General features: G+C 67.9%; 52 protein-coding genes (1 of these 52 running past the window's edge). 13 read left to right on the forward strand and 39 right to left on the reverse strand.

Features of this window, described 5'->3' with window-relative positions:
- Together ING98_19305 and ING98_19310 are read left to right on the forward strand one after the other, a co-directional pair.
- Positions 1 to 306, forward strand: the 3' end of a protein-coding gene (locus ING98_19305) for a VOC family protein (GenBank protein ID MCA3104021.1). It extends 630 nt beyond the left edge of the window; the window shows 306 of its 936 coding nt (coding positions 631–936); the start codon falls outside the window, past its left edge; its stop codon occupies positions 304 to 306.
- Positions 303 to 710, forward strand: a complete 408-nt coding sequence (locus ING98_19310) for a DUF3592 domain-containing protein (protein ID MCA3104022.1) — start codon at positions 303 to 305, stop codon at positions 708 to 710. Before ING98_19305 ends, ING98_19310 begins: the two co-directional genes overlap by 4 nt.
- Before the next feature lie 18 nt (positions 711 to 728).
- Here the strand turns inward: ING98_19310 and ING98_19315 are convergent, their stop codons facing one another.
- The 10 genes from ING98_19315 to ING98_19360 form a co-directional block, all read right to left on the reverse strand.
- Positions 729 to 1,730 (reverse strand): tripartite tricarboxylate transporter substrate binding protein, encoded by a 1,002-nt coding sequence (locus tag ING98_19315; protein ID MCA3104023.1) that lies wholly within the window; start codon positions 1,728 to 1,730, stop codon positions 729 to 731.
- Positions 1,731 to 1,761: 31 nt separating this feature from the next.
- Complete coding sequence (locus ING98_19320) at positions 1,762 to 2,760, reverse strand: tripartite tricarboxylate transporter substrate binding protein (protein ID MCA3104024.1); 999 nt, start codon at positions 2,758 to 2,760, stop codon at positions 1,762 to 1,764.
- Between the two features lie 102 nt (positions 2,761 to 2,862).
- Positions 2,863 to 4,515 (reverse strand): thiamine pyrophosphate-binding protein, encoded by a 1,653-nt coding sequence (locus ING98_19325; GenBank protein MCA3104025.1) that lies wholly within the window; start codon positions 4,513 to 4,515, stop codon positions 2,863 to 2,865.
- Positions 4,516 to 4,650: 135 nt separating this feature from the next.
- Complete coding sequence (locus ING98_19330; protein MCA3104026.1) at positions 4,651 to 5,661, reverse strand: tripartite tricarboxylate transporter substrate binding protein; 1,011 nt, start codon at positions 5,659 to 5,661, stop codon at positions 4,651 to 4,653.
- A 99-nt stretch (positions 5,662 to 5,760) separates the two neighbouring features.
- Positions 5,761 to 6,537 carry an SDR family oxidoreductase gene (locus tag ING98_19335; protein MCA3104027.1) on the reverse strand — a complete coding sequence of 259 codons (777 nt, stop codon included), beginning with the start codon at positions 6,535 to 6,537 and terminating at the stop codon, positions 5,761 to 5,763.
- Between the two features lie 164 nt (positions 6,538 to 6,701).
- Positions 6,702 to 8,078: a hypothetical protein gene (locus tag ING98_19340; protein MCA3104028.1), complete on the reverse strand. Its 1,377-nt coding sequence runs from the start codon at positions 8,076 to 8,078 to the stop codon at positions 6,702 to 6,704.
- 432 nt (positions 8,079 to 8,510) lie between these two features.
- A complete protein-coding gene (locus tag ING98_19345; GenBank protein MCA3104029.1) occupies positions 8,511 to 8,873 on the reverse strand; it encodes a type II toxin-antitoxin system VapC family toxin in 363 nt (120 codons plus the stop codon).
- A 61-nt stretch (positions 8,874 to 8,934) separates the two neighbouring features.
- Complete coding sequence (locus ING98_19350; GenBank protein MCA3104030.1) at positions 8,935 to 9,222, reverse strand: AbrB/MazE/SpoVT family DNA-binding domain-containing protein; 288 nt, start codon at positions 9,220 to 9,222, stop codon at positions 8,935 to 8,937.
- A 187-nt stretch (positions 9,223 to 9,409) separates the two neighbouring features.
- A complete protein-coding gene (locus tag ING98_19355) occupies positions 9,410 to 10,573 on the reverse strand; it encodes an acyl-CoA dehydrogenase family protein (protein ID MCA3104031.1) in 1,164 nt (387 codons plus the stop codon).
- Positions 10,574 to 10,640: 67 nt separating this feature from the next.
- Positions 10,641 to 12,794 (reverse strand): acetate--CoA ligase family protein, encoded by a 2,154-nt coding sequence (locus ING98_19360; protein ID MCA3104032.1) that lies wholly within the window; start codon positions 12,792 to 12,794, stop codon positions 10,641 to 10,643.
- A gap of 103 nt (positions 12,795 to 12,897) precedes the next feature.
- Between ING98_19360 and tsaD the strand changes: the two genes are divergently transcribed.
- A complete protein-coding gene (gene tsaD, locus ING98_19365) occupies positions 12,898 to 13,935 on the forward strand; it encodes a tRNA (adenosine(37)-N6)-threonylcarbamoyltransferase complex transferase subunit TsaD (GenBank protein ID MCA3104033.1) in 1,038 nt (345 codons plus the stop codon).
- 27 nt (positions 13,936 to 13,962) lie between these two features.
- Here tsaD and plsY read toward each other — a convergent pair whose 3' ends face one another.
- A complete protein-coding gene (gene plsY, locus ING98_19370; protein MCA3104034.1) occupies positions 13,963 to 14,604 on the reverse strand; it encodes a glycerol-3-phosphate 1-O-acyltransferase PlsY in 642 nt (213 codons plus the stop codon).
- 49 nt (positions 14,605 to 14,653) lie between these two features.
- On the opposite strand from plsY, the gene ING98_19375 reads away from it, so the two are divergent.
- On the forward strand, positions 14,654 to 15,043 hold the full coding sequence (locus tag ING98_19375) for a dihydroneopterin aldolase (protein ID MCA3104035.1): 390 nt from the start codon (positions 14,654 to 14,656) through the stop codon (positions 15,041 to 15,043).
- A 26-nt stretch (positions 15,044 to 15,069) separates the two neighbouring features.
- Here the strand turns inward: ING98_19375 and ING98_19380 are convergent, their stop codons facing one another.
- The 5 genes from ING98_19380 to ING98_19400 all read right to left on the reverse strand — a co-directional run bounded on the left by ING98_19380 (position 15,070) and on the right by ING98_19400 (position 20,907).
- Positions 15,070 to 16,035 carry a tripartite tricarboxylate transporter substrate binding protein gene (locus ING98_19380; GenBank protein MCA3104036.1) on the reverse strand — a complete coding sequence of 322 codons (966 nt, stop codon included), beginning with the start codon at positions 16,033 to 16,035 and terminating at the stop codon, positions 15,070 to 15,072.
- A 125-nt stretch (positions 16,036 to 16,160) separates the two neighbouring features.
- Positions 16,161 to 17,120, reverse strand: a complete 960-nt coding sequence (gene xerD / locus ING98_19385; GenBank protein ID MCA3104037.1) for a site-specific tyrosine recombinase XerD — start codon at positions 17,118 to 17,120, stop codon at positions 16,161 to 16,163.
- A gap of 1 nt (position 17,121) precedes the next feature.
- Complete coding sequence (locus ING98_19390) at positions 17,122 to 19,278, reverse strand: TRAP transporter fused permease subunit (protein MCA3104038.1); 2,157 nt, start codon at positions 19,276 to 19,278, stop codon at positions 17,122 to 17,124.
- A gap of 21 nt (positions 19,279 to 19,299) precedes the next feature.
- Positions 19,300 to 20,259 carry a TAXI family TRAP transporter solute-binding subunit gene (locus tag ING98_19395; GenBank protein ID MCA3104039.1) on the reverse strand — a complete coding sequence of 320 codons (960 nt, stop codon included), beginning with the start codon at positions 20,257 to 20,259 and terminating at the stop codon, positions 19,300 to 19,302.
- A 213-nt stretch (positions 20,260 to 20,472) separates the two neighbouring features.
- On the reverse strand, positions 20,473 to 20,907 hold the full coding sequence (locus tag ING98_19400) for a VOC family protein (GenBank protein ID MCA3104040.1): 435 nt from the start codon (positions 20,905 to 20,907) through the stop codon (positions 20,473 to 20,475).
- A 94-nt stretch (positions 20,908 to 21,001) separates the two neighbouring features.
- Between ING98_19400 and ING98_19405 the strand changes: the two genes are divergently transcribed.
- A complete protein-coding gene (locus ING98_19405; protein ID MCA3104041.1) occupies positions 21,002 to 22,186 on the forward strand; it encodes a CoA transferase in 1,185 nt (394 codons plus the stop codon).
- Here ING98_19405 and ING98_19410 read toward each other — a convergent pair.
- Both ING98_19410 and ING98_19415 read right to left on the reverse strand, forming a co-directional pair.
- Positions 22,170 to 23,069, reverse strand: coding sequence for an NAD(P)-dependent oxidoreductase (locus ING98_19410; protein ID MCA3104042.1), 900 nt, complete (start codon positions 23,067 to 23,069; stop codon positions 22,170 to 22,172). The two genes, ING98_19405 and ING98_19410, sit on opposite strands and share 17 nt — an antisense overlap.
- Positions 23,070 to 23,102: 33 nt before the next feature.
- Complete coding sequence (locus ING98_19415; GenBank protein ID MCA3104043.1) at positions 23,103 to 24,182, reverse strand: tripartite tricarboxylate transporter substrate binding protein; 1,080 nt, start codon at positions 24,180 to 24,182, stop codon at positions 23,103 to 23,105.
- Between the two features lie 336 nt (positions 24,183 to 24,518).
- Here ING98_19415 and ING98_19420 point away from each other — a divergent pair, with 336 nt between their 5' ends.
- Positions 24,519 to 25,403, forward strand: coding sequence for a transposase (locus ING98_19420; protein ID MCA3104044.1), 885 nt, complete (start codon positions 24,519 to 24,521; stop codon positions 25,401 to 25,403).
- A 15-nt stretch (positions 25,404 to 25,418) separates the two neighbouring features.
- Here ING98_19420 and ING98_19425 read toward each other — a convergent pair whose 3' ends face one another.
- The 16 genes from ING98_19425 to ING98_19500 all read right to left on the reverse strand — a co-directional run bounded on the left by ING98_19425 (position 25,419) and on the right by ING98_19500 (position 43,234).
- Positions 25,419 to 26,351, reverse strand: coding sequence for an NAD(P)-dependent oxidoreductase (locus ING98_19425; GenBank protein ID MCA3104045.1), 933 nt, complete (start codon positions 26,349 to 26,351; stop codon positions 25,419 to 25,421).
- A gap of 84 nt (positions 26,352 to 26,435) precedes the next feature.
- Complete coding sequence (locus ING98_19430) at positions 26,436 to 27,425, reverse strand: tripartite tricarboxylate transporter substrate binding protein (GenBank protein MCA3104046.1); 990 nt, start codon at positions 27,423 to 27,425, stop codon at positions 26,436 to 26,438.
- 93 nt (positions 27,426 to 27,518) lie between these two features.
- On the reverse strand, positions 27,519 to 28,856 hold the full coding sequence (locus tag ING98_19435; GenBank protein ID MCA3104047.1) for a 2-oxo acid dehydrogenase subunit E2: 1,338 nt from the start codon (positions 28,854 to 28,856) through the stop codon (positions 27,519 to 27,521).
- Positions 28,857 to 28,889: 33 nt separating this feature from the next.
- Positions 28,890 to 30,614: an amidohydrolase gene (locus tag ING98_19440; protein ID MCA3104048.1), complete on the reverse strand. Its 1,725-nt coding sequence runs from the start codon at positions 30,612 to 30,614 to the stop codon at positions 28,890 to 28,892.
- A gap of 106 nt (positions 30,615 to 30,720) precedes the next feature.
- Positions 30,721 to 31,698 carry an alpha-ketoacid dehydrogenase subunit beta gene (locus ING98_19445; GenBank protein MCA3104049.1) on the reverse strand — a complete coding sequence of 326 codons (978 nt, stop codon included), beginning with the start codon at positions 31,696 to 31,698 and terminating at the stop codon, positions 30,721 to 30,723.
- Positions 31,686 to 32,702, reverse strand: a complete 1,017-nt coding sequence (locus ING98_19450; GenBank protein MCA3104050.1) for a thiamine pyrophosphate-dependent dehydrogenase E1 component subunit alpha — start codon at positions 32,700 to 32,702, stop codon at positions 31,686 to 31,688. The genes ING98_19445 and ING98_19450 overlap by 13 nt, the downstream gene beginning before the upstream one ends.
- A 19-nt stretch (positions 32,703 to 32,721) precedes the next feature.
- Entirely contained in the window at positions 32,722 to 33,990 is a 1,269-nt protein-coding gene (locus ING98_19455) for an aminopeptidase P family protein (protein MCA3104051.1), read from the reverse strand.
- A 139-nt stretch (positions 33,991 to 34,129) separates the two neighbouring features.
- Complete coding sequence (locus ING98_19460) at positions 34,130 to 35,203, reverse strand: alpha/beta hydrolase (protein ID MCA3104052.1); 1,074 nt, start codon at positions 35,201 to 35,203, stop codon at positions 34,130 to 34,132.
- A 12-nt stretch (positions 35,204 to 35,215) separates the two neighbouring features.
- Positions 35,216 to 36,277: a tripartite tricarboxylate transporter substrate binding protein gene (locus ING98_19465; GenBank protein MCA3104053.1), complete on the reverse strand. Its 1,062-nt coding sequence runs from the start codon at positions 36,275 to 36,277 to the stop codon at positions 35,216 to 35,218.
- A 68-nt stretch (positions 36,278 to 36,345) separates the two neighbouring features.
- Positions 36,346 to 37,524, reverse strand: a complete 1,179-nt coding sequence (locus ING98_19470; protein ID MCA3104054.1) for an aminopeptidase P family protein — start codon at positions 37,522 to 37,524, stop codon at positions 36,346 to 36,348.
- A 2-nt stretch (positions 37,525 to 37,526) separates the two neighbouring features.
- On the reverse strand, positions 37,527 to 38,510 hold the full coding sequence (locus ING98_19475) for an aldo/keto reductase (GenBank protein MCA3104055.1): 984 nt from the start codon (positions 38,508 to 38,510) through the stop codon (positions 37,527 to 37,529).
- Positions 38,511 to 38,529: 19 nt separating this feature from the next.
- Positions 38,530 to 39,600 (reverse strand): tripartite tricarboxylate transporter substrate binding protein, encoded by a 1,071-nt coding sequence (locus tag ING98_19480; protein ID MCA3104056.1) that lies wholly within the window; start codon positions 39,598 to 39,600, stop codon positions 38,530 to 38,532.
- 35 nt (positions 39,601 to 39,635) lie between these two features.
- Positions 39,636 to 40,649 (reverse strand): tripartite tricarboxylate transporter substrate binding protein, encoded by a 1,014-nt coding sequence (locus ING98_19485; GenBank protein ID MCA3104057.1) that lies wholly within the window; start codon positions 40,647 to 40,649, stop codon positions 39,636 to 39,638.
- Positions 40,646 to 41,041, reverse strand: coding sequence for a RidA family protein (locus tag ING98_19490; protein MCA3104058.1), 396 nt, complete (start codon positions 41,039 to 41,041; stop codon positions 40,646 to 40,648). The genes ING98_19485 and ING98_19490 overlap by 4 nt, the downstream gene beginning before the upstream one ends.
- Before the next feature lie 35 nt (positions 41,042 to 41,076).
- Complete coding sequence (locus tag ING98_19495) at positions 41,077 to 42,039, reverse strand: tripartite tricarboxylate transporter substrate binding protein (protein MCA3104059.1); 963 nt, start codon at positions 42,037 to 42,039, stop codon at positions 41,077 to 41,079.
- Positions 42,040 to 42,163: 124 nt separating this feature from the next.
- On the reverse strand, positions 42,164 to 43,234 hold the full coding sequence (locus tag ING98_19500) for an alpha/beta fold hydrolase (GenBank protein ID MCA3104060.1): 1,071 nt from the start codon (positions 43,232 to 43,234) through the stop codon (positions 42,164 to 42,166).
- Between the two features lie 152 nt (positions 43,235 to 43,386).
- On the opposite strand from ING98_19500, the gene ING98_19505 reads away from it, so the two are divergent.
- Entirely contained in the window at positions 43,387 to 44,199 is an 813-nt protein-coding gene (locus ING98_19505; protein ID MCA3104061.1) for a FadR family transcriptional regulator, read from the forward strand.
- Between the two features lie 5 nt (positions 44,200 to 44,204).
- Here the strand turns inward: ING98_19505 and ING98_19510 are convergent, their stop codons facing one another.
- The gene (locus ING98_19510) at positions 44,205 to 44,687 is read right to left on the reverse strand and encodes a hypothetical protein (GenBank protein MCA3104062.1); all 483 of its coding nucleotides are present in this window, start codon (positions 44,685 to 44,687) and stop codon (positions 44,205 to 44,207) included.
- 233 nt (positions 44,688 to 44,920) lie between these two features.
- On the opposite strand from ING98_19510, the gene ING98_19515 reads away from it, so the two are divergent.
- Complete coding sequence (locus ING98_19515) at positions 44,921 to 45,952, forward strand: MBL fold metallo-hydrolase (GenBank protein ID MCA3104063.1); 1,032 nt, start codon at positions 44,921 to 44,923, stop codon at positions 45,950 to 45,952.
- 56 nt (positions 45,953 to 46,008) lie between these two features.
- Here ING98_19515 and ING98_19520 read toward each other — a convergent pair whose 3' ends face one another.
- Complete coding sequence (locus ING98_19520) at positions 46,009 to 46,608, reverse strand: hypothetical protein (protein MCA3104064.1); 600 nt, start codon at positions 46,606 to 46,608, stop codon at positions 46,009 to 46,011.
- A complete protein-coding gene (locus tag ING98_19525; protein MCA3104065.1) occupies positions 46,605 to 47,396 on the reverse strand; it encodes an alpha/beta fold hydrolase in 792 nt (263 codons plus the stop codon). The genes ING98_19520 and ING98_19525 overlap by 4 nt, the downstream gene beginning before the upstream one ends.
- A 176-nt stretch (positions 47,397 to 47,572) precedes the next feature.
- On the opposite strand from ING98_19525, the gene ING98_19530 reads away from it, so the two are divergent.
- From ING98_19530 to ING98_19550, 5 genes are all read left to right on the forward strand, one after another.
- Complete coding sequence (locus ING98_19530) at positions 47,573 to 49,105, forward strand: aldehyde dehydrogenase (GenBank protein ID MCA3104066.1); 1,533 nt, start codon at positions 47,573 to 47,575, stop codon at positions 49,103 to 49,105.
- A gap of 113 nt (positions 49,106 to 49,218) precedes the next feature.
- Positions 49,219 to 50,802, forward strand: coding sequence for an ABC transporter ATP-binding protein (locus ING98_19535; GenBank protein ID MCA3104067.1), 1,584 nt, complete (start codon positions 49,219 to 49,221; stop codon positions 50,800 to 50,802).
- A gap of 53 nt (positions 50,803 to 50,855) precedes the next feature.
- A complete protein-coding gene (locus ING98_19540) occupies positions 50,856 to 51,944 on the forward strand; it encodes an ABC transporter permease (protein ID MCA3104068.1) in 1,089 nt (362 codons plus the stop codon).
- Positions 51,941 to 52,870, forward strand: coding sequence for an ABC transporter permease (locus ING98_19545; protein MCA3104069.1), 930 nt, complete (start codon positions 51,941 to 51,943; stop codon positions 52,868 to 52,870). The genes ING98_19540 and ING98_19545 overlap by 4 nt, the downstream gene beginning before the upstream one ends.
- A gap of 93 nt (positions 52,871 to 52,963) precedes the next feature.
- Positions 52,964 to 54,112 (forward strand): BMP family ABC transporter substrate-binding protein, encoded by a 1,149-nt coding sequence (locus tag ING98_19550; GenBank protein ID MCA3104070.1) that lies wholly within the window; start codon positions 52,964 to 52,966, stop codon positions 54,110 to 54,112.
- Between the two features lie 87 nt (positions 54,113 to 54,199).
- On the opposite strand, the gene maiA is transcribed toward ING98_19550, so the two are convergent.
- Together maiA and ING98_19560 are read right to left on the reverse strand one after the other, a co-directional pair.
- Complete coding sequence (gene maiA / locus ING98_19555; protein ID MCA3104071.1) at positions 54,200 to 54,844, reverse strand: maleylacetoacetate isomerase; 645 nt, start codon at positions 54,842 to 54,844, stop codon at positions 54,200 to 54,202.
- 46 nt (positions 54,845 to 54,890) lie between these two features.
- Entirely contained in the window at positions 54,891 to 56,594 is a 1,704-nt protein-coding gene (locus ING98_19560; GenBank protein ID MCA3104072.1) for a CocE/NonD family hydrolase, read from the reverse strand.
- Positions 56,595 to 56,800 lie beyond the last annotated feature (206 nt).

A 56,800-nucleotide genomic window follows, 5' to 3' on the forward strand; every position in this document is an offset into this window, starting at 1 on the left:
ATCCCGTCGGGGCTGGTGTTCGGCCCGGCCGGGACGGAGTTCGTGCAGCAGACCGCGCGCGGCGCGCTGCACCTGATGGACACCGCCGCATGGCGGGCTCGGTTCGATCCGGACCAGGCGCTGGTGCCGCCGGCCCTGCCCTGGATCGCCGGCTACGAGCTGTCGAGCGACGACATGGGTACTACCCGGGCAGCGCTGGAGGCTGGCGGTACGCCGTCCACGTTGCTGCCCGATGGCCGGTTGCGGGTCATCCTGCCGCCCGAACTCGGCGGCTTCATCCTGTTCTCGGCAGGCGACGCAGCGTGAACAGCGGCGCCTGGCTGGTCGCCATCGGGATGGCAATCGCAACCGCAGGCTGGGTTCTGCATCGCGAGCGCGCGGCGATGCCGTCCAGCGCCCTGCGCCTGCCAGCGCAGGTCGTGCAGGTCGAGCAGCGCACCATCGCCAGCGCGGATACCACCGAGACCTTGTTCGCCCCACGCATCCGCTTCCGCCATCCCGACGGGCGCGAGGGAGTCTTCGTCGCCGACGTGTGGACCCACGCCCCGCAGCATCGTTCGGGCGAATCGGTGCACGTGCTGGTGGACGAAGCAACCGGGCGCATCATCCTCGACAGCGCCTCGAGTGCCTGGGGACCGCTGGCGCTGTTCGCCGGCACCGGATTCCTGCTCGTGGCGATCGGGGTGGTGAGGCTGTTCACGCGGGCATGATTTCCGCGCCCGGCGGCATCACTCCAGCTTGATGCCCGCGTCGCGTACCACCTTGCCCCAGCGCGCTGACTCGGTACGGATGTAATCGGCGAACTCCTGCGGCGAGGCCGACAGCAGCACGTCGGTGGCGCCGGTGGCGAAGCGTTCGCGCACCTCGGGCACCGGCAGCGCCTGGTTGATCGCGGCGTGCAGCCTGCGGATCGACTCGGCCGGCGTGCCGGTCGGGACCAGGATGCCCTGCCAGCTGGTCGACACGATGTCCACGCCTTCTTCACGCAGCGTCGGCACCTTCGGGAACAGGTCGAGCCGCTTCGCGGTGGTCAGCGCGATCGGCCGCAGCTTGCCCGACTGGGCGAAGCTCATCACCGAGGTGAGGGTCTGGATGGTCACGGTCACATGCCCCGCGACCACGTCCGTCACCGCCTGGCCTGCGCCGCCCTTGTAGGGGATGTGCACCATCTTCAGGCCGTTCTGCGCGGCCAGCAGTTCCATCTGCAGGTGGCTCAGGCTGCCCGCCCCGGCCGATGCATAGTTCACCTGGCCAGGACGCGCGCGGATGAACGCGACCAGTTCCTTCGAACTGCGTACCGGAAGCGACGGATGCACCAGCAGCATCGTCGTGGTCTCGGACACCAGCCCGACAGGGGCCAGGTCCTTCATCGGATCGACCTTCAGCGCAGCGCCATAGACATGGGGGTTGATCGCCACGGCCCCGATGTTGCCGAGGAAGGTGGTGTAGCCATCCGGCGCCGAGCGCGCGACGAATTCCATGCCCAGGTTGCCGTTTGCGCCCGCCCGGTTCTCGATCACGATCGGCTGGCCGAGCTGTTCGGCGAGGCGCGGCCCGATCACGCGCGCAACGAAGTCGGACGCACCGCCGGCACCGAACGGCACGATCAGCCGGATCGGCTTCGCGGGCCACGCTGCCTGCGCGCAGACCAGCGTCGGCATCGACGCCAGCACCACCGACAGGGCGGCAGCATGCAGGGCAGGGACAGGACCACGCAGGATGTTCTTCATCGGTCAGGCTCCGCTGGAAATCGAAAAAAGTTCAGAGTTCGGCCTTGATGCCGGCCTTCTGGATGATGCGCGCGTACAGCTCGGTATCCTTGCGGATCTCCGCCGCGAACTGCTCGGCGCTGCCGTACGCGGGCTCGTAGCCCAGCTCCGCGAAGCGCTTCAGCAGTTCAGCGCCCTTCAACGCATTGTTGATCTCGCGGTTGAGGCGATCCACGATCTCGCGCGGCACGCCCGCAGGCCCGACGATGCCGAACCAGGGCGACAGCTCGAACCCCGGCAATCCGGATTCCGCCACGGTGGGCACGTCGGGGGCACCGGCGGACCGCCGCGGCGTGGTCACCGCAATCGCGCGCATCTTGCCTGCGCGGGCCTGCGCCAGCGCGAGCCCCATGTCGGCCATCATCAGGTCGACGCTGCCGACCATCAGTTCGGTCAGCGCCGGTGCAGTGCCCTTGAACGGGATGTGCACCACCTTCGTGCCGGCCACCGCGTTGAACCACTCGGCGGCGAGGCTGGACATGCTGCCGACGCCCGACGATGCGTAGTTGAGGTAGCCCGGCTTCGCCCGTGCGATCGCGACCAGTTCCTTTACCGTCTTTGCCGGCACCCGCGGGTTGACCACCAGCAGATAGGGCACGCGCGCGACATTGGCGATCGGCGTGAAATCCTTCAGCGGGCTGTACGAGAGCTTCGCGTACAGCGCCGGCGCCACCGTCATGTTGCTCGAACCACCCATGGTCAGCGTGTAACCGTCGGCGGGCGCGCGGGCACCGGCTTCTGCGCCGATGGTGCCACCGGCGCCGCCCCGGTTGTCGATGATGGCCGGCTGGCCCCAGGCTTCCGTGAGCCGGCTGCCGATCAGCCGGGCCAGTACGTCGTTCGGCCCCCCAGGCGCGAACGGCACGATGATGCGGATGGGCTTGGCGGGATACGGCGTCTGTGCGAACGCAGGCAGTGCGGCGGACAGGACGGCACAGAGCGAGAGTGCCCCGGCGATGGGCAGGGCAGTCGCTGATGACAAGGCATGCATGGAAGGACGGCTCCTGGATCGGGATCGAGCTGACATCGGAAGCAGATACCGTACCATTCCATGCAGCCGTGCGCGGGGCGCGGTGATACCTGCCCCGGGGGGTCAGAGCTCGCGGATGATGTCGAACTGCTTCGCGTACGCCGACGAATCGATGCGCGCGGCGATCAGCGTCGAACGGTCGGTGCGGGCGAACGCCTCGGCCAGCGCCTTGCGGTAATCGGCCAGGTTGTCCACTTCCGCGCACGCCATGCCGAACGCGCGGGACAGGTCGGCATAGCCGGGCGACGGGAAGTCCAGCCCGTGCACATGCTTGCCCAGCTTGCCCTGCTTTACCGTGATCAGGCTGTGTTCGTTGTCGGCGAAGATCACGTAGATGATCGGCCGCCTGACGCCACCGGCGTCGATCAGACGGCCAGTGACGAGTTCGGGCAATCGCATCAGGAAGCCGGCGTCGCCGCACAGGCACAGCACCGGACGATGCGGTTCGGCCAGCTTCACCGCCTGCGCCGCAGGCAGGCAGAAGCCCATCGTCGCCAGGCCGTTGGACATCAGGAAGTCGTGCGGGCCATACGCGTCCCACAACTCGACCGAAAGCAGCTTGTTTGCACCGACATCGGTCACCAGTACCGTGTCGCGCGGGGCGGCGTCGCGCGCCGCAAGCACGACGTCGTTGGGCGACAGACCGTCCACCGGCACGGTGAGCTGCGTGCGCACGGAATCATGGAAGCGGCTGCAATCCTCGGGCGACCACGTCGAAGCCGTGCGGGCACCGCCCGCACCGCCTGGAGCCAGCGCCTCGGCCAGGCCGGCCAGCGTGTCGGCCAGGTCGCCGATGAGTTCGGCCTCGACTGCGGCGGTCTGCTCGACATTGGGCACCCGGTCGAGCCAGAGCGCCGGGACCGGTACCTTCCAGGGCTTGGGCAGCAGTTCGACCGGATCGAAGCCTGCGAACACGATGTAGTCGCACTGTTCGAGCAGGACCTGCTCCAGCTTGCCGCCCATGAACACGCCTGCCGACCAGGGATCGTCCGCGGCGATCGCGCCCTTGGCCTTGGCCGAGGTAAGCACCGGCGCGCGCAGCACCGATGCAAAGTGCGCAAGCGTGCCGGCCGCCAGCGACAGCGCAGTGTTGCCGGCGAGGATCAGCGGCCGGCGTGCCGCACCGATCACTGCGGCTGCCTCGGCCAGCGCCGCGGCCGGCACGCGCGCCTCGTACGCAGGCTGCAGCAGGCGCAGTGGCGTGGCGGGCCGGTTCGTCTTGCCAGCCACGTTGTTCGGGAAGTCGATGAAAACCGGCCCCGGCCGCTCGGCCAGCGCCGTGCGATACGCGCGGCGCAGGCCGACATCCCAGGTGTCCTCGTGCAGCGTGATCTGCGCCTTGGTCACCGGGCGCATCATCGCCAGGTGGTCGAACTGCTGGCGCAGCGCGACCTCATGCACGCCGCCCCGGTAGCGATCGGCGATCGCCAGCACCGGCAGGCGGTCGAGCATCGCATGCGCGAGCCCGTTGGCGAAATTGGCTACCCCGGGCCCGATCGCCGACAGCGCGACGCCGACCGTCCCGGTGCGCTGGCCGTAAACGCCGGCTGCGATGATCGCCGAGGTCTCGTGCTGGGTGAGCACGAATTCGATGCCGGCCGCCTTGCTGGCGCTGACCAGCTCGGCGGTGGCACCACCGCCGGGGATGCCGAACAGGCGGTCGACACCGGCTTCCTTCAGCGCGGCAAGCAGTTGTTCTGCGATCGTGGTGCTCAATTCAGTGACCTCCGGGGATGCGGGCGGGGCGGCGGCGCTGCGCGGCGGGATCATCGGACGATGCCGCCGCAGGGGCCGTGCGGGACCCGCGATGATTCCATCACACGGCCGGCCGCGCCAGTGGCAAGTGAGCGCTCAGTTGGTGCGCGCGCCGCTCCGGCGCACGACCTCGCCCCACCGGCGGATTTCGGCGTGCACGAACGTCGTCGTGTCGTCGGGCGAAGCCCAGCGCAGGTCGGCGGTCTGCTCGCGGAAACGTGCCCGCTCGGTCGGGTCTTCGGTAAAGCGGCGGATCTCGCCGGACAGCCGGTCGAGCGCATCGCGCGGCGTGCCGGCGGTCGACAGCACCGCGTACCAGACCGGGGCTTCGTACCCCGGCACGCCGGACTCGTCGACGGTCGGCAGGTCAGGCAGCGCCGGGGAGCGTTTCGCGGTGGTCACCGCAATTGCCCGCAGCCGGCCGGCGCGCACCCCCGGCAGGTTGGCAGTGCTGCCGAAGGTAAGGTCGACATGCCCACCGATCAGGTCGGTGGTAGCCGGCACGCCGCCCTTGTAGGGCACATGGACGATGTTCGTGCCGGTCATGGACTTGAACAGCTCCCCGGCCAGGTGCTGGCTCGACCCGGTGCCGGCGGAGGCGTAGCTCAACTGCCCCGGCCGCTTGCGTGCGAGCGCGAGCAGGTCGCCGATGGTGCGCACGGGCAGCGACGGATGCACGATCACGATGTTCGGCAGGTCGGCCACGATCCCCACGCCGGTGATGTCCTTCACCGAGTCGTAGGGCAGCTTCGGCTGCAGCGTGGCGTTGATTGCATACCCGGAACTGGCCATCAGCAGCGTATGCCCGTCGGCCGGCGCCCGGGCGGTCATCTCCGCCGCGATCACGCCTGCCGCCCCCGGGCGGTTCTCGGGCAGCACCGGCTGACCCCACGCCTTCGCCATCCGCTCGGCGAGCGTGCGCGCCAGCGTGTCCGTCGTGCCGCCCGGCGTGAAGCTGATCAGGAAGCGGAGCGGCTTCGACGGAAAAGCCTGCGGCGACTGGGCCGATGCATCGGCAGCCTGGAGCAGCAGGCCGGTGGCAGCGGCAGCGACCAGTGCAGCCGCCCGCACGAAAGGCACCTTTCGCGCTCGCGAACGGATCCGCATCGTCTTCTCCTCCTGGTTGCCGAGGCAGCGCCGGATCGGGCCGGCTGCATGCGTCCGGAACGACGGCGCCTCTGCGGGCGCCTGTCCACGGCAGTCAGGTTACCAAGCCGTCGTGCCGCCGTCGACGGGGATGATCGCGCCGGTGACGAACCGGCTGGCGTCGGAGGCGAGCCACACGGCCGCACCCTTAATGTCGCTGTCGCCGCCGGGCTTGCCGAGCGGGATCTCGCGGTCGATCTTCTCCGGCCGCTCGTCGTAGACCTTGCGGTTGATGTCGGTCACGAAGAAACCCGGGCAGATCGCGTTCACGCGGATGTTGTGGCGCGCCCACTTGATCGCCAGGTCGCGGGTGAAGTTGACCAGCGCGCCCTTGCTCGATCCGTAGGCGATCGAGTTGTATGCGTCCGGGTTGCGCCCGACCAGGCCGGCGATCGACGCGATGTTGATGATGCTGCCCTTCTTCTGCTGGATCATGCGGCGGCCGAAGGCCTGGGCCAGCATGAAAGGTGCGGTGATGTTCAGGTCGAATACCTGCTGCCAGCGCTCCAGCGGCATGTCCTCGACCGGCGCGACCCAGGCGCGGCCGGCATTGTTGACCAGGATGTCCACGCCACCGAAGCGCTCCATCACCTGATCGTGCAGCGACGCCACCGCCTCGGCCTTCGCCACGTCGCAGGCGACGGTCAGCACCTCGGCACCGTACTCGCGCAGTTTCGCCTCGGCGGTGGCCAGGCGGTCAGCCTTGCGCGCGCAGATCACCACCTTTGCGCCGAACTCGGCCATGGCCTCCGCCATCTGCAGGCCGAGGCCCGTCGAGCCGCCGGTGACGACCGCCACGCGGCCGGAGAGGTCGAAGAGTTCCTTGAGAGCAGTCATGGCATCGGTCCTGTGCAGTGCAGTGCAGTGGGGTCAGGTCTAGTGCAGTGGGGTCAGGTCTTGTCTTTTGCGTGGAGGGAAAAAACGTGGGGGGTCAGGTCTTGAATTTTGCTTTCTGCAAAACTCAAGACCTGACCCCCCACATTCCCCACGGGTCTAGCGGGTTACTGGCTACCCCACGGCTTGATCGCCGCCTTGAGCTTCAAGTAGCCGTCGATGTACTTCGGACGCTTCGGATCGTAGATCGAGTCGAAGGTCGCCAGCTGGTCGTCGAGCCACTTGTGCAGTTGCGTGTGGCCCGGGTTCGCGGCCTTGTACGCGTCGTTGATCAGCACGAAGTGGATGCGCGGATCGTAGGGGTCCTTGGTGCCGCCGACCGTCTCGTCGCCGTCGAGCAGGCGGGTGAGCATCGCATCGGCCGAGCCGAGGGTCTGTTCGTAGATCGGCTCGCCGACCATGCGATACATCACGCTGGTCATGTCGCGGCCGTTCTTCATGGTGAAGCCCATGTCGGTCCAGACCTTGTTCATGTCCATGCCGGTCTTGGCGTGGTCGAGCACCATCTGGCCGAAATCGCGCAGCACCTGCGGGCCGTCGGCCATCAGGTCGGTCAGGCGGTCGCCGTCGAGATCGGTGCCAAGCACGATCGACTTGCGGTGGCGGATCACGTCATGCAGCAGCAGGCCGTAGTTGGTATCGGCGATGTGCTCGCTGATCTCGCCGGTCCAGTTCTCCATGCCGTCCTTGAAGTCCTTAGGAAGCAGCTTGACGATCGCGTCGACGTTGTCCTTGTGCTCTTCGTACGCATCGACCGAATACTGGCGCACCATCTTGAACTTGGTGCCCTTGAGCATCCAGCGCAGCAGGCCGGCGTTGATCGCGTCTTCCTGGGCCTGGGTCGGCTTCATCGCGACGCGGCCGAGCTGGCCGGTCTCGTGCACCATCTTCAGGAACAGGCGGCCGGCGTAAGCCATGCGGATGCCGGGGGTGTTCATCTCGGAGTGGACGACGCCGGTCTCCGGGTCGACCTTGAACTTCTTCTTGTCCTGCGAATAGGGCAGGCAGGGCATGCACCGAACCGCAGTGATCGGGCCGTAAGGGCGCACGTTGCAGAAGACGCCGGAGACGGTGCGCAGCGGCGCGTTGGCCGACTTGCCGAACACGACGACCTTCTTGCCACCCTCGTTCACCAGGAAGTCGCCGGCGGTGGACCACTTGATCGACGTGTAGGGCAGCTTGCCGAACCAGTCGAGGCAGGCGAGCCGGGTGTCATGGCGGTACTGCGCCATCATCGGCACGCCGATATAGGGCAGACCCAGCACGTCCAGCGCCATCAGCGTGCCATTGAGCGCGAAGGTGTCGGTGAAGGTATGCGCGACCGGCTTGACGCCACCGGCCGCGTTACCGCCTTCCCAGAGGATGGCGTCGGGGGCGCCCTCGACCTTGACGGTCGAGCGCTTGTAGATGCTGTCAAGGTACTTGAACAGGTCGCCGCTGGCTTCTTCCTGGGCGATCTTCAGCAGGTCGAGGGTTGCACTCATCTTGTGTTTCTCCGTTCGTGGAAGCGCGGCATCTGGCTGCGGTCTGGGGCTGTCGAGGCCGTATTGAAACGCCGGCGGGGGCCGTGGGCCGTCCTGGGGGGAGCCTGGCTCCGACCGCAGGCCACACGGAACAGCAGGAACCACCGCGCGGGACTGCTCTGCGGGGCCGCATGGTTGCCGCAAAGGTCTGCGGCCTGGAACTTCGGGGGCACCGGCTCAACATACCGATCATACCAAGACTGGGCGCACGGCAGCGGAGAGGCCGTCCAGGACGGCGAAGGTAGCAGGCAACCCGGACCGGTACCACTCCGACGAACGACTTCCGCACCACCGCATGCGCCGACCATGGATCGCCGCCGTGCGCCATGCAACCGACCGTTGACGCCGAGCAGGCCAGCCGTCAGCGCCGGCAAACGTGCAGCCCCTGCCGGACTACGGAGAAACGACCATCAGTCTCGGAAAGTAGGTGCTGTACGGTGCCGGATCCCGCGTCAGCACTCGCAGGTTCGCAACGGCCGCATGCGCACCGATGTAGAAATCCGGCAGCGGCTTCGACTTGGCCCCGCCGTTCTTCCGGTAACGGGCAAAGGCGGCGGCCGTCAATGATGCACACGTCCACGGCAGGGGCGTCCGCAGCGTTTCGTAGACGTCGAGCAATTCGTCCAGCGCTTCGATATCCGGACAGGGAACCAGCAACTCCGTGTAGACAATCAGGTTGACGTGCAGCGGTGACCGTTCGCTCAGCAACTGGAGGTGCTCGACCGCCCATTCGTGCCATCGACTACCCGCGTCCATGCAGTCGATCCACACGTTGGTGTCGACGAGGGTACCGGCCGCTCCGTCGTAATCTGCAAGACTAGCGGCGACTACGACCGGCAGCGGCGGGTGACTCGTCCTGGCCACGAAGGAACTCCATGATCTCGTCTGCACCGAGTTGCCTGAACTCGGGCTTCATCGACTCCCTGACCCGGGCTGCCGCAGCCCGCAGCCTGTCCCGCCGATCATCCTTTACGCCAGTAGCCACAGGGGTCATGACGATCCGCCCCCCATCGAGGCTGAACGAAACCTCGCTGCCTGGAGCGACGCCGGCGGCAACGCGAATGTGCTTCGGGATCGTCACCTGTCCCTTTTCGGTCACATGCATGATGACCCCTGTAGGAATTCCGAGTTGGAATCCTACCACCCGCGTTCCAGGCCGGGCAACCAGGCTTCGCGATCCGGCTGAACCGTTCGACCAGGTCGCCGAACATCATGCCGTGCGGACCGCCGGCGCCAGCGGCATGAGCGCCCCGCCCGGCGCGTCTCTTCGATTCGCGCGAAATCGCGTCCGTTCAGTCCTTGAGCAGCTCGCGCGCGATCAGCGACCGCTGTATTTCGGACGTCCCCTCGTAGATGCGCGTGATCCGCACATCCCTCGCCATCGTCTCGATGCCGAAGTCGCGCATGTAGCCGATGCCGCCGTGCAGCTGGATCGCCGCGTCGGCCACCCTTCCGGCCGCCTCGGTCGCATGCAGCTTGGCCATCGACGCTTCGACCGTGCCGCGGGCGCCGCTGCGGATGGTGTCGATCGCGCGCTGCACGAGCAGGCGCGAAGCATCGCGCGACAGCGCCATGTCGGCAAGCATCCATTGCAGACCCTGGTAGGCGGCGAGCTTGCTGCCACCCTGCTCGCGCGTCTTCAGGTAGTCGACGGTGCGCTCGATCAGCCGGTCCATGATGCCGCAGCAGCGGGCGGCGACGGTCACCCGCCCGGCGGTCAGCGTCTTCAGCGCCTGCACATAGCCCATGCCCTCGGGCCCGAGCAGGTTGGCGGCGGGCACTTCGCAATCCTGCATGATCACCGGCGCGGTGCCGCAGCCGTGCATGCCCATCTTGCGCTCGTTCGGGCCGACCGACAGTCCGGGAAAGTCACGCTCGACGATGAACGCCGAGATGCCCTTGGCACCCTTCGAGCGATCGGTCACCGCCATCACCGTGAACACGTTGGCGATGGTCGCGTTGGTGATGTAGATCTTCTCGCCGTTCAGGATCCACCTGTCGCCCTGCTTCACCGCGCTGGTGCGCATCGCGGCCGGGTCCGACCCCGCCTGCGGTTCGGTCAACGCGAAGCAGCCGACCCACTCGCCGGTGGCCATGCGCGGCAGGTAGCGCTGCTTCTGCTCGTCGTTGCCGAGGTCGACGATGCCCTTGGTGCTGATGCCGGTATGGTTGGCGATGACCGTAGAGAAACCGTAGTTGCTGCGGCCGAGTTCCTCTTCCATCGCGCACTTGCCGGCCAGGTCGAGGCCGATGCCACCGTAGGCCTCGGGGATGGTCAGGCCGAACAGCCCGAGGTCGCGCGCCATCGCCATCAGGTCGTCGGGGATGGTGTCGTTCTCCTCGATCCAGCGCGACCGGGTCTCGACCTCGGCCTCGATGAAACGGCGCAGTTCACGCTTGAGCAGCAGCACGTCGTCGCCCAGCCCGCGGGCGAAACCGATGTCGGCGGCGGGCATCTCGCCGGCCGGCGTCTTCATGGAGGTATCGGGTGGGGTCATGACAGCGGCTCCTGCGGAGTGGGCATCAGGCTTGCGTGTGCGGCTTGGCCAGCGCGTCGAGCGCGCGCACGCCGCGCCCCTGCTCGAGCACCACCAGCGGGTTGATGTCGAGCTCGGCCAGTTCCTGCCTCAGGTCGATCGACAACGCAGACAGTTTCAGCAGCACGTCGACCACGGCATCGACATCCGCCTTCGGGCGACCGCGTGCGCCGTCGAGCAGCGGGAAGCACTTGAGGTCGCGCAGCATCGACTCGGCCACCGAGCGGGTCAGCGGCGCGAGGCGGAACGACACGTCCTTGAACACCTCGGCGTAGATGCCGCCCAGGCCGACCATCACCGCCGGCCCGAACAACGGGTCGTTCTGCACGCCGACGATCAGTTCGGTACCGCCGGACACCATCTCCTGCACCGACACGCCGTCGATCACCGCGTCGGGCGCGTACGCCCTCGCACTGACGACGATCGCATCGAACGCGGCCTCGACGGCCGCCGCATCGGGCACGCCAATGCGCACGCCGCCAGCCTCGGTCTTGTGCGCGATGCCGGCCGACTGCACCTTCATCACCACCGGGAAGCCGATCTCCTTCGCTGCCGCGACCGCAGCCGCGCGATCCTTGGCCAGCACCTCGCGCGTGACCGGGATGCCATACGCCGAGACCAGGGCCTTGGCCTGGTACTCGGCGAGATCGGCGCTGCGGCCGGCGAGCATCGCCCTCGCATCGGGGCGCTGCAGCGACAGCACCGGTTCGGCCTTCTCCTTCGCCCGGCGGCGCTGTGCTTCGGCGAACGTGGTGAGCGCCGCCAAAGCCTTGCCGCACGACACTGGCGTCGAGAAGCGCGGCACCTTGCCTTCCTTCAGGATGCGGTAGGCCTCGGACGCGAACTTCTCGCGTGCGCTCCAGGCGGCGAGGATCGGCTTGGGCGTGCGTGCGCTCAGTTCCACCAGTTCCTTCGCGCGCTGGGTGGCGATATCGCCCTGCAGCGAGGCGAAGATGACGACGATCGAATCCACCGACGGGTCGTCGACGATGATCTGCATCGCCTGCGCCAGCATCTCGGGGTTGTTGAAGATACCCGCGGTGATGTCGATCGGGTTCTGCCACGAACCGAACGAGGGGATGATGTCCTTCAGCGCCAGTTCGCTGTCTCGGGTGAGCGGCCCAACCGACAGGCCCGACTCGACGCACTGGTCAGCCATCAGGATGCCGCCGCCGCCGGAGATGGTGACGATCGCCACCCGGTTTCCCGCCGGCCGCTTGTCGCATTCGAACACCTGGGTGTAGTCGATCAGTTCGTTCGCATCGCGTACGCGGATCATGCCGCGCTGGCGGAAAGCCGCCTCGTACAGCGCCAGTGCGCCGCCCAGGTTCGCGGTGTGCGAAGCCGCCGCGCGCTGGCCGACATCGGTGTTGCCGACCTTCCAGATCAGCACCGGTTTGTCGGCATCGAGCGCCTTGTCGCCGACCTCGAGCAGGCGATGCGCGTCCTTCACGCCCTCCATGTAGGCGCCGATGACCTTGGTCTGCGGATCCTGGGTGAACCACTCGATGAAGTCGGTGGTGGTCAGGCCCGACTCGTTGCCGGTGCTGACGATGCTGCGGAAGCCCAGGCCCGACTCTTCCGCCAGGATGATCACGCCGTAGCCGAAGCCGCCGGATTGCGTCGTCATCGACAGCGAGCCCTGGCGGAAGTTGTCGCCGGAGAACGCCGAGCCGAAGCCGGCGTAGACGTCGTCGGTGACGCCGATCATGCCCTGGCAGTTCGGCCCTACTACCGCGATGGAATACTCGCGCGCGATCGCGGCGATCTCTTTCTGCAGCGCGAGGCCTTCGGCACCGGTCTCGGCGAAGCCGGAACTGAAGATGATGCAGAACGGGATGCCCTTCTTCCCCACCTCGCGCAGCATCTGCGGCACGCGCGCGGCGGCGACGAGGATCAGCGCGAGATCGGGCACCTCGGGCAGCGATTCGACCGACGGGTAGCACTTGACGCCTTCGACCGTGTCGTACTTCGGGTTGACCGGGTACAGCGTGCCCTTGTAGCCATGCTTCGCCAGCGACCAGGCGGGCTGCCCGCTGATCGTCTTCACGTTCTGCGACGCGCCCAGGATGGCGACCGAGCGCGGGTTGAACAACCGTTCCAGGTCGGAACGGCCACCGGTATTCGTCTGCTTGCCCATCGAAAGCTCCTCCGTCATTCCGTCGATGATAGCGGATGGACCCGGCACGGACCCGCTAGAATGCCCGGCCCGGCGCGACCTGGCGCCGGCTGACGGGGATGGCATGCGGGTCCTGGGTATCGAGACATCCTGCGACGAGACCGGCGTCGCGCTGGTCGACGGCGAGCGCGGTCTGCTCGCGCACGCGCTGCACTCCCAGGTCGACCTGCACGAGGCTTATGGCGGCGTGGTGCCGGAACTTGCCTCGCGCGACCATGTGCGCCGGCTGCTGCCACTGACCCGCAAGGTGCTCGCCGAGGCCGACTGCACGCTCGCCGACCTCGATGCGATCGCGGTCACCGAGGGCCCGGGGCTGGCAGGCGCGCTGCTGGTGGGCACCAGCGTCGCCCATGCGCTCGGCTATGCGCTGCGCATCCCGGTGATCCCGATCCACCACCTCGAGGGCCACCTGCTGTCGCCGCTGATCTCGGAGCCCGACCTTGCGTTTCCCTTCGTCGCGCTGCTGGTCTCGGGCGGGCACAGCCAGTTGATGCGGGTAGGCGGCGTCGGCGACTATGAACTGCTGGGCGACACGCTCGACGACGCGGCGGGCGAGGCGTTCGACAAGACGGCGAAACTGCTCGGCCTGGGTTACCCCGGTGGACCTGCGGTGGCGAAGGCCGCCCTGGCAGGCAAGGCCGGGCGCCTGAAGCTGCCGCGTCCGATGATCGCCAGCAACGACCTCGAGATGAGCTTCAGCGGCCTGAAGACCGCCGTGCTGACGCTGGTGCGCGCGCAGCCGGCACTGACTGCGGCAACCGTAGCCGACATCGCAGCCGAGTTCCAGGAAGCGGTCACCGACGTGCTGTGCGCCAAGTCGATCGATGCGCTCGTGCGCACCGGCCTCGACACGCTGGTGGTCGCCGGTGGCGTCGGCGCCAACCTGCGACTGCGCGAGAAGCTCGATGCCGCGGCGCGCCGGCGCGGCGCGCGCGTGGTCTATCCGCCGGTCGCGCTGTGCACCGACAACGGCGCGATGATCGCCTGGGCAGGCGCGCTGCGCCTGCGCGAAGGAAGCCTGCCGGCTGCGGCCAACGATGGCGGCGCCCGCGGCTTCGGGGTGCGTCCGCGCTGGCCCCTCGATTCGCTGCAGCGTCCCTGAACACAAGGCATAGCTGCGCAGGCGCAGCTACTGCTGCGCGGTCGGACCTTCCTTGCCAGCCTTGCCACCGAAACCGCTTTCGCTACCCGACAGCAGCTTGCGGATGTTCGACCGGTGGCGCCAGACCAGCAGCACCCCGATCGCGCCGATCGTGGCGAGGTACTCGCCGGGCATGGCCAGCCACCAGGCGAGCGGCAGCGCCGCGGCAGTGGCGACCAGCGCCGCCAGCGACGACAGCTTCAACCCGACCGCCAGCACCAGCCAGATCACCAGCAGGCCCAGCCCGAGCCAGGGGTTCAGCGCGAACAGCACGCCCGCGGCAGTCGCCACGCCCTTGCCGCCGATGAAGCGGAAGAACACCGGGTACAGGTGGCCGAGGAACACCGCCAGCGCCACCAGCGCGATCGTGGTGTCGGTGTATCCCTGCGCCGGCGCGAGCCACTGCGCGAGCGCGACAGCCAGCCAGCCCTTCAGGCCGTCGCCGGCGAGCGTCAGGATCGCCGCAGCCTTGCGGCCGGAGCGCAGCACGTTGGTCGCGCCCGGGTTCTTCGAACCGTAGGTGCGCGGGTCGGGCAGGCCGAACCAGCGGCTGACGATCACGGCGAACGAGATGGAGCCGATCAGGTAGGCAGCCAGGATGATCAGCAGGTCGGCGGATGTATCGAGCATACGTCCAGTGTAGCGCGACCGCCCGATGCTCGCTAACATCGACCGGACCATGGACACCGCAACCGCATCCCTCCCCGCCCCGGACACCATCTTCATCCGGGAACTGCGCCACCAGACGCTGGTCGGGGTCTATCCCTGGGAGCGTGAGGCGACGCAGGCGGTAGAGATCGACATCGACTTCGACCTGCCGGGCCGCCATGCCGCCGACAGCCATGAACTCGCCGACACCATCGACTACAGCAAGGTGGTCGCGCGGGTGCGTGCAATCCTCGACCACCACGATGCCCAGCTGCTCGAGGCGCTCGCCGAGCTGATCGCCACCACCTTGCTTGGCGAGTTCGGCATGCCGCGGCTGCGGCTGTCGCTGGCGAAGCTGAACCTGATGCCGGGTGTGAAGAAGCTGGGGATCACGATCGAGCGGCGGGCGGCCGAAGTCTGACCCGGCGGCCAGAGGCACTGCCGGGATCAGTTGTCGATCACCACCCCGGTCGCCTTCACCAGCCGCGCATACTTCGCCAGTTCGCTGCGCAGGAACGCGTCGAACTCCTCGGGCGTGCCGCCACCGATGTCGGTGCCGACGGCCACCAGCTTCTCGCGGATCGCTGGCTCCTTCATCACCCGGTTCGCGTCGGCATTGATCTGGTTCACCAACGCCCGCGGCGTCGCGCCGGGAGCCATCAGACCGTACCAGTTGGTCATCTCGAAACCCTTCAGCCCGAGTTCTTCGAGGGTTGGCACATCCGGCAGCTGGCTGGCGCGGCGCGGGGTAGTCACCGCCAGCGCACGCAGCTTGCCGTTGCGGATGTGCTCGAGAACCGGCGGCATGGTGTCGAAGTTGAGCGACACATGGCCGCCGATCAGGTCCTGGATCGCCTGGCCGCTGCCCTTGAACGGCACGTGGATCAGCTTCGTGCCGGTGAGATTCATGAACATCTCGCCGGCCAGGTGCTGCGTGCTGCCGGTGCCCGAGGAGGCGAAGGTCAGCGCACCCGGCTTCGCACGCGCGAGCGAGATCAGTTCCTTCACCGACTTCGCCGGCAGCGACGGATGAAGCACCAGCACGTTCGGCACATAGCCGACGTAGACGACGGTCGCGAGGTCCTTCAGCGTGTCGTAGGGCATGCGCCGGAACACGTTCGGCGCGATCGCGTTCGAGTTCACATGGCCCATCAGCAGCGTGTAGCCATCGGCGGGTGCCTTTGCGACGAAGTCGGCGCCGATGGTGCCGGCTGCACCGGCGCGGTTCTCGACCAGCACCGGCTGGCCCCAGACCTCGCCCAGACGCTGACCGAGTACGCGCGCCACGAAATCGGTGCCGCCACCGGGCGCGAAGCCGACAATGATGCGTACCGGCTTGGCGGGGAACGACTGCGCAACGGCGATCGGGACAGCGCAGACCAGCGCCAACGGAATCAGCAGGGTGCGGACCACAGGTTCTCCTCCTGACGCGCCAGGCGCGTCGTCGTCACCAACTGGGAACGCCGGTCTTTGCCGACGCTGCGCATCATCGCCGATCGCGGCGGCGATCGGCAACCTTGCCGCGCTGACCGCACGGCTCAGCCGCGCGGATGGTGCTTGCGATGCACGTCCTTCAGCCGCTCGCGCGCGACATGGGTGTAGATCTGCGTCGTCGAGATGTCCGCATGACCAAGCAGCAACTGCACCACGCGCAGGTCTGCGCCGTGGTTCACGAGGTGGGTCGCGAACGCATGGCGCAGCACGTGCGGCGAGATCGCCTGCACGATCCCGGCGGTGCGCCCGTGCAGCTTGATCCGGTACCAGAACGCCTGGCGCGTCATCGCCTCGCCCCGCCCGGTCACGAACAGGGCGGTACTCTGGCGTGCACCGAGGATGTCGCCGCGCCCCTGCGCCAGGTAGCGCGCCAGCCAGGCCAGCGACGCCTCGCCCAGCGGCACCAGCCGCTCCTTCGAGCCTTTGCCCACGACCCGCACCACGCCCATCTCGCGGCTCACCTGCGGCAGGGTCAGCGATACCAGTTCGGTCACGCGCAGGCCGGTCGCGTACAGCACCTCGAGCATCGCCCGGTCGCGCAGCCCGACCGGGTGCTGGATGTCCGGCGCTTCGAGCAGTGCTTCGACCTGCGCCTCGGACAGGCTGTGCGGCAGCGCGCGCATATGCCTGGGCGCGTCGATCTCCAGCGTTGGATCGACCGGCACCCGGCCACGGACCAGCATGAAGCGATAGAAGCGCTTCATCGCCGACAGCAGCCGGCCACTGCTCGATGCACGCGCGCCGATGCGTACCCGGTGCGCCAGGTATTCGAGCAGTTCGGCCCGGCCGGCGGCCAGCAGCGTGGTCGATCGCGGCGGCTGCGCCAGCCAGTCGGCGAACTGGGCGAGGTCGCGCCGGTAGCTGTCGATCGAGTTGCGTGCCAGCCCGTCCTCCAGCCAGATCGCATCGCAGAACTCGTCCAGTTCCGCCCCTCCGGGCGCGCTGCTGGCGGCAGCAGCCCTGGCCGTCGCCCGAGCCCCCTCACCGTGGACGGAGGCTCCCATCTCAGGCGGCGCCCGCCCCGGGGGCCGGGCCAGGCGGCAGGTTACGCCGCAGGAACTGGCTCGCTGCCGCGACGGTGATGCAGGCGAAACCGAGCAGGTCGGTCACGGTCGACATGAAAATCAGCAGCACGCCGCCACCCACCAGCAGCCAGCGCTCGAACCGGCCTGTCCTGCGCAGCAGCCAGCCCTGTGCACCGGCGGCGAGCGCACAGATGCCGATCAGCGCGGTCATGCATACCCAGGCCACGTCGAGCCAGTCGCCCCCGACCGGCACCTTCAGCAGCAGGCTGACCCCGGCGGGATCGAGCACGAACATGAACGGCACGACGAACGCGGGCATCACGTACTTCCACGACTGGAGCGTGGTCTTGTAGGCATCGCCGCCGGTGATCGCCGCGGCCGCGAAGGGCGACAGTGCGGTCGGCGGCGACACTTCAGACAGCACCGCGTAGTAGAAGATGAACATGTGCGCGGCGAAGTCGGGCACGCCGAGCTTGATCAGCGCCGGTGCTGCGACCACCGCGCAGATGATGTACGAAGCCGTGACCGGCACCGCCAGGCCGACGATCCAGACGATCAGCGCGGTGAAGATGGTCGTGAACAGCAGCCGGGTGTTCGCGAACACCGCCTCGCCGGGCGACAGGCCGACCGCCTGGAACGCGGCAACGAAGCCGCCCGCGAACACCTCGGCATAGCCGATCACGATCGAGCTGAACTTCAGGCCCAGCCCGGTCAGGGTGACGATGCCTACGATGATGCCCGCCGCGGCACAGGTAACCCCGACATTGAGCATGCCGACCGTACCGTCGCGCAGCGCGAGCGCCAGCCGGGAATCGCGCAGGTTCGTCCAGAGCGCGGCGGGCCGCAGGCCGCGCGGAGAGAACAGCGCGTAGGGCAGCAGCGCGCAGTCGCGGTGCAGGAAGCTCACCGCAAAGGCGGTGACGATGGCCCAGAACACGGACGCCGTCGGCGAATAGCCCCACATCATGTAGAGGACGATCGCCACCAGCGACAGGAAGTGGAACCAGTAGGTCCTGAGCAGGTGCCATACCGACAGTGGATTGTCGACGACCGCGTCGCTGCCGCCGTACTTGCGCGCATCCAGTTCCACCATCAGGAACAGGCTGAAGTAGTAGAGCAGCGTCGGGATGATCGCCATCTGGATCACGTCCAGATACGAGATGCGCAGGAACTCGGCGATGATGAAGGCAGCCGCGCCGAGCACGGGCGGCGAGATGATCGCGCCCAGCCCGCCTGCGGCGAGCAGGCCACCGGCCGGGTTCGGCGGATAGCCGGCCTTCTTCAGCATCGGATATGCGACCGAGCCGATGGTCACCGTGGTCGCCACGCCCGAGCCCGAAGGCCCGCCGAGCAGGAACGACGCCAGCACTACGGTGCGCCCGGCATTGGTCGGCTTCGAGCCCATCGCGGCGAACGAGAAGTCGAGAAAGAACTTGCCCGCGCCGGAAAACTGCAGGAAGGCGCCGTAGATGCAGAACAGGATGATCAGAGACGAGGAGACGTCCACGGCCGTGCCATAGACGCCGTCGACCGTCATGTAGAGCGTGGCTGCCAGCCGGGAGAGGTCGTAGCCGCGATGCGTCCACGGTTGCGGAAGCCACGGCCCGGCGAACGCGTAGGCGATGAACACGGCCAGCACGACCACCATCACCCAGCCTGTGGTGCGCCGCGTCGCCTCCAGCAGCAGCAGGATCAGCAACCAGCCCATCACCACGTCCATCGTGGTCGGGGAAATGGTGCGGTAGGCGAAATCCCAGCCTTCGACCAGCACGTACACCAGCGTCGACAGGCTGGCCAGCGCTAACACCCAGTCCCACCACATCATCCGGTTGCGATAGCGGCGCGCGACCGGAAACAGCAGGAAGGCCAGGAACAGCACCAGCGCCACATGCGCGGTGCGGAAGAACTGCGCCGGCACGACCTCGATCGCGCCGTACAGGTGGAACAGCGAGACGCCGATCGCGACGAGCGTGAGGAAGCCGCCCAGCCAGCCACCGTGGCGGTGCAGGGCCCCCTCCTCGGCTTCGATCAGCTCGTTGACCTTCCGCCCGACGGCCCCGTCGAGTACCACCGCCTCGCCGGGAACGGCGGGCGCCCCGGCGGCGGCCGGCACGCCGTCCGCCCTGCCCGCCTGCATCGACACGCCGCGCGCGCCCGGCTACTTGAGCTTCACGCCCTGCTCGGCCCAGAACTTCATCGCCCCGGGATGGAAGGGGATCACGGCTGCGCCATTCAACTGCCACTTGATGTCGATGTTGCGCCCCTCGGGATGGACCGCTGCGAGTTCCGCACGCTGCTGGTAGGCGGCACGGGTGATGTTGTAGGCCATCTCGACCGGCATGTCGTCGCGCACGGCCAGGATGTTCCACACGGCGACCGCCTGCGCAGGCGTGTCCTGCCCCGGATACGACTTGGCCGGGATGGTGAGCGGCACGTAGATCGGCCCGGTGGTCTTGACCATGCCCGCCAGCGCTTCCTTCTGGTAGTCGATCAGCTTGATCTTGATGCCGGGCGTGGCGGCAAGGTCGGTGATCGCAGGGGTCGGCACGCCGCCGACGAACCAGTAGGCATCGAGCTGGCGATCCCGGATCGCACGCGTCGATTCGGCAGGCGACAGCCGGGCGCGCTTCACGTCCTTGTCAGGGTCGATGCCCACGGCCTGCATCGCGCGCATCGCCATGATCTCGGTTGCGCTGTTGGCCGGGCCGGTGGACACACGCTTGCCGCGCAGGTCGGCGATCGAATTGATGCCTGAGCCCTCGATGGTCACCAGGTGCATCGCGTTCGGGTACAGCACCATCAGCGCGCGGATGCCCATCTTGTTGCCCGAGAACTTGTCGAGCCCGTTCACTGCGTCCCAGGCGGCGTCGGTCTGGCTGAACGCGAGGTCGGCCTGGCCCTTGCCGATGCGGTACATGTTCTCCGCCGAGCCGGCTGTCGCCTCGACGTTGGCGTTGATGCCGGCATGCTTGTTCAGCAGCTGTGCAAGCCCGCCGCCGAGGGGGAAGTAGACACCACCCGTGGTACCGGTGACGATCGAGAAGGCTTTCGGCTGCGCGAACACGGATGCGGACAGGGCGACGAGCACCGCCGCGGTCATTGCGATGAGGCGTTTCATGAATGGGTTACCTCTGGATGTGAGTGCGCCCCCGCGCACGGATAGTACGGACGCTGTCCGCACGAGCGCAGGATCTCGTATCCCGCTTTCCGCTGTTGTAATAATCGAGTATAGAGAGCCAGCGGTGATCGGTGGCGGAGAAACGATGGTGCAGTGCAGCGTGAGGACCTGTCCCGCTCCGGCGAGGCGCGTGCGGGGCGCGTACCGGGCACATCACTTCCGGAACAGGTAACCAATGTCGGTGAACGCCTTGAACTCGAGCGCGTTGCCCGACGGATCGAGGAAGAACATCGAGTGCTGCTCGCCGATCTCGCCGACGAAGCGGATCTGCGGCTCGATGATGAACGTCACGCCCGCAGACCGCAGCCGGTCGCGCAGCGCCTCCCAGTCGGGCAGCGCCAGCACCGCGCCGAAGTGGCGGATCGGCACGTCGTCGCCGTCGACCGGCGAGGTGTCGCTGACGGCGCACAGGTGCGGCGCCTCGTAGGCGACGATCTGGTGCCCGTAGAAGTTGAAGTCGCACCATTCGTCGGACGAGCGGCCTTCGCTGCAGCCGATCAGGTCGCCGTAGAACGCACGTGCCTCGGCAAGGTCGCGGACAGGGAAGGCAAGATGGAACAGCGGCTGGAACGAGGGGGTTGCACTCATGGCAGTCTCCGGTCGATGATGGACGATCAATACCACAGGGTCTGCGGCACGCGCCGGGAACACCGAATGAAGCCAGCACGATGAGGGAAGCGGAATGAGCCACGCCCTGCCGTTCGCCGACCTGCGGGTCGTCGAATTCGTCCACATGGTCATGGGTCCGACCTGCGGCCTGGTGCTCGGCGACATGGGTGCCGAAGTGATCAAGATCGAGCCGCTCGAGGGCGACCACACCCGCAAGCTGACCGCCTCCGGCGCCGGCTTCTTCCCGGCCTACAACCGCAACAAGAAGAGCCTGGCGGTCGACCTGAAGTCCGCCCCGGGAAAGGAGATCGTGCACCGGCTGGTAGCGCGGGCAGACGTGGTCACCGAGAACTTCAGGCCCGGGGCGATGGCGTCGCTCGGCTTCGGCTATGAAGCGCTGTCGAAAGAGAATCCAGGCCTGGTCTACTGCTCGCACAAGGGCTTCCTGCGCGGGCCGTACGCGCACCGCACGGCCCTCGACGAGATGGCGCAGATGATGGGCGGCCTGGCCTACATGACCGGACCGAAGGGCCGTCCGCTGCGCGCGGGCGCGTCGGTCAACGACGTGATGGGCGGCGTGTTCGGTGCGGTCGCGGTGATGGGTGCGCTCTACCAGCGCAAGGCGACCGGCCGCGGCCAGTATGTCGAGAGTGCGCTGTACGAGAACAACGTGTTCCTGATGGCACAGCACATGATGGAATCGCTGGCCACCGGCAGGCCGGCGGTGCCGATGCCCGAGCGCGTGCGCGCCTGGGCCGTCTACGACACCTTCACCACCGTCGAGGGCGAGCAGGTGTTCGTCGGCGTGGTCACCGATACCCAGTGGAAGGTGTTCTGCGATGCCTTCGACCTGCCGCAGTTCCTGACCGACCCCTCGCTGGCGACCAATCCGCAGCGCGTCGAGCAGCGCGGCAAGACCATCCCGGTAATCACCGAACTGTTCTCGCGCATGAGCAAGGCCGACCTGATGGCGCGCTTCGAGGCTCTCGGCCTGCCGTTCGCGCCGATCGCGCGCCCTGAAGACCTGTTCGACGACCCGCACCTGAACGCCTCGGACGGCCTGGCGCCGATCACGCTACCGGACGGCACCGCGACGAAGGTGCCGATCCTGCCGATCGAGATGGACGGGCACCGGCTGGGCGTACGGCTCGACCTGCCGAAGGTCGGCGAACATACGCGCGAGGTACTGGAATCGATCGGCTACGGCACGCGCGAGATCGACGAACTGAACGCAGCGAAAGTCATCCGGCTGGGTTGACCCGCTTCAGCCGCGCCATCTCGCCGAGCACTGCGCACACCGAACCGGTGTCCTGTTCCGACCGGCCCTGGGCCATCGCCGCGTCGTACAGGATGGCCGAGGTATTGAGCAGCGGCGTCGGGCAGGCCACCGCCTTGGCCATCTCGCCGATGATGTGCATGTCCTTCTGCCACACCGACACCTTCATCGTCGCCGGGTACTCGTCCTTCACCATCATCGGACCCCGGACCTCGAACATGCGCGAGCCCCCGGCCCCGTTGCCGGCGACCTTCAGGATCGACTCGGGGTCCAGTCCCATCTTCATGCCGAACACGAAGGCCTCGGCGGCAGCCACGTTGTGGATCGCCACCAGCATGTTGGCCACCGCCTTCATCTTCATGCCGTTGCCGAACGGGCCGACGTGGTCCTGCTGGCGCGAGAAGCCGGCGAACACCGGGCGCAGCTTCTCCGACGCAGACGCATCGCCGCTCATGTAGACCGACAGGTCGCCGCTGACCGCCTGGCCACCGGTGCCCGACAGCGGGCAGTCGAGCATCGTGATGCCGGCCGCAGCGAGCGCGTCGTGGCTGCGCTGCTTGTCCTCGATCGGCAGCGTGGACAGTTCGGCCACGACGATGCCGCCGCGCGCGGCATCGAGGATGCCGTCCGCGCCTGCGACGACGGCATCGAGCGCCGCCACGCTCGGCAGCGACAGCAGCAGCACGTCGGCCTTCGCGGCGGCTTCCTTCGGCGAGCCGACCAGCGTGACACCCTTCGCCCTCGCGGCGGCCTTCGCTGCGTCGGATACATCGAAGCCCAGCACCGTGAAGCCGTTCTTCACCAGGTTCGCCGAGATCGCCGAACCCATGATGCCGAGCCCGATCATCGCCACTGTCTGTGCCATGCCTGCCTCCGTCGTCGCGTCCGCCGCAGCGGATCAGTCGATATTGATCTTCGCCTGCCGGATCACCTTGGTCCAGCGGGCGATCTCGGCACGGTTGTGCGCGAGCAGTTTGTCCGGGCCGGCGCCGATCATCTCGATGCCCTGGCCGCCCGCCCGCTCGCGCACGTCGGCCAGGCCACCGATGCGCACCGCCTCGGCGGCGAGCCGGCCGACGACCTCCTTCGGCGTACCGGCCGGCGCGTACAACGCATACCAGGTGTCGATGTCGATCGGATAGCCCAGCTCTGCCATCGTCGGCACGTCGGGAGCCAGGCTTGCCCGGCGCGAACTGGCGGTGGCCAGCGCGCGCAGACGGCCGCTCTTCACGTAGGGCAGCGGCGACAGGATGACGTTGAAAGCCACTGCAACCTCACCGGACAGGATCGCGGTGAGCGCCGGCGCTGCGCCCTTGAACGGCACATGCACGATGTCGATGCCGGTCATCAGCTTTAGCTGCTCGGCCGCGATGTGCTGACCGCTGCCGCTGCCGTTGGACGCATAGGAGATCTGGCCAGGGCGGGCCTTCGCGAAGGCGATGAAGTCCTTCAGCGTCTTCACCGGCATGGACGGATGCACCACCAGCAGGTTCGGCTGTCCCGCGACCAGCGAGATCGGCTCGAACGCCTTCAGCGGGTCATAAGGCAAGGCCGGGTACAGGCCGACGGACAGCGCCTGTGGCCCGATGCCGCCCATCAACAGGGTGTAGCCGTCCGGCGGGGCCTTCGCGGCGACCTCGGAGCCGATGTTGCCGTTGGCACCGGCCCGGTTCTCGACCAGCACCGGCTGACCCCAGGCCTCGGCCATCTTCGCCGCGTACAGCCGCCCCAGGAAATCGTAGCCGCCGCCCGCCGGGAACGGCACGATCATGCGGATCGGTTTCGACGGGTAAGGCGCCTGCGCGTACGCGGGAAGTGCAACCAGGACCGATGCGGCTGCCATCACGGCCGCGCCTGCCATGGTCAGCCCGCTCGACCGAATCGCCGATCGGCGCGGCACCGCCCCGGGCAGGCGACCTTCCACCACATCCCGCCGCCGCTCGCCCGCGCGCATACGGCCTGCCTGCTGCAGCTCCATGTCCTGCCTCCTCGCCTGGTTCCGTTCATTCCGCGACCTGCGCTGCGTCGGCGCCCGCGTCAGGTCCATGCCACATCGCCGGCGGCCCGATAGGGCGTCGCACCTGCGAGTTCTGACGGCATTGTACAAGCAGGCATCCCATCGAAACGGAGGGGGGGTCAGGTCTTGATTCTTGCAGCCGCCAGCAGGACCCTCGACAGATCGGCCTGCGGAACGTTTCCGCAGGCAACCCCTGTTCAGCGCGCTTGCCGCTACGTCGTCGCCAGTACACCCTGCGATCGCATGGCGAACCGCCTCGTTCCGGCACTTCGCCCTTCACAGGAGCCGCGCCGATCGATGTCCCGCCCGCTGCGTCTGGAGTTCCCCGGCGCGCTTTATCACATCACCTGTCGGGGCGACCGCCGCGAGGCGATCTATCTCGACGACGCCGACCGCAAAGCGCACTTGCAGGTTCTGTCCAATGCTCTGGATCGCTTCGATGCGCGAGCGCTGGCCTATTGTCTGATGGGCAATCACTACCATGTCGTGCTGCACACCCAGCGTGCGAATCTGTCGCGACTCATGCGCCACGTCAATGGCGTGTACTCGCAGAGATTCAATCGGCGGCACGGGCTCGTCGGGCATCTGTTCCAGGGGCGCTACAAGGCAATCCTGGTCGATCGCGATGCTTACCTGTGGGCGCTGTGTCGCTACGTCGAGCGCAACCCGGTCGCGGCGCAGTTGGTGTCGCATGCTGGCGACTGGACGTGGTCGAGTTATCGCGCGCACGTCGGGCTCACGCTACCGCCACCATGGCTCGACGTAGAGGGTCTTCACAGCCTCATCCTGGGCTATCCGGCGAGATCGCCTGCGCACCGCAAGCGCGCTGCCGCCCTTTACGCAGAAAGCGTCGCCGGGCCATGCGATTTCGCCCCATGGCAGCACGGCCTGCGGCGCCAAGTGTTCCTCGGCGATGACGCGTTCATCGAGCGCTCGCTAAAGCATTGCGAGATACGCCCTGCCGATCCCGACGGCATACCTCGGCAGCAGACGCTTGCGCCGCGAACGCTGCCCTCGATACTTGCAGCGCACACCGTCCTGGCCCAGGGCATGCGCTCCGCTTACCGGGAGGGCGGCTTCACTATGAGCGCGATCGCACGATACGCAGGCATGAGCGTGTCGAGCGTAAGTCGGATGATCGCCGCGGCTGAGGGGGGCAGCAACGCAAAACTCAAGACCTGACCCCCTCGCGCCTTGTCAGGACAGCCCGTCACCCACCTCGACGTTCTCCGGCTTCAACTCGACGCCGGATGCCTTCGCCTGCAGCAGCAGCAGCTGGGAGAAGTCCTCGTCGTAGCCATGGCCGATCAGGGTCTGCACCAGGTCGCGGGTGATCGTGGTGGTCGGCATCGGCACCTCGAGCGCTTTCGCCGCGTACAGCCCCAGGTCAAGATCCTTCCTCAGCAGCTCCGGCGTGAAGGTCACGTGGAAATCGAGGTTGGTCAGCGCTGGCGTCTTGTACTTCGTGAACGTCGAGCCCATCACGCTCTTGTTCAGGAAGTCGAGGAACTGATGGCGCTTCATGCCAGCCTTTTCGGCCAGCACGGTGATCTCGCACAGGTTCTGGATCACCACGCCGAGCATCACGTTGTGGCAGATCTTCGCGATGCGCGCGAGTTCGCCTTCGCCGACGTACGACACGCCGGCACCGACAACGTCGAGGTAGGGCAGCGCCATGTCGAACGCGGCCTGCGGGCCGGAGGCAACGATGGTGAGCTTGCCGGCCTTGATCACCTTGGCGTTGCCGGACACCGGCGCGGCCAGCATCTGCACGCCGTGCGCGGCGAGTTCGGCACGGATCTCGGCCGAGGCCTCCAGCGAGATCGAGGTCGAGTCGATCACCAGCTTCGGCTTGCCGCCCTTCGACATCACGCCGTTCGGGCCGTACAGCACCTCCTTCACGTCATCGCCGGTGGAGACCATCGTGAAGATGATGTCGCAGCCGGCCAGGTCGGTGAGGTCGTCGACGACCTTCGCGCCGTACTCCTTCAGCGGCTCGGCCTTGGACTTGGTGCGGTTCCAGACCGACAGGTCGCAGCCGACCTTGGCCAGCCTCGCCGCCATCGCATAGCCCATGCGGCCGATGCCGATCCAGCCGAGCTTGTGTTGCTTGAGGTTTGCAGTTGCCATGGGTTTCTCCGGGTTCAGAGGTGGATGAAAGGGTAGAGGATCGAGGCCCGCCGCCGCGACGCTGCCCGAAGGCGGCGCCCGTGTTCAGTCGGCCTTGATGTTCGCGGCACGGATCAGGTTGCCGAACGATGCGATCTCGGCCTTGACCAGCGCGGTCAGCTCCTCGGGCGTGCTCGACAGGGACTCCACGCCGAGGCCGGCGAAACGATCGACCACGTCGGTCGAACGCATGATCTTGACCAGTTCCGAGTTGAGCCTGCCGATCACCGGCTGCGGCGTGCCGGCGGGCACGAACAGGCCCCACCAGTTGACCATGTCGAAGCCGGGCAGCACCGAGGCCATGGTCGGCACGTCAGGCAGCAGCGGGCTCGGCTTGGCCGAGGTGACCGCCACCGCGCGCAGCTTGCCAGCCTTCACCTGGGTCAGCGCCGGAGCCATGTCCGACCAAGCCAGCGGGATGTTGCCGGCCACCATGTCGAGCACCACGAGGATGGACCCCTTGTAGGTGATGTGGGTGATGTCGGTCTTCGTCATCGTCTTGAACTGCTCGGCCGCCAGGTGGGCGAGCGTGCCGATGCCCGATGATCCGTAGTTGACCTTGCCGCTGTTGGCCTTCATGAACGGGATCAGGTCCTTGACGGTCTTGATCGGCAGTGTCGGGTGCACCACGAGCAGTTGCGGCGAACGAGCGACCAGCGTCACCGAGGCGAAGTCGCGCAGGGTGTCGTACTGGTACTTGACCAGCAGCGGGTTGATCGAGATCGGGCTCGCATTGCCGACCAGGATCGTGTAACCGTCAGCGGGCGCGCGGGCGGCCACCTCGGTACCGAGGCTGCCTCCGGCCCCGGCACGGTTCTCGACCAGCACGTTCTGGCCGAGCACTTCCTGCAGCTTGCCGCCGACGACGCGACCGATCACATCGGACGTACCGCCGGGCGGGAACGGAGCGATCATGCGGATGGGCTTGGCTGGCCAGGCCTGTGCCCGCGACTCGGCCGCGCCAAGCATGAGCGCCGCCGCGCCGAACACCAGCGCGCCGAGTTTCGCTGCCGCATCCACGGATGATTCGATCATTGGGTTCATTGCTGTAGTCCTCCGGTTCGGGGGCAGGGTGGTCCCCGCCGCCCGTTTGCTGCCAGCATGGAAAGTTCGCGGGAACGGCCCGGGTCAGGCTTCGAGGTCCTGTACCCAGTGCCGGGTTTCGAGCACGGCCTTCACTTCCTTCAGGAAGGCCGCCGAGTACGCGCCGTCGACCGCACGATGGTCGAAGCATTGCGCAAGCATGCCGACCGGGCGGATCGCGATGCTGTCGCCCGCCGGGCCTTCGATCACCACCGGCTTCTTCTGCACGCCGTCGGTGGACAATATCGCAACCTGCGGCACGTTGACGATCGGCGCGGTGAATGCCGTACCGAACACGCCGGAATTGGACAGCGTGTAGGTGGCCTCGGACAGGTCGTCCGGCTTCAGCCGGTTCGCGCGGGCACGCTGCGCAAGGTCGTTCACCTCGCGCGCGATCTGCGGCAGCGACTTCGACGGTACGTCCTTCACCACGGGCACCATCAGGCCGTCGAAGTTCATGTCGACCGCGATGCCGAGGTTGATACGCTTGTGCAGCACGAGTTCGTCGCCATCGACGCTCGAATTCAGGCGCGGGAACTTCGCCAGCGCGATCGACACCGCGCGCGCGATGAACGGCAGGTAGGTCAGCGAGAATCCCTCGCGTGCCTTCCAGCCGCTGCCAGCCACCTTGCGCGCCTCGTCGACCTTGTGGAAATCGACCTCGATCGCCTGCAACACCGCCGGCACGGTGACCCAGGCTCGCGCCAGGTGTTCCGCGGTGCGCTTGCGGATCGGATTCAGCCGGATACGCTCGGAGGGACCGGTGGAGGCCGGGGCGGCAGTGACCGGTACCACCGGCAGTGCCGGCGTGGAGGGCGCCGGCCGGGTGGACGGCGCAGCCTGCGCCGCCGCGGCAGGCGTCGAGGCCGGCACCGCGGAAGCAACAGGTTGCGACGTACGCGCCTCGACGAAGGCCAGCATGTCCTCGCGGGTCACGCGGCCATCACGTCCGGTGCCGGGCACCTGCCTCGGGTCGATGCCATGCTCGGCCGCCAGCTTGCGCACCACCGGTGAAAGCCGCAGGCTGCCGTCGACCTTCGCCGGCACTGCCGACGGACGGGCAGCCCACGCACCAGCGGCGGGCGATGCAGCCTGCACCGACGCTGCCACGGGCGCGGCCGCTGCCGGGGCCGACGGCGCCGCAGCGGACCCGGCCTCGGTGATCACCGCCAGCACCACGCCGACCTTGGCGGTGACGCCCTCGGCCACGCGGATCTCGGTCAGTACCCCGGCGACCGGCGACGGGATCTCGGTGTTGACCTTGTCGGTCTCGACATCGAACAGCGTCTCGTCCGCCTTGATGGCATCGCCGACCTTCTTGTACCACTTGCTGACCGTGCCCTCGGCGACTGTCTCGCCGAGCTGCGGCATGATGATTTCCATGGATCCACCCGTCTCTGATTGCCGGAACTTCTGCTACCGCTTGCCCGCCTCGTACACGACCCGGCCGCCGACCATCGTCATCACCGGCTTGAGGTCCTTGATGTCGTCCGCGGGCACGCGGAAGTAATCCCTGTCGAGCACCAGGAGGTCGGCGTACTTGCCCGGCGCGAGCGAACCGAGGTTCGACTCCTGGAACACGATGTATGCGTTGTTACGCGTGTGCGCGATCAGCGCCTCCTCGCGGCTGATCGTCTGGCGGTTCACGTGGTGGCCGCCGACCATCTTCCCGGTGATGGCGAACCCCAGCGTGTAGAAGGGGTTCGACGTGGTGACCGCGGTTGCGTCCGAGCCCAGGCCCCAGCGGATGCCGCTGTCCTGGACGCGCCGGAACGGCGGCATGTCCCAGGCCTTGTCGCCGTGCACGCGGTGCATCAGCACGCCCTGGATCAGGGGCCGGCTGTGGATCTGCGCGGTCATGCCCAGGCGCTTCATGCGGTCGAGCTGAACCGCCGTCACCTGGTCGAGGTGCGAGAACGACCAGCGGAAGCCGCGGAACGGCACCTGTGCATTCAGCTTCTCGAACTCGGCGAGGTAGACATCGATCACGTCCTCCATCTCGACATGCGCGTTCAGGTAGATGCCGCGCTCGGCGAGTGCCCGCGCGATGCGCACCATCTGCGCGACATCCTCGGGACGCACGACGGTCTCCTTGCGCAGCAGCTGCGTGGTCAGCGGCCCGTACATCGTCTCGCCGTATCCGACATGGTCGAAGTAGTCGTTGCCCTGGAACGGACGCAGGGTCGAAATCTCCGCCAGCACCTTGTCGACCTGCTCCGGCGTTGCCGGCTGCCGGATGGTGGTCCAGAACACCCGCACGTCGAGTTCGTCGCGCCTTGCGAGTTCCGCATAGGGCTCGTAGTGGCGCGCACTCATGCCGCGGCCGCCGGCATCCATCCAGCTGGTGATGCCCATCGCGTTGAGCTCGCGCACCAGCTTGCGGGTATTGGCGAGCCAGGCATCGCGGTCCTTCAGCGGGATGCGGGCAGCGACGAACGCGACGCCGCCGGCACCGGTCACCATCCCAGTCGGCTGGCCGTCGGCGCCCTTCTCGATCACGCCATTGGGCGGGTTGGGCGTCGATGCGTCGATCTTCGCTCCGCGCAGCGCCGCCGTGTTCAGGGTGCTGTGCAGGTACACCGCCTGCAGCACCACCGGATGGTTCGGCGCGATGGCATCGATCTCGGCACGGGTAAAGCTGCGCTGGTCGTCGGTGAACTGCTGCTCCGACCAGCCACCGAGTACCGAGATCCATTCCCCGGCCGGCGTCGTGCGCACCCTGTCGGCGAGCAGCTTCAGCGCCTGCGCCCGGGAGGTGATGCCGTCGAAGCGCAGCTCGTCATGCTCGGCTGCACGGACCCAGTGCGAGTGGTTGTCGATCAGGCCCGGGATGACAGTCCGCCCCTGCAGGTCGATCACCTTCGTGGCTGGCCCGGCCATCTTCCGGATGTCAGCGTTGGTACCGGTGGCGGCGATGCGACGACCGGACACCGCCAGCGCCTGCACGAACCGGAACTGGTCATCGACGGTCGCGATCCGCCCGTTCACCAATATGGTGTCGGGCGCAGGCCGGGCTTCCGGCTTCGGTTGTGCCGAGGCCGGCAACGGTACGACGGTCGTCATCGACAGCATGACGACCAGCGCAGCGGCACGGCAGAAGGCTCGGCGGATCACGGACGTATCGGGTCTGGCGATTGACATTGGAAGACTCCCCCTGGTTGGCGAAACTGCATCGGCGGCTCTTGCCGCTCTGGTGGCGTCACGTCGGCCCGCAGCGCCGGCGTGACGTACTTCAGGCCCGTCTCGCTCAGCCGAGCCGCGTGCGCACCGTCTCGACGATGCGCGCGACCGACGGGATCGTCGCGTCTTCCAGGGCATCGGCCGACGGCAGCGGGATGTGCGGGGTGGTGATGCGGATGATCGGGCCGTCGAGGTCCCAGAAGCACTCCTCGGTGACGATCGAGGAGATCTCCGCGCCCCAGCCGCACAGCCGCGGGTTCTCCTCCACGGTGATCAGGTGGCCGGTGCGGGCCACCTCGGCGAGGATGGTCTGGGTATCGAGCGGCACCAGGCAGCGCAGGTCGATCACCGTGGCATCGATGCCGTGTTCGCGCTGCAGGATCTCGGCCGCGTCCATCGAGCGGTGCACCATCGCCGCCAGGGCGACGATCGTGCAGTGCCGGCCCCGACGCAGCACCTTCGCCTTGCCCAGCGGTTCGTAGTGTTCGCCGTCGGGCACTTCGCCCTTCATCGAATAGAGCGACTTCTGCTCGAAGAACACCACCGGGTTGCCGTCGCGCACCGCGGCGGCCAGCAGGCCCTTGACGTCGGCCGGATAGGCCGGCGCTACGACCTTCAGGCCGGGCACCGTCATCGCCCAGTTCTCGAGCGACTGCGAATGCTGCGCGCCGAACCGGGAGCCGGCACCGTTCGCGGTGCGGATCACCACCGGCATCGTCACCTGGCCGTTGGTCATGTAGCGCATCTTCGCCATCTCGTTGGCGATGATGTCCCAGCACACCGCCAGGAAGTCGGAGAACATGATCTCGGCGATCGGCTTCAACCCCGTCATCGCCGCACCCATCGCCGCGCCGAGGATGGCCTGCTCGGAGATCGGGCAGTCTCGCACGCGCAGCGGTCCGAACTCCTCGAGCAGCCCGACGGTCGCCTTGAATACGCCGCCGGCATGGGCGACGTCCTCGCCCAGGAACACCACGTTCGGATCGCGCCGCATTTCCTGCGCGATGCCCGCCGCGACCGCGTCGCGATATGTCAGTTCCGCCATGCCGTGCTCCCGTCTGCCCAGACATCCTTGTCGATCACGTCCAGCGAGGGTACCGGCGAAGCCTTCGCCGCCGCCGTCGCCTCGTCCACCTTGCGCTGCGTGTCTTCCTCGATCCCCTTCAGCGTGCCTTCCGAGAAGCCCAGCCGCAGCAGGCGCTCGCGGTAGGTCGGGATCGGATCCTTCTTCAGCCATTCCTCGAGTTCGCCTTCGGGCCGGTACTTCGCCGGGTCGGCGCGCGAGTGACCAGAGTGGCGGTAGGTGCGCGCCTCGATCAGCGAGGGCCCGCCACCGGCACGTGCCTTGTCGATCGCCGCCATCGCGGTCTCGAACATGATGTCGGCGTCGTTGCCGTCGACGATGATCGACGGCAGTCCGTAGGCCGCCGCGCGGTCGGCCGCCGGGGCATCCACCGCAGTCACCGAGCGGATCGGCGTGTACTCCATGTAGAAGTTGTTCTCGCAGACGAACACCACCGGCAGCTTCCAGATCACCGAGAAGTTGAGTGCCTCGTGGAAGGCGCCGATGTTGGTCGTGCCGTCGCCGAAGAAGCACACCGCGACCTGCTTGGTGCCGCGGTACTGCGCCGACCAGGCGGCACCGGCGGCGATCGGCAGATGCGCGCCGATGATCGCGTAAGAGCCCATGACGCCCTTCTCGACGTCGGTCAGGTGCATCGACCCGCCCTTGCCACCGAGCAGGCCGCACTCGCGACCCATCAGTTCGCCCAGCACGCCGGTCATCGACGCACCGCGCGCCAGCGTGTGCGCATGGCCACGATAGGTGCAGAACGTGTAGTCGTCGGCCTTCATCGCGACGCCGAACGCGGCGGCGATCGCCTCCTGCCCGAGGGACAGGTGGCTGGTGCCCTTGATCATGTTCTGCAGGAACAGGTCGAACGCACGCTTCTCGCACATGCGCAGCTCGAGCTGCAGCCGGAACAGGTCGAGGCGCGTCTCGCGCCCGATCTCGAAGGCCGGCTTCTTCGCTTTCGGAATGGCACTCATCGGATTCCCTTCTCGGTACTCAGTACTTGTTTGCGATCGGCAGTTCCTGCGCCGGGAACAGCGAGATGATCTGCGCGCCGTTGGGCGTCAGCACCACCTCCTCCTCGATGCGCGCGGCCGACACGCCGTCCTTGGCCGGGCAGAACGTCTCGACCGCGAACACCATGCCGGCCTTCAGTTCGTACGGATCCTTGAACGAGTTCAGCCGCGAGATCAGCGGCCGCTCGTGCAGGCCCAGGCCCAGGCCGTGGCAGAAGTTCAGGCCGAAGGCGGACATCTCGGTCTCGAAGCCGATCTCGGTCGACTTCGGGAACGCCGCGGCGACCTTGTCGGTGGTGACGCCCGGCTTGAGCATCGAGATCGCACCGTCCATCCAGGCGCGGGCCTTCTTGTACGCATCCTGCTGTGCCTTCGTGGCACTGCCGACGGTGAACGTGCGGTAGTAGCAGGTACGGTAGCCCATGTACGACTGGATGATGTCGAAGTAGGCCTGGTCGCCCGGGCGGATCAGCCGGTCGGTGAAGTTGTGCGGATGCGGGCTGCAGCGCTCGCCGGCGATCGCGTTGATCGCCTCGACGCAGTCCGAGCCCATCTCGTACAGGCGCTTGGTGGCCATCGCCACCACCTCGTTCTCGCGCACGCCCGGCTTGAGCGCCTCGAAGATGTCCTGGTAGACGCCGTCGACCATGGAACTGGCCATGTTCAGCAGGGTGATCTCGTCATGGTTCTTGATCTCGCGCGCCGCCAGCATCATCTGCTGGCCGTCGACGATCTTCAGCCCGAGCTTCTGCAGCGCGAACAGGAACGGCGGCTCGACCACGTCGATGCCCAGCGGCATGTCGGCAACGCCCTCCTGCCTGAGGATGTCGAAGATCTCCTTCGCCGCTTCCTCGAACAGTCCGACCGAAGGGTTGATCGCCCCGCGCATGCCGACATTGCCGGCGAACACATGGTTGGTCGGCAGCCACGGGCAGTAGATGCGGTGGTGGCGCGCAGCCGAACCGAAGTCCCAGATGTAGGGCTCGCCGTTGCCGGTAACCAGCGACCAGCGGGTGAGCTTGTCGCGCGCCCACTCGCCGATCACGGTGCTGGTGGTGTAGCGCACGTTGTACTGGTCGAAGCAGAGCATCGCGCCCATTCCGCTGCGTGCGAGCGCGGCCTTGGTGCGGGCGAGGCGGTAGGTGTGCAGCCGCTGGAAGTTGACTCGCTCCTCGAAGTCGACCTGCATCCGGCCCGGGGCCTGCAACGGGCGGTCCCAGCGGTGGTCCGGGTCCGGGTACTCCATCATCGTCTCGGCCAGCGACTTGCCGCGCCGGGCCTTGACCGGGATGTCCGCCGCCTTGACCTGCTGCGGCTCGACCTTCTTCAGCTTCTTAGCCATTCGATGCTTCTCCGTCGTTTCGTTCGTGTTCGCGGCCTGCGCCCGCTCAGCGCTTCGGCACGCCGAGTTGCGTCGCCATCCAGTCGGCCGTCTGATCGCGGTAGGTGTACCAGTAGTTGTTCACCACGTGGTTGCCACCCTCGACGATCGACAGCGTCACCGGGCCGGAAACCGCGTCGGCCAGCTTCTGCGCCTGGTCGACGCCGGTCAGGCGGTCCTTGGTGCCAGCCAGGATATAGATCGGGCAGGTGATGTCTTTCGCGCAGTCGGCCAGGCTCACGCGCGCGGCGACCCGTCCTGCCTCCTCGAGATCCTTGCTGCCGGAGCGTACACGGAACGCCTCGACGTTGATCACCGGGCGCCCCTCGAAGGTGGTCTTGCGCTGGAAGGCACCCGACAGCGATACGCAGGCCTTGATCCGCTTCTCGAAAGCCGCGGCGCGCGGCGCGTAGTAACCACCGAACGAAACGCCCCAGATACCGATGCGGCTGGCATCGAGGTCGCCGCGGGTCTCGATCCAGTCGACTACCGCCTTTACCGGCTTCTCGAACTCCGGGCAGATCGGCAGCTCGTACTCGGCCTCGCCCTGCCCCGGCCCGTCGAACGGCAACGTCGCCACGCCGCGCGCGAGAAAGCGGTTCTCGTAGTCGTCCATCTCCTCCTTGGTGGAGTCCAGCCCCATGCACATCACCACCACCGGCGGATTGGCCACCCCCTTCGGCTTGCGCAGGTTGCCGTACAGCACCCTGCCTTCATAGGGAATCGCGACACGTTCGCCCGGCGGATCGATCAGCGGCAGCGCCTTGTTGCGGCACTCGACCGCACGCATGTTGGCGGCCTTCTGCTGCACGAGGTCGTTGACGAACAGGAACTTGCCGAAGTGGTGGCAGACCGCTGCACGGGTGAAATGCGCGCCGGCCGAGAGCCGGTAGCCGTCGGCCAGCGCCTGCTCGCCGAGAGCTTCGTGAATCTTCGCCCGCTCGCCCCAGGCGGCGCACCAGTCGTCCCAGCTTTCGCAGGCTGCCGTCACTTCGGCGAAATCGGCCGACGGCACGCCGTTGACGATGAAGCGCGGCGACCAGTGGTCGATCGCCGATTGCACGCGGGGATCCCTTGCCATGTTCCGTTCTTCCTAGTCGATGCGCAGGTTGGCCTGCTTGATGAGTTTCGCGTAGCGCGGGTACTCGGCCTTCATCAGCGCGAGGAACTCGGCCGATGTCGACGGCGCCGGGTCGCTGCCGCTCTTGAGCATGCGCTCGACCGTGTCGGGTTCGCGCAGGATCTTGCCGAGGTCGGCCACCCAGCGATCGACGATCCGTGCCGGCAGCTTGGCCGGGCCGATGATGCCGAACCAGGTGTCGTACACGAAGCCCGGCATGCCGGCCTCGGTCATCGCCGGCACGTCGGGGAAGCCGCTCGCGCGCTTGCCCGAGGTGACGGCGATCGGGCGCAGCCGGCCTTCGCGCAGCACCGGTGCGATCGCCGCCACCGGGAACACATAGTAGTGCACTCGCCCGGCGAACATCTCGGACAGGGCATCCGACAACAGCTTGAACGGCACGTGCACCGTGTCGATCCCGGCTGCCTGCCGGAAGAACTCACCGGCCATGTGCGAGCCGCTGCCGATGCCGGCCGAACCCATGTTGAGCTGGCCGGGACGCGACTTGGCATGCGCGAGGAACTCGGGCAGCGTCTTCACCGGAAGCTGCTGCGCGACGACCAGCACGTTTGCGAGCGATGCGATCTGCATCACCATCGTGAAGTCCTCGATCGGGCGGAACGGCAGTTCGCGCTGCAGCAGCGGCGCCGCGAGGTGCGGCGTGCCGACCAGCGCCATGGTGTAGCCGTCGGGCGCAGCCCCGGCGACGATCTGGCCGCCAAGGATGCCGCCCGCGCCGGGCCGGTTGTCGACCACCACCTGCTGGCCCCAGGTCTCGAACAGGCGCACGCCCAGGGTTCGGCCGAGGAAATCGCTCGCAGCCCCCGGCGGGAACGGCACCACCAGGCGCACCGGACGCACCGGGTACTTCGGATCGGCCGCCAGCGCCGCGCCCGGCGCGGCCGTTGCCGCGACTACAGTCGCTGCCACGGCGCCGGCCAGCGCAACCCCGAGGGCCGCCAGTGTGCCGGCGAACATCGACCTGCGGCGGCCGGCGCCCTGCCTGCTGCCCGAAAGCCATCCCGATGCGTGCATTGCCTCTCCTCCTCCAGGAACGATGGAACCGGCTGGCGGGGTCGCCTTTCCGTGCATGGCGTCCTCCATCAGTCGGTGACGAAATACTGCAGCGGCAATCGGTGCAGGTTCTCGACACCGGTGTCGGTGATGCGCACCAGGTTGCCCAGCTGTACGCCGGCACGCTCGTCCTCGGTGACGATGTTCGGCTGCAGCACCATGCACATGTTCTTCTCGAACACGAACGGCGCGATCGAGCGCCCCTTCGCCGTGCGCCGGGTGCCCAGGTTCGGCGGCAGCAGGCCGACACCGAATCCATGCAGGAAGGAGTCGTTGATCGTGAACCCGCGCTCGTGAATCACCTCGGCCGCGTCGAGCAGGTCATCGCTGGTGGCACCCGCGCGCAGCAACTCGAGCCCGCGCTGGTAGGACTCGAGCGCCACCGCGCACAGCGAAGCATAGCGCTGGCCGGGCGCCTCGCCGATGAAGATCGGCCGCTGGATCTGCCCCGAGTAGCCCCAGTGGCTGATGCTGATCTCGTTGTTCACCACGTCGCCCTTGCGCAGCACGCGCTGGGTCAGGTTCTGCCGGGGCACGCAGGCCGAGGCCTCGTCCTGGCCGCCGGAGGACAGGTAGCACAGGTGCGGCAGGCCACCGGCGGCGAAGCCGGCCGACTCGACGATCGCGCCGAGTTCCGCCTCGCGCAGCCCGGCATGCGCGCCGTCGATCAAGGCCTGCAGCGCGGCATCGGTCAGCTGGGCGCCGCGGCGCAGCCATTCGATCTCTTCGTCGCCCTTCACCTGGCGCAGGTTACGGAACTTCGGCGTCACCTCGCGGAAGGTCCAGCCGGGCAGCAGCTTCTGCCAGGTGAGCCAGTCGGCCGCCGGCACGTCGCCGACCCAGCCGAGCACGCCGGGCGCTGCGCCGGAATCGAGCAGGAAGCGCGCGATCGTCGCCGCCGAATCGGCGCCGCCCCAGCGCGTCTCGATCGAGGCCATCTCGCGCGCGTTGGGCACATGGTTGTGCGACTGCGCGAACAGCACTGGCGCGCCGCCGTCGACCATCGCCACGTAGTTGTTGCGATTGCCGAAGAAACCGGACAGCCAGAGCACGTCGGCCTGCATGTGGCGCGACATGCCGGAGTGGCCGTAGACGACCAGCGCCGCGAGGCCCTCGCCGGACATCAGCGTGCGCGCACGCGCATGCCGCCGCTCGAATTCGGCGTCGGAGAACCGGGGATACAGGGAATCGGGGATGGCGCCGGACATGCTCAGCCTCCGAGCGTCTTGAAATAACCGGTGGGATAGCGCTCGCCGGCGCCGACGCCGGGGCGGAACGCTTCGGAGAGCTCGGCGATGTCCGCAGGGGTCAGCACGAAGTCGACCGCCGCGACGTTCTGTTCGAGGTACTTCTGCTGCTTGGTGCCCGGGATCGGCACGATGTCGTCGCCCTGCGCCAGCAGCCAGGCGAGGGCCACCTGCGCGGTGGTCGCGCCTAGCCGGTCGGCGATGCGCTGCAGCGGTGCGAGCAGTTCCAGGTTCTTCTCGAGGTTTCCGGCATGGAAGCGCGGATGGATGCGTCGCCGGTCGTTCGGCGCGATGTCGTCGAGCGAGCGCACGCGCCCGGTCAGCAGCCCGCGGCCCAGCGGCGAGTAGGGCACGAAGCCGATGCCCAGTTCACGGCAGGCCGGCAGGATCTCGCGCTCGACATGTCGCTCCCAGAGCGAATACTCGGTCTGCAGCGCGGCCACCGGATGCACGGCACTCGCGCGCCGCAGCGTGTCGGCGCCAGCCTCGCAGATGCCCAGGAAGCGCACCTTGCCCTGCTCGACCAGCCTGGCCATCGCACCCCAGGTCTCCTCGACCGGTACGTCCGGATCGATCCGGTGCAGGTAGTACAGGTCGATGGTGTCGACCCCGAGCTGCTTCAGGCTCTTGTCGCAGGCCTGCGGCACGTAGTCCGGCCTTCCGTTGTAGCCCTTGCTGCCGCCGGGCAGGTCGAAGTTGCCGAACTTCGACACCACCACGACGCAGTCGCGTCGCCCGCGGATGGCTTCGGCGATCAGCTGCTCGTGGCGGCCCTTCTGGTAGGCATCGGACGAATCGAGGAAGTTGACTCCGAGGTCGAGCGCCCGGCGCATGGTCTCGACCTGGACTTCGCCGTCGTTCTCGCCGAAGTTGGTGGTCGTGCTGCCCATGCCGAGGCCGATGGCAGAAACCTGCAGGCCATGGCTTCCGAGCGTCCGTGTCTTCATCGGGGCGTTGCTGTCCGGATCAGTCTGCCGTGATGCCGGCCGCCTTGATGATCGGCGTCCAGCGGGCGATCTCGTCCGTCACGAAGCGGCCGAGCTCCGCCGGCGACGACGACACGACTTCGATGCCCTGCTTCAGGATGGTCTCGCGTACATCAGGCATCGCAAGGATTTCGACGATCGCCTGATGCAGCTTGTCGACCACCGGCTTGGGTGTCTTCTGCGTCGTGAACAGGCCGAACCACAGGCGCGCCTCGAACTGCGGCAGTCCGACCTCGGCGGAGCCGGGGATGTCCGGCGCGCCGATGAAGCGCTTCGGGCTCGAAACCGCAAGCGGTCGCATCTTCGCGGCGCCGCCGGCCTTCAACTGTCCGGCCACGGTGACCGGGGACAGGAAAGACAGCTGTACGTCGCCGGACAGGAGTCCGGTCAGCGCGGCACCCGCACTCTTGTACGGCACGTGCTCCATTTCGATGCCTGCGACCTTCTTGAACAGTTCACCCGACAGGTGGCTGATCGAACCGTTGCCCGCCGAACCGTAGGTCAACCGCCCCTTCTGCTTCGCGTAGGCGATCAGGTCCTTGACGCTGGTCACCGGCAGGGTGGTGTTCACCACCAGCGCGGTCACGCCCTGCGCCACCATCGACAGCGGTTGCAGGTCGCGCACGGGGTCGTAGCCGAGCTTCGGATACAGGGTGACCGCGCTGACCATCGGCCCGGCATGTCCCATCACCAGCGTGTGGCCGTCCGGCGTTGCCCGCGCCGCGACCTCGGTCGGGATGGTGCCACCGGCGCCCGCACGGTTGTCCACCACCACCGGTTGGCCCCAGCGTTCGGTCAGCTTCTGGCCGATCACCCGCGACAGGTAGTCGGCGGTGCTGCCCGTACCCTGGCCCATGATGCGCAGCGGCCGGTTCGGGAAGTCCTTCGCCGCATCGGCCTGTGCGAATGCAGCCCCGGACAGGGCGAGCGCGAGCGCCCCGACGGCAGCCTGCAGGCCGGGGACGGCGGACTTCGACGGGGTGTTGCGTGTGCAATGGCGTTCCATGGTCATCTCCTCCTGTTGCGACTCGAGCCGGGCGGTGAAGTGCATCGCCGGCCTCTGTTTGCGTATTGACGACGGTGCGGCTACTGGACCTTCGCGCCCGAGGCCTTCACCACCTTGCCCCAGAGTTCGATCTCGGACCGGATGTAGGCCGCGAACTCCGCCGGCGTGCTGTCGAGCACGTCCATGCCCTGTGCCGCCAGCTTCTGCCGGTTGCCCGGGTCCTGCAGCACCTTGCGCATCTCGGCGTTGAGCAGGTTCACCACCGGCTCGGGCGTGCCGCCGGTGGCGGAGAACCCGAACCAGGCGGCGATCGCGAAGCCGGGTACGCCGCTCTCGGCGATCGTCGGCAGATCCGGCAGCGACGGGATGCGCCTGGCGTTGGTGACGCCCAGCGTACGCAGCTTGCCCGACTGCACGATGCCCGAGACCACCGACACGCTGGCGAACGAGGCGATGGTCTCGCCCGAGAGCACCGCGTTGATCGACAGCGGCGTGCTCTTGTAGGCGATGTGCGTCAGCCTGGTTCCGGTGAGCATGCCGAACAGTTCGCCGGCCATGTGCTGCGACGTACCGGTACCACCCGACGAAAAGGTGAGCTCGCCCGGCTTCTGCCGCGCCAGCGCGATGAAATCTTTAACCGTCTTCACCGGCAGCGACGGATGCACGACCAGCATGTTCGGGCTGGACGCGGCCAGGATGATCGGCGCGAAGTCCTTGATCGGGTCGAAGTTCAGCTTGCCGTACAGCGTCGGATTGATGCCGTGCGTGCTGATCGTGGTGATGAACAGCGTGTAGCCGTCGGGTGCAGCACGCGCCGCCAGTTCCGCTGCGACGTTGCCGCCGGCACCCGGACGGTTGTCGACGACCACCTGCTGGCCGAGCGAACGCGACAGGCCGTCGGCCATCAGCCGGGACAGGTTGTCGCCGGCCGAACCCGGCCCGAGCGTGACCAGGAGGCGGATCGGCTTGGTCGGGTACTTCGGTGCCTGGGCCCATGCACCGTCGGCCGCCAGCAGCGCGGCCGGAAGGATCACCGACGCGATCACCGAAGCGATCACCGCACCGTTGGCATCACGGGTCGCGGCACGATTCATTCAGCCACCACCGCGACGCCCTGGATCTCGATCAGCAGGCCCGGCCGCGCGAAGTGCGAGACGGTGATCAGCGCACTCGCCGGGTACTTGCCGTCGGGGAAGCGCTTGCCGCGCAGCGCGACGAACCTGTCGCCATTGCGCGGGTCGTTGATGAACACGGTCATCGTCACCATGTCGGCGAGCGTGCCGCCGGCGCGCGCAATGGTCGCACCGAGCAGGTCGAAGATGCGCTCGGCCTGCGCTTCGAAGTTGCCGGACAGGTCCTTGCCCTCGGCATCGGTGAGCGCGGTCTGCCCGGCGAGCCAGACGATGCGTCCGCCCTCGGTAATCACCGCTGGCGAATAGGCGCGGCCCTTCTGGGCCTCGCCGGTGGGCAGGTGTTCCTTCTTCATCGATGCGCTCCCCTTCTCATGATGGATGTTGCCGGCTACTCGGCCTTCGCGCCCGACTCGCGCACCACCTTGCCCAGACGCACGACCTCGGCGGCCAGGAACTTGTCGAACTGCTCCGGCGTCATCGACATCGTCTCGGCACCCTGGGTCAGGAACAGCTCCCGCACCTCGGGCATCGACAGTACCTTGTTCACGTCGCGGTTCAGACGACCGACCAGCGCGCGCGGCGACTTCGACGACGCGAGCAGACCGAACCAGCCGTCGAAACCCGCGTTCGGGTAGGTCTCGACCAGCGTCGGCAGGTCGGGCAGCACCGACGAACGCTTGTTGGTGCCGACCGCCAGGCCAAGGAGCTTGCCGGCCTTGATCTGGCTGAGCGAGGCCACCAGCGGCACCATGAAGAAGTCGACCCGGCCGCCGATCACGTCGGCCAGGCCTTCGGGTACGCCCTTGAACGGGACGTGCTGGGCCTGGAGTCCGAGTGCGGCACGCACCACCTCGCCGTTGAGGTGGGTGGAGCTGCCGATACCGGCCGATGCGTAGAGCAGCCCGTTCGGCCGCTTCTTCGACAGCTCGACCAGGTCGCGCACGCTCTTGACGCCGGAGGACGGGGACACCACCAGCACGTTCGGCACGATGGCCACCGGCGCGATGCCGGAGAAATCCTTCACCGTGTCGAACGGCAGCTTTGCCGCGAGCGTCGCGTTGGCCGCGTGGCCGGACGACACCATCAGTATCGTGTGGCCGTCGGGGTTTGCCTTGAGCACCATCTCGGTGCCGATGATGCCGAGCGCGCCGGGACGGTTGTCCGACAGCACCTGCTGGCCCCAGGCCTCGGTGAGCCGCGCGGCAACCGCCCGCGCCAGGATGTCGGTCGCGCTGCCGGCGGAGAACGGCACGACGATCCGCACCGGACGGTTCGGGAAGTTGTCCTGTGCCTGTGCATTCATCGATACGGCGGCCGCCGCCGCGGCGGCACCTGCAAGCAAGCGATTCATGGTGTCTCCTTTGGAAGGTCGACGGGCTGCTCGGGCAGCCTCGTGCTGTGAATCCTGCATGGACCGCTCGGGCGGCCTCGCATCGTCCGGCTTGCGCCGGCCTGTCCCTGCGCCAACCCGTCCCCTATCGCTTCGGAAGGCCGAGCCGAGCCGCCATCCAGTCGGCGGTCTGCGTACGGTAGCGGTACGCGCGGTTGTTCACCACGTGGTTGCCATCCTCGACCATCAGCAGTTCGACCGGACCACCCGCCTCGCGGGCAAGCCGCTCCGCGTCCTGCCACGGGATGATACGGTCCTGCTTGCCGGCGACGATGAACAATGGGCAAGTGATCTTCGACGCCAGCCCCTCGAGCGACAGCGTATGCGCCGCCTTGCGGCCTTCCTCGGGCGTCGCGCACTTGGCACGCACCTGGAACGCACGACGGGTGAGTTCCGGTAGCCCGTCCCAGTTGGCGCCCATGTTGTACGGGCCGGACAGCGCGATGCAGGCCTTCGCCCGTTTCTCGAAAGCCGCAGCCCGCGGTGCATAGTAACCGCCGAGCGAGACGCCCCACAGGGCGGCACGGCCATGGTCGATGTCGCTGCGCGTCTCGAGCCAGTCGAACACCGCCTTCACCGGAACCTCGTAGTCGCCGCGGATCGGGAACTCGTATTCGGCCTCGCCCTGCCCCGGACCATCGAACGCCAGCGTCGCGATGCCGCGCTCGAGGAAGTTGCGCTCGTACGCGTCCATTTCTTCTTTGCAGGAATCGAGGCCCATGCACATTACCAGCACCGGTGGGCGCACGCTGCCGGCCGGCTTGCGCAGTTCACCCTTGAGCGTGGTACCCATGTAGGGGATCTCGACCCGCTCGCCGGGCGGATCGATCAACGGCAGCGCCTTCGCGCGCGATGCCACCGCCTTCATGTGCGCCCACTTCATCTGATCGAGGTCATCGACGAACACGAACTTCGCGAAGTGATGGCAGACGGCGGCGCGCGAGAAGTGCTCACCGGCCGACAGACGGTGCCCGGCGGCGAGATCGGTCTCGCCGAGCGCATCGTGCACGTCGCCGCGGGCGACCCACGCCTTGCACCAGTCGCTCCAGGAGGCGAGGCTGCCGGTGACGTCCTGGAAGTCAGTCAGTGGAATGCCATTGGCGATGAGGCGCGGCGCCCAGTGCGCCAGTGCGGACTGCAGTTGTGAATCGGCCATCGTGTCGGTCTCCTCTCCGGCGGGCCCGGGATGTGTCGGCGACTGTCCAGGGACGGGAGCGCGCCGACGCTCGCAGGGGCGGGGAATGCTAGCTGCGCCCCTGACCGGACGTCAACCAGAAACAGGATTGGTTCGATACTTATGCACCAATTTTGCCCGAGCGGCCTGATGCAGACTACCTAGATGTCAGAGGGCCTTTTTTGTTGCGCCGCACCACCTTTACCGCATTGCAGGATACGCCCGCATTGAACCAATCGACGCATTGGTTTAGTTTTGGCAGGGCCATGGCATCCCGCATCCGGAACCGAGCCTCGACGCGTGAATTGCGCACGTTCGTGCTCGCGCAGGCGGGCACTGCGGACGGCCCCGGCAGCAAACTGCCGACCGAGCGCGAGTTCGCGCTGCGCTTCGCCCTGCCGCGCAACGCGGTCCGGCGGACGCTGGCCGACCTGGAGGCCGAAGGCCGCATTCACCGCGAGGTCGGGCGCGGCACCTTCATCGCGGCAGTGCCGGCGCCGGCACCGACCGACCTGCCGACCGTCGCCCGCGCAAGCCCGGGAGAACTGATGGATGCGCGGCTGCGCATCGAGCCCGCCGCGGTCGAACTGATCGTGGTCAACGCCACCCCGGCCGACTACGAACGCATGGACCATTGCCTCGACCGAGCCGAAGCGGCGGTGACGCTCGGCGAGTTCGAACTGTGGGATGCCGCGCTCCACCAGGCGATGGCCGCAGCGGCCCACAACGCATTGATCGCCGGCATATTCGAACTGTTCCACGCTGCGCGACAGCAGACGGAGTTCGGCAAGCTGCGCAACCGGATCGTCACCGAGACACTGAGACTGGAGTACCAGCGTCAGCATCGCGCCATCGTCGCTGCGCTCAAGGCGCGCGATGCCGCCGCTGCGCGCGCGGCGGTCACCGCCCACCTCACCTGCGCGCACCGGAACCTGTTCGAGGGCTGAGCGCGTCAGGCGGCGGCCGGATTGCGCCCGAGCCGTGGCCGCAGCACGCCGAGCACGACGTTGAGCAGCGACAGCGCGAGGATCGTCCACAAGCCCAACCATTCGGTGCGCAGCAGTTCCGCCATCAGCGCCGGATCCGCCTGCCCGTCCAGCGCACCGGCCGACAGTTCCGCCACGCGGCGCGAGGTGCCCTGCACTGCCACCAGCGTGCCTTCCAGCAGGACGATGCCGGTGAACGCCTTCGCCCATACCCAGCGCGCCTGGCAGAACGGGTAGTGCACGGCCATCGCGAGCAGGCCGCTCAGCAGTACGACCAGCAGCGACGGCAGCAGCAGGTACTTCGACACTGCGAGGATCGACTGGCGCACCGCGGCATACTCGGCGAGCGAGGTGTCGGGCGCGGTGATGACCAGGATCAGGTGGGCGGCCAGAGCACCGGTCATGCCGATCCCGCCGATCTCGTGCATCAGTTTGAGGAAACGCTTCATGCCGTCACTCCGCCGCGCAATCGCCGCTCGCGCGAGTGTAATCGCGCACATGCGGACAGGGACGAATAACCCCGCTGGCACGGGTTTCAGGGGCGGACGCGGAGGTTGCGCCGGACCGGGCAGCCGCGCGATCATCCTGTCTGGTGTCCGGCAGACTGCGAACGCAAGACAGATACGCGGATGGCGGAACGTACCCGGCCCGGCATCCGCCCGGCCCAGCGAGGAGGTGTTCCATGCAGAAACCATCGGCAACCCGTATCCGTTCGTGCCTCGCCACCGCGCGTCCATGGCTGGCCGCACTGATGCTGCTGGCTTCCATTCCGCTGTCGGCACCCGCCACGGCGGCCGCCGCAGCCACCACCGCATCCCCGGCCGACCTCGCACGCTTCGACAACTTCAAGGCGCGCAAGGGCATCCCGATGGAACTCAAGCAGGTCGCGCCAGACCTCTGGTTCCTGTACGACGACCTGTCGTCCAATGCCGCCTTCCTGGTTACCGACGAGGGCGTACTGGTGATCGATTCGCGCCAGCATCCACAGCACGGTCGCGAACTGATCGCGATGATCCGCAAGGTCACCGACAAGCCGATCCGCTGGCTGGTAAACACCCATGCGCACGGCGACCACTACTACGGCAACCCGCCCTTCCGCGAGATCGGCGCGACCATCATCGCCCACCGCGACACCGTGGCCGGGATGATCAAGAACGAGAGGCTCGAGTTCAGCCGCCGCCAGGCGTTCTTCCGGTCGCAGAACCTCGACCCGAAGGAAGTGAGGACGGTGCTGCCGGACATGATGTTCGACACCACACTGCGCATCGGTTCGGGCCAGCGCGTCGCCGAGATCTTCTACTGGGGCCCCGGCCAGAACCCGGGCGACACGATGATCTATTTCCCGCATGCCAAGGCGGTGTTCATCGGCGGCCCGTTCGCACGCAAGAACTGGTCGAACATGTCGTTCAGCCCGTCGATCGACGGCTGGATCACGTTGCTCAACAAGGTCGCTGCCCTGCCGGTCGACCTGTTCCTGCCGGGCCATGGCGACGTCAGCACGCGCGAGGACGTGCTCGACGAGGTGAAGCTGCTGGCCGACGTGCAGGCCGATGTGAAGAAGGCGATCGCCGCCGGCATGACCCGGGAGCAGATCGTGAAGGAACTGCGCTTCCCGCAGTACGCCAACCTGCGCAACTACGAGCGCATCGACGTGTTCCTCGAGGCGCTGCACCACCTGTTCACCACCGGCAAGCCGATGTTCCCGTATCCCTGATGGGGTGATGCATGGCCGGGGCAGTGGCCGTACCGCTCCGGCAGAAGGTGGTCGCGTTACTGCGGCGGCTTCACGCCAGCCTTCTCGGCCTGGATGCGCAGCGCGGTGATCGTGTTGTCGGGCCCGATCTCGGCTGCCATGAACACGTAGACACCGGGCGCGAGCGCCGACCGGTCGGCCGGATCGGTCGTCACCACCGGCGTGCCGGCCGGCACACGGATACGCTGCATGCCCCCCTTGTAGACCATCGTGATCTCGTTGCCGCTGCTGGTCTGCACGCTGGCTTCGAGATACGCGTTGGTCATCGATGCACCCGGTTCGAGGTCCCAGTCGGTATGACCCTCGTTCGCGGTCTTCGGGATCGTGTGCACCTCGCGCGCGACCAGCACGCCGTCGGTTCCTTTCACCGCGGTGACGCCGACGAATGCATTCTTCGGCAGGTCGGCGAGTTGCAGTGCACGCGCGGTCGCCACCGTGGTCTTCCCGGTCATGCGCACCTTCAGCGCGGTACCGTCGCGCGACTTCAGCGACAGCACATCGCCGTCGATCGCGGTGATGGTCGCCCGGATGCGGATGTTCTGCGGCGCCTGTGCGAACGCGGCCGCCGTGCAACAGAACAGCGCGAGGACGGCGGTGACGCGGAGGAATCCATTCATGCGAGCGCTCCTTCGATCAGCGCGACGAGCGCCGTGGGTTGTTCGAGCATCGGACAGTGGCCGCTGCCGGGAATGGAAGCATAACCCGCACCCGGAATCAGCGATGCCATCCGCTCGGCCAGTTCCGGCGGCGTCGTGCGGTCGAGTTCGCCGCACAGGACGCAGGTCGGGACCGTCAGCGCAGGCAGCCGGTCCGCCAGGTCGAGGGCTGCCAGCGCGCGGCAGGCCCGTGCGAAAGCAGCCGGGTCGGCAGTGGCCAGGCGCTGCTTGCGGTCTGCGACCACGGCCGGGTTGGCCTGCTGGAACGGTTCGGGAAACATGCGGCCGATCGCGGCATCGAGCACGGTCTCCATGCCACCCTCGGTGACCTTGCCGGCCATCATTCCGAACGGCAGACGCCCTTCCGCGGGGAAGCCCGCATTCACGTCGGCGACCACCAGCCGGCGGATGCGGCCCGGGTTGTCCAGCGCAAAGACTGTCGCGACGAACGCACCGAAGCCGTTGGCGAACAGGTCGGCCGTCACCGGCAGTGCCAGTGCGTCCATCGCCTCGCGCAGGAACGCGGCGTAGCCGGCGATGGTCTCCAGCGGGCGAGCCGCGCTCGCACCATACCCGGGCAGGTTTATCGTGGTCACCCGGCGCGACCTGGCGAGCACCGGGGCAATGCCCTCGAACACGCTGGCATCGGTCAGCAGCGAATGGATCAGGACCAGTTCCGGGCTGCTGCCCGACGGGCCACCCCACTGGTGGTATTCGACGGCGTGTCCAGTCACTTCGATGACGGGCATGGCAGGTCCTTTGTCTGGCGGATGGGGGATGGCGGATAGGCGAGGGACGGTTGACTGGCAGCGCCGGGCGACCCGATCCGGGCGGGAATGGTGGCGCGTCCGCGCGCCACGGACAAGACCCCGGACAGTCCGCCGCCGGGTTATCGTTCTGCCCTCCTCACGCCTGCGAGCCCCCGATGCCGACGTCTGCCACCGCCACCCACGCCGTCCCCACCCGTGGCCTGTTCATCGACGGCGCCGAGCGTCCGGCCTCGTCGGCGGACCTGATCGATGTCTTCGACCCCTCGCGCGGCGAGGTGATCGCGCGCATCGGCCACGCCACCGACGCGGATGTCGATGCCGCGGTGCAGTCCGCGCGCCGGGCCTTCGCCAGCGGCCCCTGGGCGACGATGACGGTGCGTGCCCGGGCACGGCTCGTCAACACGCTGGCCGATGCGCTGGAAGCCCACCTGGAAGAGCTGTACCAGCTCGAGACCCGCAACAACGGCCGGCCGATCACCGAGACGCGGGCACAACTCGGCCGCCTGCCGGACTTTTTCCGCTACAACGCCGGGCTCGCGCTGGCGCGTCGCGATGCGGTGATCCCGGTCGAGGGGGACTATCTCTGCTACACCCAGCGCTCGCCGATCGGCGTGGTCGGCAACTGCACGCCGTTCAACCATCCGCTGATGATCATGGCGAAGAGCCTGGCCCCGGTGTTCGCCTCCGGATGCACCACCGTGGTCAAGTGCTCCGAGTACACGCCGCTGACGACCTTGCGGCTGGCGCAGATCTTCGTCGAGGCCGGGCTGCCGGCTGGCGTGTTCAACGTCGTGACCGGCCTGGGTGCGACGACCGGCAAGGCGCTTGCCGAACACCCCGGCATCGACAAGTTCGTGCTGACCGGCGGCACCGAGGCCGGACGGATCTCGGGCGCGCTGGCCGCGCGCCACTTCGCGCACCAGACGATGGAACTGGGTGGCAAGACGCCGGTCATCGTTTTCGACGACTACGACCTCGAACAGGCGGTGAACTACGCGGCGTTCGGCGCCTTCATCGCCGCCGGCCAGACCTGCGTCTGCGCGGCACGACATATCGTCCAGCGCAGCATCCACGACGAGTTCGTCGAGCGACTCGCGCGCAAGGCTGCGGCGATCCGGGTCGGCGACCCGGCGCTGCCTGGCACGCAGATGGGTCCGGTGATCTCGGCGCGCCAGCGCGAGCGCGTGCTGCGCCTGGTCGACATCGCCCGGCACGAGGGCGCGCATGCGGTGACCGGCGGCGGCCGGCCGGCCCACCTCGAAGGCGCGCTGGCCGGCGGGTACTTCCTCGAGCCGACCGTGTTCGCCGGCGTCACGCCATCGATGACCATCGCGCGCGAGGAAGTGTTCGGGCCGGTGACCGTGGTGATCCCGTTCGACACCGAGGACGAAGCGGTGCGCATCGCCAACGACTCGCCGTACGGACTCGCCGCCGGCGTGCGCACCGCCGATGTCGCGCGGGCGCACCGGATCGCACGCCGCGTCGACTGCGGCATCTTCTGGATCAACGACCACCACCGGCTCGATCCCGCCTCGCCCTGGGGCGGGGTGAAGGATTCCGGCATCGGTTCGGAGTTCGGCACCGAATCGTTCGACGCCCATTTCAACGTGAAGGCGGTGATGACCAACGTGTCGGGCAAGCCGTTCGACTGGTACGGCACGGTCGAGGGCGCGCGCCGGCTGAACTGACGGCCGGTCAGGCCGTTCGGCCAGAGACCAGCCACAGACGTTGCGCAACACGGCAAACGCGTCTACGCTGGAGCGAGACCTCCCGAGCCTTGCCTGACCGGCGACCACTGCCCTTGTCCGAGCCTACCGCCGCGCGCCCCGGAAGCCCGCCGCCCCGACTGCAGCTCGAGGGCATCACCCGCCACTACCCCGGGGTGAAGGCGAACGACGGCATCGACCTGCACGTCGCCGCGGGCGAAATCCATGCGGTGCTCGGCGAGAACGGCGCGGGCAAGAGCACGCTGATGAAGATCATCCACGGCTCGGTGCGACCCGACGCGGGCACCGTACGCTGGAACGGTGAACCGGTGCAACTCGCCAGCCCCGCGATGGCGCAGGCGCTGGGCATCAGCATGGTCTACCAGCACTTCAGCCTGTTCGAGACGCTGACGGTCGCCGAGAACGTCTGGCTCGGCCTGCCGCGCGGGGAAACACTGGCCTCGGTCGCACGCCGCATCGAGGCGATGGGTACCAGCTACGACCTCGCGGTCGATCCGGGCAGCCCGGTGCATGCCCTGTCGGTGGGCGAGCGCCAGCGCGTGGAGATCATCCGTGCGCTGCTCGGCGCGCCCAGGCTGCTGATCCTCGACGAGCCGACCTCGGTGCTGGCCCCGCAGGCGATCGACGGCCTGTTCGCGACCCTGCGGCGCCTGGCGGCCGAAGGCTGCTCGATCCTCTACGTGAGCCACAAGCTCGACGAGATCCGCGCGCTGTGCGACCGCTGCACGGTGCTGCGCGCCGGGCGGGTGACTGGCGAGGTCGTGCCCGCGCAGGAGACCCCGGCCAGCCTGTCGCGGCTGATGATCGGGACCGAGCCCCCACCACTGACCCGCAGGAACGTCGCCCCGGGCCCGGTTGCCCTGTCGGTGCATGCGTTGTCGATGCAGGGCGAGACGGTGCATGGCACGCCCCTGGAGCAGGTATCGCTGCAGGTGCGGACCGGCGAGATCCTCGGCATCGCCGGCGTCTCGGGCAACGGCCAGCAGGCGCTGCTCGCGGCGCTGTCGGGCGAACGTACAGTCGATCGCACCGGCGATCGCGCCGCGATCCGGCTGTTCGAGCATCCGGTCGGCGGGCTCGGGCCGCGCGAGCGGCGCAGGCTCGGCCTGCACTTCGTGCCGGAGGAGCGGCTCGGGCGCGGTGCGGTACCGGCACTCGGGCTCGACCGCAACACTCTGCTCACCCGCGACGAGGGTGTCGGCCGCGGCGGCTGCCTGAAGCCGGACGCCATGCGAGCGCTGGCGCGGCGCCTGATCGAGCGCTTCGGCGTCCGTGCCGAGGGCCCGGCCAGCGCCGCGCGCTCGCTGTCCGGCGGCAACCTGCAGAAGTTCATCGTCGGGCGCGAGATCGATGCCGCCCCCCGGGTACTGGTCGTCGCACAACCGACCTGGGGCGTCGACGTCGGCGCCGCCGCACTGATCCGCGCCGAACTGCTCGCGCTGCGCGAGCGCGGCGGTGCGCTGCTGGTAGTGAGCGAAGACCTCGACGAACTGTTCGCACTGTGCGACCGCCTGCAGGTGATCGCACGCGGCCGCCTGTCGCCGTCGCTGCCGATCGCCGATGCCTCGCCCGCACGGATCGGCGAATGGATGTCCGGGCTCTGGCCACAGGCGGTGATGGCCGATGCTGCCGCAGCCGCAGTGCCGGCTGCCCGATGATACGCGCGACCTTCCTGCCCAGGTTCGAACCGCGCGGCCGGCCCAGCGCGGCGATGTCGATCGCCTCGCCGCTGATCGCGCTGCTGCTGACCGCGCTGCTTGCTGCCGTGCTGTTCGTCGCACTCGGCAAGGACCCGTGGCGCGGGCTGTCGGTTTTCTTCATCGAGCCGCTGTCCGGCTGGCGGCCGGCGAGCGAAGTACTGCTCAAGGCCACGCCACTGGCGCTTTGCGCGCTCGGGCTGTCGCTGTGCTACCGCAGCAACATCTGGAACGTGGGCGCAGAAGGACAGTTCCTGCTGGGTGCGATCGCTGCAGGCGGCATGGCGCTCTGGATCGGCGGGCCGCACGGTGCGCTGGGCAGCCTCGCGGCTGGCGACGGCGTCTTCGCGACACTCGCGGGGCGCCCGCTGCAACTGCCGCTGGTGCTGCTCGCCGGCGTGGCCGGCGGGGCCGCCTGGGCCGCGATCACCGCGCTGCTGCGCGACCGCTGCAACGCCAACGAGATCCTGGTCAGCCTGATGCTGGTCTACGTGGCGCAGCAGCTGCTCGGTTACCTGGTATTCGGGCCGTGGAAAGATCCTGCGGGCTTCAACTTCCCGCAGACGTCGACCTTCGCTGCGTCGACCTGGCTGCCGCCGCTGATGGCCGGCACGCGGCTGCACTGGGGCTTCGTGCTGGCGCTGCTCGCGGTACCACTGTTCTGGTTCGTGCTGTTCCGCTCCTGGCGCGGTTTCCAGCTCGACGTGTCCGGACAGGCGCCAGCGGCGGCGCGCTACGCAGGTTTCTCCGCCCGACGCGCGCTCTGGACTGCGCTGCTCGTCTCCGGTGGCATGGCAGGGCTGGCCGGTGCGATGGAAGTGGCGGGACCGCTGCGCCAGCTGACGCCGCACGTTTCCACCGGCTACGGATTCACCGCGATCATCGTCGTCTTCGTCGGCCGGCTGCATCCGGTGGGTATCCTGCTGGCCGCCATCCTGCTGTCGATGATGCTCATCGGTGGCGAGTATGCGCAGTCGCGCCTCGGCCTGCCCGGCGCGCTCACCGGCGTGTTCCAGGGTTCGATGCTGTTCATGCTGCTCGCCTGCGACACCCTGATCCATTCCCGCGTGCGCTGGCAGCGCGCCAGGCCGGTGTCATCGTGAACGAGACCGTGCTGCTGCTTGCCGCTGCCATCGCCTCGGGCACGCCACTGGTGCTCGCAGGGCTGGGGCTGCTGATCAACGAGAAGGCCGGGGTGGTCAACCTCGGGGCCGAGGGGATGATGCTGATTGCCGCAGTCGCGGGCTTCGCCACCGCTTTCGGCACCGGCAGCGAAGTGCTCGCGCTCGGTGCCGGCGCGCTCGCCGGGGCCACCGCGGCGGCTGTCTTCGGATTGCTGGTGATCGGGCTCAACGCGAACCAGTATGCGGCAGGGCTGGCGCTGTCGCTGTTCGGAGGCGGCTTCTCCGCCTTCGTCGGCATCGGCTATGTCGGCAGGAAGCTGGGCGACCCGGTGGCACCGCTGGCCGGGTCGATCGGACACTGGCTGGCTGAACTGCCGCTGATCGGCCCGCTGCTGTTCGGTCAGCATCCGATTGTCTGGCTGTCACTCGCGCTGACCGTGGCCGTCGCATGGCTGCTCTACCGCACGCGTGCCGGGCTGGTACTGCGCGCGATCGGCGAGTCTCCGGAGTCGGCGCATGCGCTCGGCTATCCGGTGCGCCTCATCCGCTTCGCGGCGGTGGTCACGGGCGGTGCATTGTGCGGCGTGGCCGGTGCCTGCCTGTCGGTGGTCTACGCGCCGATGTGGGTCGAAGGACTGGTGGCCGGACGCGGCTGGATCGCCCTGGCGCTCACCACCTTCGCCACCTGGCGTCCCGGCCGGGTGCTGCTCGGCGCCTGGCTGTTCGGTGGCGTCACGCTGCTGCAGTTCCACCTGCAGGCGCAGGGCGTGGCGATCGCCAGCCAGCTGCTGGCCATGCTGCCCTACGTCGCGACGATCGTCGTGCTGGCGCTGATCAGCCGTAATCCGGCGTGGATACGCGCCAACATGCCGGCCTCACTGGGTCGGCCTTTCCACGCCGACTGACCCTGTACGATCAACATCCGGGCCGATCCTTGCGTGGACCGGTCGTAGCCCGTACCTTTCGCCAACCCGATTTCAACCCAGGAGACCCGTTCCATGACCGATCGTTCCAGACGCCATCTCATCAGCGTGGCTGGCAGCCTGTCCGCACTCGCTGCCGCAGGCGTGCTCTCGGCCTGTGGCAAGCAGGAGCCGGCCGCGCCGAAGGCCGAGGCGAAGGCCGAGCCGAAGAAGGCTGATCCGCTGAAGGCAGCGTGGATCTACGTCGGTCCGGTCGGAGACGCCGGCTGGTCGTTTGCGCACGACCTCGGCCGCAAGGCGGTCGAGGCGAAGTTCGGCAGCGCGGTCAGCACCAGCTTCGTCGAGAAGGTGCCCGAAGGCGCGGATGCCGAGCGGGTGATCCGCGACCTGGCCCAGCAGGGCAACAAGATCATATTCGCGACCTCGTTCGGCTACATGGAGCCGATGCTGAAGGTGGCCGGTGAATTCCCCGACGTGAAGTTCGAGCACGCGACCGGCTACAAGAGCGCGCCGAACATGCGCATCTACGATGCCAGCCTCTACCAGGATGCCTACCTCGCCGGCGTCATCGCGGGCCGCATGACGAAGACCGGCACGCTGGGCTTCGTCGGTTCGTTCCCGATCCCGGAGGTGCTGCGCAACATCAACGCCTACACGCTGGGTGCACGCAGCGTGAACCCGAAGGTGCGCACCCGCGTGGTCTGGGTGAACACCTGGTTCGACCCGGCTCGCGAGAGCGAGGCGGCGCAGACGCTGATCAACCAGGGCGCCGACGTGCTGCTGCAGAACACCGACTCCACCGCCGTGCTGCAGACGGCCGAGAAGAACGGCAAGTACGCATTCGGCTGGGACAGCGACATGAGCGCCTTCGGCCCGAAAGCCCACCTGGCCTCGGCGATCATCAACTGGGGGCCCTACTACATCAAGGCGATCGACGACGTGCTGAAGGGGTCCTGGCAGACCGGCCGCACGATCTGGGGCGTGAAGGAAGACCTGAACGACCTGGTGAAGATCGCCGACGTCGTCCCGGAAGAGACGAAGGCGCAGATCGCGAAGGTCAAGGCCGGGCTGAAAGACGACAGCTTCGAAGTGTTCACCGGACCGATCGTCGACAACGCCGGCAAGGAGCGCCTGCCGAAAGACCAGAAAGCCGACCGCGCGTGGAAGGACAAGGTCGACTTCTTCGTCGCCGGCGTCGAGGGCAAGGTGCCGTCGGGCAGCTGAGCCCCGGAACGCCGCCTGCGGGGCCGCGCCGGCGGTCTCGCGGGCGGACTCGCCCCGGCGAACTCCGTCACCCGGCCATACGGCCCGTCAGCTCGACACGGGCGCGCCCTGCTGCCTGAGCGGATGCGCCCGGGCGAAGGCGTCCAGCTGCAGGCAATGGTCGGCTATCCGGTTGCAGGTCTGGAACGCCGAGAGATCGAACCTGGACAGCCGCGCGCCGACCACGTGGGCGACCAGGCAGATGTCCGCGATCGTCGGCGATGCTCCAGCGCAGAAAGAACCGGTCGCGCCGGCGAGCTGCTGCTCGACCGCCCGCAGCGCGGTAAGGCTCCAGTGCTCGATCCACGCCATGCGCACGGGCTCTTCCAGCCCGAGCACGTCCGACAGGTAGCTGCGCACCCGTGGTACCACCAGTGGGTGTGCATCGGACACGAAGGTCATCGCCAGCGCACGTACATGGGCGCGGGCGCGCGGCGCGGCCGGCAGCAGCGGCGGCTGCGGGTAAGCCTCTTCCAGGTATTCGAGGATGGCCATCGACTGCGTGAGCGGTGGCTGGCCATCCTCGACCAGGACCGGCACCGCGGCCATCGGGTTGATCGCGCGAAACGACGCCGCGTACTGTTCGCCCGAGAACAGGTCGATCGGATGCTCGCGGTAGTCCAGCCCTTTCAGGTTGAGCGCGATACGTACGCGCAAGGTGGCGAGCGAGCGCCAGAATCCGTAAAGGTCCAGGGTCATCGTCCTTCTCCTCGGTGCAGGTTGATCGGGATCATCGGCTTCATTCGATCACCGGCAGCAGCAGCCACGCTTCGCGGCCGGGCCCGGCGTGCAGGGTAGTGCGCCCGGCGAACACCGCCCGTGGCCGATCGCGCGGATCGTCGTGCAGGAACGGGCCGCAGCCCTTCAGTTCGTTCTTGAAATTCGACAGCCGCGCTCCGGTCGATGCCTGCCATTCGTAGTCGCGGCCGCGCACGGTCAACGCCAGGCGGTGGCCGGCCGGCACCACGATCGAGGTCGGCCACAGCTCGATGTCGAGCGCGACTGGCTCCCCAGGCGCCAGTGGCTCAGCCCGATCGTGCAGGTGGTAGGGCCGCCACTCGGTGGACAGCGCCGGATCGAGCCGACGGTGCGACGCCCGCAGCCAGCCCTGCGCGATCGGGGTATGCGGATCGATCGCGCCCATGAACACGACCTCGCGCAGGTCGGGCGTGAACACCCGGAACACCGCGAACAGGTCGGCATCGGTCGTCGTCGACGACACCCAGAGGCGCAGCGCGAGCGGACCGGTGACCTCGGTGTCGCGCGCGCACGGCGCGGCCAGGAAGGTGATGCCATCGCCCATAGCCTCGAACGTGCCGGTGCACGCGCGCGTCGGCGGCTGCGCCTCGAGCGTGCCTGCCGACGGATCGAGGTGCAGCTTCGTCCAGCGCGTGCGCGCGATCGGCCATTCCTGCTCCGCGCGTTCGACGAAGCGATCGACATGGCGCACCTGCAGCAGCACCGGCGGCATACGGTCCTGCCCGTTGTCGATGCCCTTCAGGAAGTGGTCGAAGAAGCGCAGCTGCAGGCGTCGGCCGTAGTCGGTGTAGAAATGGGTCCAGTGCTCCAGGCCGTGTGCCTCGAGCCACTTGTGCGGGGATGCCGCGCGCAGGAAGCCTTCGAAGTTGCCGCGCGGATGCAGCCCCTGTCCGCCCCAGTTGGCGGCAGACAGGAAGGGCACCATCACCCGGTCCCACCGGGGCGAACGCGCGCGGTGCCAGTCATCGTCGAACGGATGCGCGAGGATCTCGTCGCCGAAGTTGCAGCGGTTCGCCGCGAGCTGTTCGTCGGACAGGGTCTCGTCGCCGCACACCAGCGCGCCGGTCACCCGGCTGCGCGCGCCGCGCTCGCCAAGCCCGTACTGCACGGTCTTCACCTGCATGTCGTACCAGTTGGCCCAGAAGGTCGACAGGATGCCGCCGTGGTGTGTCATGTCGCGGTACCAGTCGGCAGCGCCCTCCCAGATGCACATCGCAGCCAGGTGCGGCGGCTGCAGCGACGCCACGTGCCACTGATTGATGCCGAAGTACGACACGCCGTTCAGCCCGACCTTGCCGTTCGACCACGGCTGCACCCCGGCCCATTCGATGCAGTCGTGGAAGTCGCGCGTCTCGCGCGGGGAGAACGGGTCGATGAACCCCGGCGAGCGGCCGGCCCCGCGGGAATCCACCCGCACGCAGACGTAGCCCTCCGGCACCCATTTCTCGGGGTCGACCACTTCCCAGTTCTGGTAGCGGTTGCTCGACCCGTGGGCGACATCCGGATGCTCGGCGACCATGCGCTGCCAGGCGCTCGGATAGCCTTCCTGGAAGGCCAGCCCCTTCGCATACGGGCCGTAGGTCAGCAGCACAGGCCACGGTCCGCCCGCCAGGGGACGATACACGTCCGCACGCAGCACGACGCCGTCGTCCATCGGGATCGGGACATCGAACGCGCAATGCATGCCATCGCGCACGGTACCGCCCTCCTCTGCGAGGACGGCAGGCCCTGTCGCCTGCGCGGGTGCCGCGCCTTCATTCGTTGCCATCGGATCCTCCCCCCGGCCGCGTCGGTTCGCCGCGCTGCCTGCCGTTCGTCGATGCCTGCATGCCCGTGCACATGTCCGCACGCACCTAAATTGACGGCGGGCGCAAGCGGTGTCAAGTTCGT

It is taken from the genome of Rhodocyclaceae bacterium, assembly GCA_020248265.1.
In the GTDB taxonomy this organism is placed as follows: domain Bacteria; phylum Pseudomonadota; class Gammaproteobacteria; order Burkholderiales; family CAIKXV01; genus CAIKXV01.

Excerpts from the sequence above, each read along its gene's own strand:
- ING98_19410 (MCA3104042.1), bottom strand. The coding sequence starts at position 23,069 with ATGGCACAGACAGTGGCGATGATCGGGCTCGGCATCATGGGTTCGGCG.
- ING98_19355 (MCA3104031.1), bottom strand. The coding sequence starts at position 10,573 with ATGCCCGCCGCCGACATCGGTTTCGCCCGCGGGCTGGGCGACGACGTG.
- ING98_19490 (MCA3104058.1), bottom strand. The coding sequence starts at position 41,041 with ATGAAGAAGGAACACCTGCCCACCGGCGAGGCCCAGAAGGGCCGCGCC.
- xerD (MCA3104037.1), bottom strand. The coding sequence starts at position 17,120 with ATGGGAGCCTCCGTCCACGGTGAGGGGGCTCGGGCGACGGCCAGGGCT.
- ING98_19530 (MCA3104066.1), top strand. The coding sequence starts at position 47,573 with ATGCCGACGTCTGCCACCGCCACCCACGCCGTCCCCACCCGTGGCCTG.
- ING98_19500 (MCA3104060.1), bottom strand. The coding sequence starts at position 43,234 with ATGGCCGATTCACAACTGCAGTCCGCACTGGCGCACTGGGCGCCGCGC.
- ING98_19430 (MCA3104046.1), bottom strand. The coding sequence starts at position 27,425 with ATGATCGAATCATCCGTGGATGCGGCAGCGAAACTCGGCGCGCTGGTG.
- ING98_19420 (MCA3104044.1), top strand. The coding sequence starts at position 24,519 with ATGTCCCGCCCGCTGCGTCTGGAGTTCCCCGGCGCGCTTTATCACATC.
- ING98_19340 (MCA3104028.1), bottom strand. The coding sequence starts at position 8,078 with ATGAGTGCAACCCTCGACCTGCTGAAGATCGCCCAGGAAGAAGCCAGC.
- ING98_19405 (MCA3104041.1), top strand. The coding sequence starts at position 21,002 with ATGAGCCACGCCCTGCCGTTCGCCGACCTGCGGGTCGTCGAATTCGTC.
- ING98_19450 (MCA3104050.1), bottom strand. The coding sequence starts at position 32,702 with ATGAGTGCCATTCCGAAAGCGAAGAAGCCGGCCTTCGAGATCGGGCGC.
- ING98_19425 (MCA3104045.1), bottom strand. The coding sequence starts at position 26,351 with ATGGCAACTGCAAACCTCAAGCAACACAAGCTCGGCTGGATCGGCATC.
- ING98_19460 (MCA3104052.1), bottom strand. The coding sequence starts at position 35,203 with ATGGCAAGGGATCCCCGCGTGCAATCGGCGATCGACCACTGGTCGCCG.
- ING98_19525 (MCA3104065.1), bottom strand. The coding sequence starts at position 47,396 with ATGCCCGTCATCGAAGTGACTGGACACGCCGTCGAATACCACCAGTGG.
- tsaD (MCA3104033.1), top strand. The coding sequence starts at position 12,898 with ATGCGGGTCCTGGGTATCGAGACATCCTGCGACGAGACCGGCGTCGCG.
- ING98_19395 (MCA3104039.1), bottom strand. The coding sequence starts at position 20,259 with ATGAAACGCCTCATCGCAATGACCGCGGCGGTGCTCGTCGCCCTGTCC.
- ING98_19350 (MCA3104030.1), bottom strand. The coding sequence starts at position 9,222 with ATGCATGTGACCGAAAAGGGACAGGTGACGATCCCGAAGCACATTCGC.
- ING98_19465 (MCA3104053.1), bottom strand. The coding sequence starts at position 36,277 with ATGCACGCATCGGGATGGCTTTCGGGCAGCAGGCAGGGCGCCGGCCGC.
- ING98_19330 (MCA3104026.1), bottom strand. The coding sequence starts at position 5,661 with ATGCGGATCCGTTCGCGAGCGCGAAAGGTGCCTTTCGTGCGGGCGGCT.
- ING98_19415 (MCA3104043.1), bottom strand. The coding sequence starts at position 24,182 with ATGGAGCTGCAGCAGGCAGGCCGTATGCGCGCGGGCGAGCGGCGGCGG.
- ING98_19445 (MCA3104049.1), bottom strand. The coding sequence starts at position 31,698 with ATGGCGGAACTGACATATCGCGACGCGGTCGCGGCGGGCATCGCGCAG.
- ING98_19520 (MCA3104064.1), bottom strand. The coding sequence starts at position 46,608 with ATGAATGGATTCCTCCGCGTCACCGCCGTCCTCGCGCTGTTCTGTTGC.
- ING98_19375 (MCA3104035.1), top strand. The coding sequence starts at position 14,654 with ATGGACACCGCAACCGCATCCCTCCCCGCCCCGGACACCATCTTCATC.
- ING98_19435 (MCA3104047.1), bottom strand. The coding sequence starts at position 28,856 with ATGGAAATCATCATGCCGCAGCTCGGCGAGACAGTCGCCGAGGGCACG.
- ING98_19335 (MCA3104027.1), bottom strand. The coding sequence starts at position 6,537 with ATGACTGCTCTCAAGGAACTCTTCGACCTCTCCGGCCGCGTGGCGGTC.
- ING98_19560 (MCA3104072.1), bottom strand. The coding sequence starts at position 56,594 with ATGCATTGCGCGTTCGATGTCCCGATCCCGATGGACGACGGCGTCGTG.
- ING98_19390 (MCA3104038.1), bottom strand. The coding sequence starts at position 19,278 with ATGCAGGCGGGCAGGGCGGACGGCGTGCCGGCCGCCGCCGGGGCGCCC.
- ING98_19495 (MCA3104059.1), bottom strand. The coding sequence starts at position 42,039 with ATGAATCGCTTGCTTGCAGGTGCCGCCGCGGCGGCGGCCGCCGTATCG.
- ING98_19320 (MCA3104024.1), bottom strand. The coding sequence starts at position 2,760 with ATGCATGCCTTGTCATCAGCGACTGCCCTGCCCATCGCCGGGGCACTC.
- ING98_19550 (MCA3104070.1), top strand. The coding sequence starts at position 52,964 with ATGACCGATCGTTCCAGACGCCATCTCATCAGCGTGGCTGGCAGCCTG.
- plsY (MCA3104034.1), bottom strand. The coding sequence starts at position 14,604 with ATGCTCGATACATCCGCCGACCTGCTGATCATCCTGGCTGCCTACCTG.
- ING98_19345 (MCA3104029.1), bottom strand. The coding sequence starts at position 8,873 with ATGGACGCGGGTAGTCGATGGCACGAATGGGCGGTCGAGCACCTCCAG.
- ING98_19480 (MCA3104056.1), bottom strand. The coding sequence starts at position 39,600 with ATGCACTTCACCGCCCGGCTCGAGTCGCAACAGGAGGAGATGACCATG.
- ING98_19515 (MCA3104063.1), top strand. The coding sequence starts at position 44,921 with ATGCAGAAACCATCGGCAACCCGTATCCGTTCGTGCCTCGCCACCGCG.
- ING98_19455 (MCA3104051.1), bottom strand. The coding sequence starts at position 33,990 with ATGATGGAGTACCCGGACCCGGACCACCGCTGGGACCGCCCGTTGCAG.
- ING98_19315 (MCA3104023.1), bottom strand. The coding sequence starts at position 1,730 with ATGAAGAACATCCTGCGTGGTCCTGTCCCTGCCCTGCATGCTGCCGCC.
- ING98_19485 (MCA3104057.1), bottom strand. The coding sequence starts at position 40,649 with ATGAATCGTGCCGCGACCCGTGATGCCAACGGTGCGGTGATCGCTTCG.
- ING98_19360 (MCA3104032.1), bottom strand. The coding sequence starts at position 12,794 with ATGGGCAAGCAGACGAATACCGGTGGCCGTTCCGACCTGGAACGGTTG.
- ING98_19540 (MCA3104068.1), top strand. The coding sequence starts at position 50,856 with ATGTCGATCGCCTCGCCGCTGATCGCGCTGCTGCTGACCGCGCTGCTT.
- ING98_19510 (MCA3104062.1), bottom strand. The coding sequence starts at position 44,687 with ATGAAGCGTTTCCTCAAACTGATGCACGAGATCGGCGGGATCGGCATG.
- ING98_19400 (MCA3104040.1), bottom strand. The coding sequence starts at position 20,907 with ATGAGTGCAACCCCCTCGTTCCAGCCGCTGTTCCATCTTGCCTTCCCT.
- ING98_19440 (MCA3104048.1), bottom strand. The coding sequence starts at position 30,614 with ATGTCAATCGCCAGACCCGATACGTCCGTGATCCGCCGAGCCTTCTGC.
- ING98_19475 (MCA3104055.1), bottom strand. The coding sequence starts at position 38,510 with ATGAAGACACGGACGCTCGGAAGCCATGGCCTGCAGGTTTCTGCCATC.
- ING98_19470 (MCA3104054.1), bottom strand. The coding sequence starts at position 37,524 with ATGTCCGGCGCCATCCCCGATTCCCTGTATCCCCGGTTCTCCGACGCC.